The 57671-nt window shown below is 68.9% G+C and carries 55 protein-coding genes (2 of these 55 running past the window's edge); 27 read left to right on the top strand and 28 right to left on the bottom strand.

All coding sequences use genetic code 11. The features are described 5' to 3' along the window. Positions 1–770: the 5' portion of a 30S ribosomal protein S1 gene (gene rpsA / locus QSK25_RS16465; RefSeq protein ID WP_285639404.1), read on the bottom strand. It extends 721 nt beyond the left edge of the window; the window shows 770 of its 1491 coding nt (coding positions 1–770); its start codon is at positions 768–770; its stop codon lies off the left edge, out of view. A 179-nt stretch (positions 771–949) separates the two neighbouring features. Here rpsA and QSK25_RS16460 point away from each other — a divergent pair, with 179 nt between their 5' ends. The 5 genes from QSK25_RS16460 (at position 950) to QSK25_RS16440 (ending at position 5866) form a co-directional block, all read left to right on the top strand. Continuing rightward, positions 950–1783: a class I SAM-dependent methyltransferase gene (locus QSK25_RS16460; RefSeq protein ID WP_285639214.1), complete on the top strand. Its 834-nt coding sequence runs from the start codon at positions 950–952 to the stop codon at positions 1781–1783. Positions 1784–1794: 11 nt separating this feature from the next. Then, positions 1795–2715: a GNAT family N-acetyltransferase gene (locus QSK25_RS16455; protein WP_285639211.1), complete on the top strand. Its 921-nt coding sequence runs from the start codon at positions 1795–1797 to the stop codon at positions 2713–2715. 78 nt (positions 2716–2793) lie between these two features. After that, entirely contained in the window at positions 2794–3423 is a 630-nt protein-coding gene (locus tag QSK25_RS16450) for an ATP-binding cassette domain-containing protein (RefSeq protein ID WP_285639210.1), read from the top strand. Next, positions 3420–5294: a YhgE/Pip domain-containing protein gene (locus QSK25_RS16445; protein WP_285639209.1), complete on the top strand. Its 1875-nt coding sequence runs from the start codon at positions 3420–3422 to the stop codon at positions 5292–5294. Before QSK25_RS16450 ends, QSK25_RS16445 begins: the two co-directional genes overlap by 4 nt. Next, on the top strand, positions 5291–5866 hold the full coding sequence (locus QSK25_RS16440; RefSeq protein ID WP_285639208.1) for a TetR/AcrR family transcriptional regulator: 576 nt from the start codon (positions 5291–5293) through the stop codon (positions 5864–5866). Before QSK25_RS16445 ends, QSK25_RS16440 begins: the two co-directional genes overlap by 4 nt. Here QSK25_RS16440 and QSK25_RS16435 read toward each other — a convergent pair. Further along, entirely contained in the window at positions 5829–6419 is a 591-nt protein-coding gene (locus QSK25_RS16435; RefSeq protein WP_285639207.1) for a DUF4328 domain-containing protein, read from the bottom strand. The two genes, QSK25_RS16440 and QSK25_RS16435, sit on opposite strands and share 38 nt — an antisense overlap. Before the next feature lie 121 nt (positions 6420–6540). On the opposite strand from QSK25_RS16435, the gene QSK25_RS16430 reads away from it, so the two are divergent. Further along, positions 6541–7008, top strand: coding sequence for a hypothetical protein (locus QSK25_RS16430; protein ID WP_285639205.1), 468 nt, complete (start codon positions 6541–6543; stop codon positions 7006–7008). Positions 7009–7012: 4 nt separating this feature from the next. On the opposite strand, the gene QSK25_RS16425 is transcribed toward QSK25_RS16430, so the two are convergent. From QSK25_RS16425 to QSK25_RS16400, 6 genes are all read right to left on the bottom strand, one after another. Further along, a complete protein-coding gene (locus QSK25_RS16425) occupies positions 7013–7525 on the bottom strand; it encodes a Rossmann-fold NAD(P)-binding domain-containing protein (protein ID WP_285639203.1) in 513 nt (170 codons plus the stop codon). Further along, positions 7522–8094 (bottom strand): P-loop NTPase family protein, encoded by a 573-nt coding sequence (locus QSK25_RS16420; RefSeq protein ID WP_285639202.1) that lies wholly within the window; start codon positions 8092–8094, stop codon positions 7522–7524. The genes QSK25_RS16425 and QSK25_RS16420 overlap by 4 nt, the downstream gene beginning before the upstream one ends. An 84-nt stretch (positions 8095–8178) precedes the next feature. Further along, positions 8179–8382 (bottom strand): cold-shock protein, encoded by a 204-nt coding sequence (locus QSK25_RS16415; protein WP_285639201.1) that lies wholly within the window; start codon positions 8380–8382, stop codon positions 8179–8181. A 169-nt stretch (positions 8383–8551) separates the two neighbouring features. Then, positions 8552–9067 carry a hypothetical protein gene (locus QSK25_RS16410; protein WP_285639200.1) on the bottom strand — a complete coding sequence of 172 codons (516 nt, stop codon included), beginning with the start codon at positions 9065–9067 and terminating at the stop codon, positions 8552–8554. Between the two features lie 36 nt (positions 9068–9103). Next, entirely contained in the window at positions 9104–10150 is a 1047-nt protein-coding gene (locus tag QSK25_RS16405; RefSeq protein ID WP_285639199.1) for a Gfo/Idh/MocA family protein, read from the bottom strand. Between the two features lie 278 nt (positions 10151–10428). Then, on the bottom strand, positions 10429–10668 hold the full coding sequence (locus tag QSK25_RS16400) for a hypothetical protein (protein ID WP_285639198.1): 240 nt from the start codon (positions 10666–10668) through the stop codon (positions 10429–10431). A 294-nt stretch (positions 10669–10962) separates the two neighbouring features. Between QSK25_RS16400 and QSK25_RS16395 the strand changes: the two genes are divergently transcribed. The 3 genes from QSK25_RS16395 to QSK25_RS16385 all read left to right on the top strand — a co-directional run bounded on the left by QSK25_RS16395 (position 10963) and on the right by QSK25_RS16385 (position 12702). Continuing rightward, the gene (locus QSK25_RS16395; protein ID WP_285639194.1) at positions 10963–11868 is read left to right on the top strand and encodes a nucleoside hydrolase; all 906 of its coding nucleotides are present in this window, start codon (positions 10963–10965) and stop codon (positions 11866–11868) included. Positions 11869–11917: 49 nt separating this feature from the next. Beyond that, positions 11918–12127, top strand: coding sequence for a hypothetical protein (locus QSK25_RS16390; RefSeq protein ID WP_285639193.1), 210 nt, complete (start codon positions 11918–11920; stop codon positions 12125–12127). Positions 12128–12216: 89 nt separating this feature from the next. Next, a complete protein-coding gene (locus tag QSK25_RS16385; RefSeq protein WP_285639192.1) occupies positions 12217–12702 on the top strand; it encodes a hypothetical protein in 486 nt (161 codons plus the stop codon). A 58-nt stretch (positions 12703–12760) separates the two neighbouring features. Here the strand turns inward: QSK25_RS16385 and QSK25_RS16380 are convergent, their stop codons facing one another. Beyond that, positions 12761–14227, bottom strand: a complete 1467-nt coding sequence (locus tag QSK25_RS16380; RefSeq protein WP_285639191.1) for a DUF8189 domain-containing protein — start codon at positions 14225–14227, stop codon at positions 12761–12763. 131 nt (positions 14228–14358) lie between these two features. Further along, complete coding sequence (locus tag QSK25_RS16375) at positions 14359–14871, bottom strand: GNAT family N-acetyltransferase (protein ID WP_285639189.1); 513 nt, start codon at positions 14869–14871, stop codon at positions 14359–14361. Between the two features lie 77 nt (positions 14872–14948). Here QSK25_RS16375 and QSK25_RS16370 point away from each other — a divergent pair, with 77 nt between their 5' ends. Next, entirely contained in the window at positions 14949–15395 is a 447-nt protein-coding gene (locus QSK25_RS16370) for a winged helix-turn-helix transcriptional regulator (RefSeq protein ID WP_285639188.1), read from the top strand. A gap of 71 nt (positions 15396–15466) precedes the next feature. Here QSK25_RS16370 and QSK25_RS16365 read toward each other — a convergent pair whose 3' ends face one another. Next, positions 15467–16069 (bottom strand): TetR/AcrR family transcriptional regulator, encoded by a 603-nt coding sequence (locus QSK25_RS16365; RefSeq protein ID WP_285639187.1) that lies wholly within the window; start codon positions 16067–16069, stop codon positions 15467–15469. A 64-nt stretch (positions 16070–16133) separates the two neighbouring features. On the opposite strand from QSK25_RS16365, the gene QSK25_RS16360 reads away from it, so the two are divergent. Further along, entirely contained in the window at positions 16134–16580 is a 447-nt protein-coding gene (locus QSK25_RS16360) for a DUF1453 domain-containing protein (RefSeq protein WP_285639185.1), read from the top strand. Next, positions 16567–17778, top strand: a complete 1212-nt coding sequence (locus tag QSK25_RS16355; protein WP_285639183.1) for an aminotransferase class V-fold PLP-dependent enzyme — start codon at positions 16567–16569, stop codon at positions 17776–17778. Before QSK25_RS16360 ends, QSK25_RS16355 begins: the two co-directional genes overlap by 14 nt. On the opposite strand, the gene QSK25_RS16350 is transcribed toward QSK25_RS16355, so the two are convergent. From QSK25_RS16350 to polA, 3 genes are all read right to left on the bottom strand, one after another. Next, positions 17759–18823, bottom strand: a complete 1065-nt coding sequence (locus QSK25_RS16350; protein ID WP_285639181.1) for an Hsp70 family protein — start codon at positions 18821–18823, stop codon at positions 17759–17761. The two genes, QSK25_RS16355 and QSK25_RS16350, sit on opposite strands and share 20 nt — an antisense overlap. Before the next feature lie 15 nt (positions 18824–18838). Then, positions 18839–20068 carry a glycosyltransferase gene (locus QSK25_RS16345; protein ID WP_285639180.1) on the bottom strand — a complete coding sequence of 410 codons (1230 nt, stop codon included), beginning with the start codon at positions 20066–20068 and terminating at the stop codon, positions 18839–18841. Positions 20069–20222: 154 nt separating this feature from the next. Then, a complete protein-coding gene (polA, locus tag QSK25_RS16340; protein ID WP_285639179.1) occupies positions 20223–22895 on the bottom strand; it encodes a DNA polymerase I in 2673 nt (890 codons plus the stop codon). 106 nt (positions 22896–23001) lie between these two features. Between polA and QSK25_RS16335 the strand changes: the two genes are divergently transcribed. Next, complete coding sequence (locus QSK25_RS16335; protein WP_285639403.1) at positions 23002–23361, top strand: hotdog fold thioesterase; 360 nt, start codon at positions 23002–23004, stop codon at positions 23359–23361. 96 nt (positions 23362–23457) lie between these two features. Beyond that, entirely contained in the window at positions 23458–24630 is a 1173-nt protein-coding gene (locus QSK25_RS16330) for a lipase family protein (RefSeq protein WP_285639177.1), read from the top strand. A gap of 437 nt (positions 24631–25067) precedes the next feature. On the opposite strand, the gene QSK25_RS16325 is transcribed toward QSK25_RS16330, so the two are convergent. From QSK25_RS16325 to QSK25_RS16305, 5 genes are all read right to left on the bottom strand, one after another. Further along, on the bottom strand, positions 25068–25784 hold the full coding sequence (locus tag QSK25_RS16325; RefSeq protein WP_285639176.1) for an ABC transporter ATP-binding protein: 717 nt from the start codon (positions 25782–25784) through the stop codon (positions 25068–25070). Next, on the bottom strand, positions 25781–26599 hold the full coding sequence (locus QSK25_RS16320; protein WP_285639175.1) for an ABC transporter ATP-binding protein: 819 nt from the start codon (positions 26597–26599) through the stop codon (positions 25781–25783). The genes QSK25_RS16325 and QSK25_RS16320 overlap by 4 nt, the downstream gene beginning before the upstream one ends. Then, positions 26596–28320, bottom strand: a complete 1725-nt coding sequence (locus tag QSK25_RS16315; protein ID WP_285639174.1) for a branched-chain amino acid ABC transporter permease — start codon at positions 28318–28320, stop codon at positions 26596–26598. Before QSK25_RS16315 ends, QSK25_RS16320 begins: the two co-directional genes overlap by 4 nt. Next, positions 28317–29231, bottom strand: a complete 915-nt coding sequence (locus QSK25_RS16310) for a branched-chain amino acid ABC transporter permease (protein ID WP_285639170.1) — start codon at positions 29229–29231, stop codon at positions 28317–28319. Before QSK25_RS16310 ends, QSK25_RS16315 begins: the two co-directional genes overlap by 4 nt. A 77-nt stretch (positions 29232–29308) precedes the next feature. Next, positions 29309–30538, bottom strand: coding sequence for a branched-chain amino acid ABC transporter substrate-binding protein (locus tag QSK25_RS16305; RefSeq protein WP_285639168.1), 1230 nt, complete (start codon positions 30536–30538; stop codon positions 29309–29311). 450 nt (positions 30539–30988) lie between these two features. Between QSK25_RS16305 and QSK25_RS16300 the strand changes: the two genes are divergently transcribed. Further along, the gene (locus QSK25_RS16300; RefSeq protein WP_285639167.1) at positions 30989–32401 is read left to right on the top strand and encodes a hypothetical protein; all 1413 of its coding nucleotides are present in this window, start codon (positions 30989–30991) and stop codon (positions 32399–32401) included. On the opposite strand, the gene QSK25_RS16295 is transcribed toward QSK25_RS16300, so the two are convergent. The 4 genes from QSK25_RS16295 to QSK25_RS16280 form a co-directional block, all read right to left on the bottom strand. Beyond that, on the bottom strand, positions 32382–32993 hold the full coding sequence (locus QSK25_RS16295; protein ID WP_285639166.1) for an ANTAR domain-containing response regulator: 612 nt from the start codon (positions 32991–32993) through the stop codon (positions 32382–32384). The genes QSK25_RS16300 and QSK25_RS16295 overlap by 20 nt on opposite strands. Before the next feature lie 42 nt (positions 32994–33035). After that, complete coding sequence (locus tag QSK25_RS16290; RefSeq protein WP_285639165.1) at positions 33036–33857, bottom strand: hypothetical protein; 822 nt, start codon at positions 33855–33857, stop codon at positions 33036–33038. A gap of 200 nt (positions 33858–34057) precedes the next feature. Continuing rightward, positions 34058–34597 (bottom strand): hypothetical protein, encoded by a 540-nt coding sequence (locus tag QSK25_RS16285; protein WP_285639164.1) that lies wholly within the window; start codon positions 34595–34597, stop codon positions 34058–34060. A 56-nt stretch (positions 34598–34653) separates the two neighbouring features. Further along, entirely contained in the window at positions 34654–35010 is a 357-nt protein-coding gene (locus QSK25_RS16280; RefSeq protein ID WP_285639402.1) for a PLDc N-terminal domain-containing protein, read from the bottom strand. Positions 35011–35460: 450 nt separating this feature from the next. Here QSK25_RS16280 and QSK25_RS16275 point away from each other — a divergent pair, with 450 nt between their 5' ends. The 3 genes from QSK25_RS16275 to QSK25_RS16265 are packed head-to-tail and all read left to right on the top strand — an operon-like array spanning position 35461 to position 38959. Further along, the gene (locus QSK25_RS16275) at positions 35461–37047 is read left to right on the top strand and encodes a thiamine pyrophosphate-binding protein (protein WP_285639163.1); all 1587 of its coding nucleotides are present in this window, start codon (positions 35461–35463) and stop codon (positions 37045–37047) included. A gap of 29 nt (positions 37048–37076) precedes the next feature. Beyond that, positions 37077–38456 (top strand): glycosyltransferase family 39 protein, encoded by a 1380-nt coding sequence (locus QSK25_RS16270; RefSeq protein ID WP_285639162.1) that lies wholly within the window; start codon positions 37077–37079, stop codon positions 38454–38456. A 17-nt stretch (positions 38457–38473) separates the two neighbouring features. Then, the gene (locus QSK25_RS16265; protein WP_285639161.1) at positions 38474–38959 is read left to right on the top strand and encodes a DinB family protein; all 486 of its coding nucleotides are present in this window, start codon (positions 38474–38476) and stop codon (positions 38957–38959) included. A 67-nt stretch (positions 38960–39026) separates the two neighbouring features. Here QSK25_RS16265 and QSK25_RS16260 read toward each other — a convergent pair whose 3' ends face one another. The 4 genes from QSK25_RS16260 to QSK25_RS16245 form a co-directional block, all read right to left on the bottom strand. Next, entirely contained in the window at positions 39027–39254 is a 228-nt protein-coding gene (locus QSK25_RS16260; protein ID WP_285639159.1) for a hypothetical protein, read from the bottom strand. Continuing rightward, the gene (locus QSK25_RS16255) at positions 39254–45385 is read right to left on the bottom strand and encodes a PA14 domain-containing protein (protein WP_285639157.1); all 6132 of its coding nucleotides are present in this window, start codon (positions 45383–45385) and stop codon (positions 39254–39256) included. Before QSK25_RS16255 ends, QSK25_RS16260 begins: the two co-directional genes overlap by 1 nt. Positions 45386–45713: 328 nt before the next feature. Further along, positions 45714–45980: a hypothetical protein gene (locus QSK25_RS16250; protein ID WP_285639155.1), complete on the bottom strand. Its 267-nt coding sequence runs from the start codon at positions 45978–45980 to the stop codon at positions 45714–45716. Between the two features lie 291 nt (positions 45981–46271). Then, complete coding sequence (locus tag QSK25_RS16245; protein ID WP_285639153.1) at positions 46272–47189, bottom strand: LysR family transcriptional regulator; 918 nt, start codon at positions 47187–47189, stop codon at positions 46272–46274. An 82-nt stretch (positions 47190–47271) separates the two neighbouring features. Here QSK25_RS16245 and QSK25_RS16240 point away from each other — a divergent pair, with 82 nt between their 5' ends. From QSK25_RS16240 to QSK25_RS16215, 6 genes are all read left to right on the top strand, one after another. Next, the gene (locus QSK25_RS16240; protein ID WP_285639151.1) at positions 47272–48756 is read left to right on the top strand and encodes an aldehyde dehydrogenase family protein; all 1485 of its coding nucleotides are present in this window, start codon (positions 47272–47274) and stop codon (positions 48754–48756) included. Next, complete coding sequence (locus QSK25_RS16235; RefSeq protein ID WP_285639149.1) at positions 48737–49897, top strand: NAD(P)/FAD-dependent oxidoreductase; 1161 nt, start codon at positions 48737–48739, stop codon at positions 49895–49897. The genes QSK25_RS16240 and QSK25_RS16235 overlap by 20 nt, the downstream gene beginning before the upstream one ends. Positions 49898–49905: 8 nt before the next feature. After that, positions 49906–51024 carry a Glu/Leu/Phe/Val family dehydrogenase gene (locus QSK25_RS16230; protein ID WP_285639147.1) on the top strand — a complete coding sequence of 373 codons (1119 nt, stop codon included), beginning with the start codon at positions 49906–49908 and terminating at the stop codon, positions 51022–51024. 151 nt (positions 51025–51175) lie between these two features. Continuing rightward, positions 51176–52261 (top strand): CaiB/BaiF CoA transferase family protein, encoded by a 1086-nt coding sequence (locus QSK25_RS16225; protein ID WP_285639144.1) that lies wholly within the window; start codon positions 51176–51178, stop codon positions 52259–52261. After that, the gene (locus QSK25_RS16220) at positions 52261–53424 is read left to right on the top strand and encodes an acyl-CoA dehydrogenase family protein (RefSeq protein ID WP_285639401.1); all 1164 of its coding nucleotides are present in this window, start codon (positions 52261–52263) and stop codon (positions 53422–53424) included. The genes QSK25_RS16225 and QSK25_RS16220 overlap by 1 nt, the downstream gene beginning before the upstream one ends. A gap of 102 nt (positions 53425–53526) precedes the next feature. Then, the gene (locus QSK25_RS16215) at positions 53527–54069 is read left to right on the top strand and encodes a TetR/AcrR family transcriptional regulator (protein ID WP_502881851.1); all 543 of its coding nucleotides are present in this window, start codon (positions 53527–53529) and stop codon (positions 54067–54069) included. On the opposite strand, the gene QSK25_RS16210 is transcribed toward QSK25_RS16215, so the two are convergent. Beyond that, positions 54066–54761: a peptidylprolyl isomerase gene (locus tag QSK25_RS16210; RefSeq protein ID WP_285639142.1), complete on the bottom strand. Its 696-nt coding sequence runs from the start codon at positions 54759–54761 to the stop codon at positions 54066–54068. The two genes, QSK25_RS16215 and QSK25_RS16210, sit on opposite strands and share 4 nt — an antisense overlap. Positions 54762–55052: 291 nt before the next feature. On the opposite strand from QSK25_RS16210, the gene QSK25_RS16205 reads away from it, so the two are divergent. The 3 genes from QSK25_RS16205 to QSK25_RS16195 form a co-directional block, all read left to right on the top strand. Then, complete coding sequence (locus QSK25_RS16205; RefSeq protein WP_285639140.1) at positions 55053–55247, top strand: antitoxin; 195 nt, start codon at positions 55053–55055, stop codon at positions 55245–55247. A 133-nt stretch (positions 55248–55380) separates the two neighbouring features. Continuing rightward, on the top strand, positions 55381–57411 hold the full coding sequence (locus QSK25_RS16200; protein WP_285639138.1) for an NACHT domain-containing protein: 2031 nt from the start codon (positions 55381–55383) through the stop codon (positions 57409–57411). 51 nt (positions 57412–57462) lie between these two features. After that, a protein-coding gene (locus QSK25_RS16195) for an RlpA-like double-psi beta-barrel domain-containing protein (protein ID WP_285639135.1) crosses the window boundary here: on the top strand, positions 57463–57671 show its 5' end (the start). The gene runs 490 nt beyond the window's last position; the window shows 209 of its 699 coding nt (coding positions 1–209); its start codon is at positions 57463–57465; its stop codon lies beyond the right edge, outside the window.

The raw sequence follows: 57671 nt of genomic DNA, 5'->3' as shown, positions 1-57671 counted from the left end.
ACCTCGGACGGGTGGTCGATGTGCTTCCAGGACAGCTCCGAGACGTGGACGAGACCGTCGACGCCACCCAGGTCCACGAAGGCACCGAAGTTGACGATCGAGGACACGACGCCCTTGCGGACCTGGCCCTTCTGCAGCTGGTTGAGGAACTCGCTGCGGACCTCGGACTGGGTCTGCTCGAGCCACGCGCGGCGGGACAGGACCACGTTGTTGCGGTTCTTGTCCAGCTCGATGATCTTGGCCTCGAGCTCGCGGCCGACGTACGGCTGCAGGTCGCGGACGCGACGCATCTCGACGAGGGAGGCGGGGAGGAAGCCGCGCAGGCCGATGTCGAGGATGAGACCACCCTTGACGACCTCGATGACGGTGCCCTTGACGGGCTCGTCCTTCTCCTTGAGGGCCTCGATGGTGCCCCACGCGCGCTCGTACTGGGCGCGCTTCTTGGAGAGGATCAGGCGGCCTTCCTTGTCCTCCTTCTGGAGAACAAGTGCCTCGACCTCGTCACCGACGGAGACAACCTCGTTGGGGTCGACGTCGTGCTTGATCGACAGTTCGCGCGAGGGGATGACGCCCTCGGTCTTGTAGCCGATGTCGAGCAGGACCTCGTCCCGGTCGACCTTGACGATCGTGCCCTCAACGATGTCGCCGTCGTTGAAGTACTTGATCGTCTTGTCGATAGCTGCGAGGAAGTCCTCCTCCGTCCCGATGTCGTTGATCGCGACCTGCTTGGGCGCAGCGGCAACGGGGGCGGTGGTGGTGTCGGTGGACATTAGGTAGGTGGCTCCGGTACGGATTGGCATTGATGGCTTGGTAGTGGTGCGCGCGCAGCGTCGCAGCGACCTGGAATCCGGCGGTCTTGGATCATGGGCAGCACTAACCCACTACGCACGCGATATCGTACGCGGCCGCGAGACGCGCAAGCAAACCAGCCCCCATGTGAAGGAGCAGTGTGTCCAACCAGCACGCGAGCGCGGAACGAGCGCTCGGCACCGCCGGGATCGTGAAGCGCGGGGCGGACGCCGCGGAGTCGCGCGTGGCGAACCGGATCTGGTGGGACGCGGACGCCGACGACTACCACCAGACGCACGGTGACTTCCTCGGCGCGGCCGACTTCGTGTGGTGCCCGGAGGGCGTCAAAGAACAAGACGTCAGGTTCCTCGGCGAAGTCGCTGGTCGGCGCATCCTCGAGGTCGGCTGTGGCAGCGCCCCGTGCGCGCGGTGGCTCAAGGACAACAAGGCCGACGTCACGGCGTTCGACATCTCCGCCGGCATGCTCCGCCACGCGCGCACGTACAACGCGGAGACCGGCATCGACGTCCCGCTCGTGCAGGCCAGCGCCGACCAGCTGCCGTTCCGCACCGACTCCTTCGACGCCGCGTGCAGCGCGTTCGGCGCCGTGCCGTTCGTCGCGGACGTCCAGGAGGTCTTCAGCGAACTGGCCCGCGTGCTGCGGCCCGGCGCCCCCTGGGTGTTCTCGGTGAACCACCCGATGAGGTGGATCTTCCCGGACGACCCCGGCCCGATGGGGCTCACCGTCACGCAGTCGTACTTCGACCGCACGCCCTACGTGGAGGTGGACGACGACGGCCACGCCACGTACGTGGAGCACCACCGCACGCTCGGCGACTACGTCCGGGCGCTGACGACCACCGGTTTCGTCGTCGAGGACCTGGTCGAACCGGAGTGGCCGAAGGGGCACACCCGCAACTGGGGCCAGTGGAGCCCGCTGCGCGGCAAGCTCTTCCCCGGCACCGCGATCTTCCGCACACGCCTGACGTCGTAATCTCACGTGCCATGACCTCGGCACGCGGACTGGTGGCGGCCCAGTCAGCCCGGTTCTCCGCGCTGGACCCGTTGCTGCCGCCCGCCACCGAACTGCCGCCCGACGGCCACGTCATCACGGCGGCGCTGGCGGACGGCACGCGCGTGGCCGGGGTCATCAGCCACCAGAGCTTCGAACCGCACTCGACCACGCGGCTGTGGTCGGCCGCCGAGGTCTGGGAGATGCTGCCGCTGGTCGGCGCCGCGCAGGGGATGGACGCCCTGCTCACACGCTTCCGGCGGCACCTCGACACCCAGGAGGCCGGCGAGGACACGGCGTGCGTCGTGCACTGGCCGAGCCGCGACACCAAGGCCGCCCGGGCGTTCCTCGACCACGGCCTGGTGCCGCTGTCCGTGCTCGCCGTGCGCCTGCGCACGCCCGCACAGCACGTGTCGCGCACGCTCACCATCCGCCGCGCGACCCCGCACGACCTCGACACCGTGCTGGAGCTGTCCCTCGCCGAACTGGAGTACTCCTCCTACGTCGGTTCCACGATCGTGCGGCCGAACGCGGCGATCGTGAAGCGCCGCGCCCTCGCCGAACGCCTGAAGAACGCCAGCCCGATCTGGCTCGCCGAACGCGACGGCATCGCGGTGGCGCTGGCCGAGTGCGCGATCGTCTCCTCCGAACCTGGCACGGCCGCGGCCGCCCGCCTGCCGAGGGGCCGCTGGGGCTATGTGAACTGCGTCTCCGTGCTGCCGGGTGCCCGCGGCACCGGGGTCGGCCAGCAGCTCCTCGCCTACGCCCACCAGGAGCTTCACCGCATGGGCACGGTCGGCACGTACCTCTACTACAACCCGCCGAACCCGCTGAGCAGCGTCTTCTGGCCCCGTCAGGGCTACCGGCCGCTGTGGACCGTCTGGGAAGTACGCCCCGCCACCGCCCTTAGGTGACCTATGTCCGAGTTGCCAGTGGCAGAGGTCTGCGGGAGAATTTGTACTGACCGGTCAGTTTAAAAGGAAGGTAAAGCCGTGGAGATCCACGCAAGTCGCGCAGGCGTCAACGGGGGCCATGGTCCCCTGCTCCGGCCGACTTCGCTGACCGTGAAGCCCGGCGAGCTCACGCTGGTCGCGGGCGAACCGGGCGCCGGCCACACGGCGCTGGCCCTCCTCCTCTCCGGCCGCATGAAGCCCTCGACCGGCACGGTGTCACCGGACGCGAAGGCGCTGCGCAAGCACGTCGTCCTGGTCGACGCCCCCGAGGTGAACGAGCCGGAGGAGTCGCTGACGCTCGCGGCCGTCGTCGGCGAGGAGCTCGCGATGAACCGCATGCCGTCCGGCAAGAAGGCGGTGCACGACTGGCTGGTCGAGCACGCCGCCGACGAGCACGCGGACAAGCGCTTCGAGCACGTCCCGGCGCAGACCCGGTGCGCGGTGATGCTCGAACTCGCCGCCGCCCGCCCCGGCGTCACGGCGTTGATCCTCGACTGCCCGGACCGCTACCACCCGAACCCGCGCGAGTGGTTCGCACTGGCCCACGACCACGTGACCCCCGAACGGTCCGTCGTCGTCCTGTGCTCGAACTCCTCCGCTCACATCCTCGACCTCCCGCACGCGCGCCTTGGTGAGGACAACGACACCAAGATGGAGATCACCGCATGAGCGCCCTTCGCATGGCCTTCAACGAACTGCGCCGGATCACCTCCGGCAAGCTCCCCAAGCTCGCCGTCCTGGCCCTGGCGCTGGTGCCCCTGCTGTACGCGTCGCTCTACCTGTACGCCAACAAGGACCCGTACGCGAACCTCAACAACGTGCCCGCCGCGCTGGTCGTGAAGGACAAGGGCGCCAAGGACCTCAACGCCGGCAAGGACGTCGCCGACGAGTTGCTCAACGGCAAGAAGTTCAACTGGAAGGTCGTCGACGACGCCGACGAGGGCGTGCGCAAGGGCGAGTTCATCTTCGCCCTGACGCTGCCGGAGGACTTCTCCGAGGCGCTCACGTCCGCCGAGCAGAACAGGCCGCGCCAGGGCGTGCTGACCCTGACCACCAACGACGCCAACAACTACCTCGGCTCCACGATCGCGAACCAGGTCGTGAACGAGGTCCGCCGGGCCGTCACCGCGAAGGTCTCCACCGAGGCCGCGGACAAGCTGCTGCTCGGCTTCTCCACGATCCGCCAGGAGACCACCAAGGCCGCCGACGGCGCGAAGAAGCTCGCGGACGGCAACGCGACGCTGCGCGACAAGATCACCGAGCTCGACACCGGCGTGCAGAAGCTCGCCCCCGGCGCGACCCAGCTGAGCAACGGCCTGCACGAGCTGCGGACGCAGACCGCGCAGCTGCCCGACGCCACGAAGAAGCTCGCCGACGGCGCCCGCCAGGTCGCTACCGGCAACGAGACCGCCGCCACCGAGGCCGAGACGTACGCGAAGAAGGCCCAGGACCTCGTCGGCGGACTCGACCAGTTTGGCGGCGACCTCGCCACCCGGCTGCGCGCCCTCGGCTTCACCGAGGAGCAGGTGCAGAACGTCATGACCACGCTCGGGCAGGTGCGCAAGCCCGTGGACGACGCCAACGCCAAGGTCCAGGGCGCGGCCGGCGACCTGCGCAAGCTCGCGACCGGCGCGGACCAGGTCGCGGACGGCGCCGAGCAGCTGTCGGCGAAGATGCCGGGCCTGGCCGCCGGTGTCGTCAAGCTGGACGACGGCGCCACGGCGGTGAACACCGGGCTGCAGCAGGTCGCGACCGCGACGCCGCAGCTCAAGGACGGTGCCGCGCAACTCGCGACCGGTGCCGCCGACCTCAGCACCGGCCTGTCCGGTGGCGTCGACAAGATCCCGAACCAGGACGACCCGACGCGCGCCGCGATCGCGCAGGCCATCGGTGACCCGGTGGCGGTGCGCGGCCTGTCCCAGACGAAGGCCGCCACGTACGGCGCGGGCCTCGCCCCGTTCTTCCTGGGCCTCGCGACGTGGATCGGCGCGTTCGTGCTCTTCCTGCTGCTGCGCCCGCTCTCACGCCGTGCGCTCGCCGCGGGTCAGTCCGCGCTGCGGGTCGCGTTGGGCGGTTGGTTGCCCGGTGCGCTCCTCGGCATCGTGCAGGTGCTCGTGATGTTCACGGTCGTGCGGTTCGTGGTCGACATCGAGCCGTCGAACCCCCTCGGCACGTTCGGCTTCCTCGCGCTGATGTCCCTCACGTTCGTGGCGATCCTGCACGCGCTGAACGCCGCGTTCGGCGCGGTCGGCAAGTTCCTGGGCCTGATCCTGCTGATCCTGCAGCTGGTCAGCGCGGGTGGCACGTTCCCGTGGCAGACGATCCCGGTGCCGCTGTACCCGCTGCACTACGGCCTGCCGATGGGGTACGCGGTCGACGGTCTGCGCCACCTCATGTACGGCGGTGACCTGGGCAGCGTCGGAAAGGACGCGCTGATCCTTCTCGCCTGGCTGGTCGGAGCCCTAGCCTTGACGTCCGTGGCGGCCTACAAGCAGCGCGTGTGGACAGCGTCCAAGCTGAAGCCGGAGCTCGTGCTGTGAGCGCGCGGACGACGGCGACGAAGCAGAAGCTCTTCGACGCGGCGCTGAAGCTGGTCGGCGAACGGGGCGCGGCCTCGGTGACGGTCGACGAGATCGCCGCGGAGGCGGGCGTCGCCAAGGGCACGATCTACTACAACTTCGCCTCGAAGGACGCCCTGGTCGAAGCGCTGCTGCACCACGGCGTGGAGATCCTCGCGGGCCGGCTGCGGTCCGCGGAGGGCTCCGAGGACTCGCTGGAGGCGCTGGTCGACGAGATGCTCGGCTTCTGGGCCGAGTACCCGGCGTTCGGCCAGCTCCTCGTCTCGGAGCTGTGGCGCACGCCGGGTCAATGGCACGGCACCCTCTCGTTGCTGCGCGACGACATCGTCTCGATCGTGCGCGGTCAGATGAAGCGCCTGTCCGACGCGGGCCGCCTGCCGGAAGGCGTGGAGGTCGGCACCGCGTCGGCGGCGTTGTTCGGCACCCTGCTCGTGATCGCCCTGGACTGGCAGGTGTTCCAGCCGGAACGCTCGCGGGCCGAGGTGCGCGACTCGGTCATGCTGCTGGTGCGGGGTATGCGCTCGGCACGCTGACCTGCATCTCGTTGACGACCCGGATCATCCGGGCGACGAGGACCGCGGCCGCGATCGACAGCGACGTCGAGATCGTGATCAGCAGGGCCACGTCCTGCGGCGCGCTCCGCCACGACACCGTGGCGAGCACGTTCGAGCCGATCCAGCAGAGCCACCAGGCCCGGACGAGGCCGCTCAGCGGCCGTTGCCGCAGCCCCACCATCGGCTGCGTGCGGTCGGACCCGCGCCAGACGTCCTGCATGACCGCGTACGGGATGAACAGGTTCGCGACCGGGATGATCCAGCCCACGAACACCCACATGTTCGTCCAGCGGGCCTGGTGCTTCGACGTGATGGTGTCGGCGTTGAACCGCGCCTGGTTCATCCAGACGACGAACGCGATGCCCGCCACGACGTGCACGAGCAACGAGACCCAGTAGGTGACCTCGTCGACCTGCGCGGAGACCAGCGCCCACGCCATCACGGCCTCGATGGTCTCGACGCCCACCGCGAACGCGATCGCGGCCGTCGCCACCACACCCACGGCGTGCGCGGGCCTGACAACAGAGCTCATGGAAGTTCCCCCAGAAAAACGCACGTCCCCCGACGTCGGCGCGGAGCGTACCCGGCCACCGCCCGATCGAGCGACGGGTTTGACCGAGCGAGCGCAAATGCCCGCAGGTACGAACGAAGACATGCCGAAACTGCTGAGCATCGCCACCGTCCTGCTCGCGACCGCCGCCCTCACGGCCTCCCCCGCACTGGCCGATCCGGAGCCCCCGGCCGCCACGCCCGCGAAGGCCACCGCCGACTTCCGGGAGGCGGTCTTCACCCCGGTCGACGGCGTCCTCGACTTCGAGGAGACAACCGACGGCATCAAGGTCGCCGGCACGTTCCAGAAGGGCTTCGCCTCCGAGCTGCCGTCGGACTACCAGCTGGTGGTGCTCGACGGCGCCGAGGTGGTGCTGGACCTCAGCAAGGACTTCCAGAAGGTCGCCGAGATCGAGGCGCCGGAGGTGGCGGAGTTCGAGTTCGTCACGAAGACCAAGCAGAAGGTCGCCGACATCCGCAACGAGGACGTGGTCGTGCGGCAGCTCGTGAACGTGGCGGCGGGCATCAAGGTCCAGGCCGAGATCGGCCGGGCGAAGATCGAGAAGCCCTAGCGCCTCAGCGGGCGTCCTCGTGGTGCAGCGAGGGCGCCCGTCCCTCCAACGCCCGGTCGACGGCCTCCAGCACCGCGCGGTTCGTGCGTTGCGTCGCGTCGTGGGCGAAGTGGGCGAGCAGGACCTGCTGCGTCGGGTGCGGCAGCACCGGATCCGGCACGGGCCCTGAAGTGTGCACCTCCACCACCGGCGCACCTTCGGCGAGAAGGTGCCGCACGGCGTTGAGGACACCGACGCGGTAGCTGTCGTGCACCCACGCCACCAGCAGGTTCACCCGGTGGCCTTCGAGCTCGTAGCCGACCTCGGTCGCGAGCTTGGACGGCTCCGCCCAGTCGGCCCGCACCCAGGTCGGCCGGTGTCCCCGCGAGAGCGACGCCCGCGCGGCACGTCCGGGACCGTCGTCGGCCATCAGCGGCTGCGTCCGGCACGGCAGCACCACCCGCCAGCCCCGGGCCACCAGCTGCGAGACGCAGCCGGCCAGCATGCCTGTCCCGCCGAGCACCAGAGCCGTTCTCACCGCGCACGCTCCTGTCCGACCGTGGCGAGCGGCCCAGAGAGCCACCGCTCCACCTGCCCCTGCCCGCGCAACCGCACGACCACGACCTCGTCGACCAGGGCGAGCACCCTCGCCCGGCTGCGCCAGTAGCTCTTCCAACCCCACCGCAGGATGTGCCCGGAGTCCGTGAACACCGACCGCAGCGGCGATTCCTGGTTACCGTTCCACAACTCCACCCTGCCCGCGCGACGTCTGATCGTGCGAGCCACCAGCCGGCCCATCACGACGGGGAACCGGTGGTCGAGCCACACGACGGTGTCCGCGCGCGTCAGGAGAGCCGGCCGGGCGGCCTTGTACTGGTACTCCGTCACCCAGTGGTCCTCGGCCGTGAACGCCAGGACCTCGGGCAGGAACTCCGGCCGGGGCGTCCACTGTGGACCCCAGTACAGCGAGTCGAGCTCGACGCACCTCAGGTCCAGGGCCGAGGCGATGCGCCCGCACAGCGTCGACTTGCCGGACCCGGCGTTGCCCGCGACGAGGACGCGCCGGGGCACGTGCGGCAGCGGATCAACTGGTCCGAGCAACGGCATCGGGCCAGGCTAGTGGGAAACCCAATGATCACAACAGAAACGCGGGGCCTCCCGAAGGAGACCCCGCGTTTCGAAAAACCAACGTCAGAGAGCGTTGACGTTCGTCGCCTGCGGGCCCTTCTGGCCCTGCGTGATGTCGAACGTGACGCGCTGGTTCTCCTCGAGGCTGCGGTAGCCGCTGCCGTTGAGGGCCGAGTAGTGGACGAAGACGTCAGCGCCGCCGTCCTCGGGGGCGATGAAGCCGAAGCCCTTTTCGGCGTTGAACCACTTGACGGTGCCGTTAGCCATGTACTGCTTCTCCTTGCGTACTGAAGAACGAGCCGCACTGTGCGGCCGCTCCGTGGTTGGTCATGAGCCTGCCCCAACCGCGAAGGAGGAGAAGCGCTCGCAACTGAAGTTCGGCGAGCGTGGAATACACGAACACAAAACCGCAACCAACACCGAAGTATACCCCAGTTCAGCGACGCTTGTTCTGGGGTACCGCGAACCGCTGCTGCATGAGCGAGATCCGGAGGACGAGGTAGCACGCCAGCCCGGCCGCGCCGAGCGCGCAGAGGGTCGACAGCGTCGAAAACACCACGTAGGCGGGGGTGTCGAGGAGCAACGACTCGAAGACGTCGGCGAGCACCATCGCGAGGAAGGTGTACTGCCAGGGCCTGATCAGCGGGCTCGCCACGCGCTGGTCGAACGGCACGTCGCGCTGCGCCGGATCGCTCGCCTTCCACACCTGCGGCACGCTCCGCACGCCGTGCAGTGCGATCGCCTCGGCGTTGTGGGTGACCCCGCGGAACCAGACGAAGAACGCGACGCCCGCCGGGATCACCATCATGATCGCGAGGAAGCTCCACGACGAGGAGCCGCCCTGCCAGTCGTTGACCGTGCCCCACACCGACTCGGCGGCGACCAGCGCGATCAGGCCCATGGAGACGTACCCGGTGATCCGGACGTCCTTCAAGTCGATGTAGGTGCTCAACGCAAGTCTCCCCGACGCGGCGTTCTGCGCGGCACCCTACCGCCCGAAACCGCAGCCCAGCTCCGCGAAGGTGGCGATCTTCTCGGCGGCCCGCACGACGACCTCGTCGATGCCGTCGAGCACCACCCGGTCGCCGACGCGGCGGGCGGGCAGCAGCGGCACGTCCGCCTTGCCGCACTGCTCGGCGACCGTCGTGAACGCCCTGGCGGCGGCCAGGGGCGCGACCAGCGGTTCGCCGTTCTGCCGGTGCCGGACCAGGTTCTCCAGGAGATCGACGGACGGCGGTGTGGCCATGCGGTGGTCGTTGACCGTCAGCCTGTCGTCGTCGTACCACCACACGGCCTGTCCGAGCGTTCCGTGCACCAGCACGACCGGTGGCAACGATGTCGTGGCGCAGAGCGTCGTGGCGACCACGACCGGAGGCGCGTCATCGGCCGTGATGCGCACACAGGCCGTGTCGTCCGCGGTGATCGTGTCGCGGCATCGGTAGAGCTCCAGCTCGACAGCGATGTCGGCTCGCTCCTCGACGTCGGCGAGCAGCAGCGCGTTCTGCAGGGCGTGCGCGAACGGGTTCACGAGCGTCCCGTCGTCGCCCTGCCGCCCGGCCCACTCGGACCGTTCGTAGTAAGCGTCCGTGCGCACCCAACGGCCTGCGGCACCGATACCGGTGATGTCACCCAACGCGCCGGAACCGATCAACGAGCAGAGACGCCGGTACGAGCCCGTGCCCTGCGTCTGGAACCCGACCTGGCACACCAGACCGCGTTCGCGCGCGACCGACGAGATCTCCTCGAAGTCGTGCACCGACAACACGGCCGGCTTCTCGACCAGCACGTCGCAGCCGAGTTCGAACGCCTCGAGCACCAGATCGCGGTGCGTCGCGGGCGGCGAGGAGACCACGACGACCTCCGGGTGCAGTTCGGCCGCGAGCGACGGCAGGTCCGGGTAGGACGGCACCGGCACGTCCACGTCCGCCACGTCGACCACGCCCACGAACGTCGCCAGCCCGTCGTGCCCGAGCCGGACGAGGTTCTCCACGTGCCGCGCCCCGTGTCCCCGAGCGCCCACCAGCGCTACCCGCATCGCTCTCACCCTTCTCGGGCGTGCTGCGCCGCGGGCGCGAGCGGTCCGCCGATCGCCAGCGCCAGCGGAGGCAGGGCCCACACCAGCACACCGGCGACCACCAACGCGGCCATCAGCATCAGCCGAGGTGCCGCGAATTTCAATGCACCGCGCCAACGAAGACACGTTTGCGACAGCATCCGGGCACCGCGGCGGCCGAAGCGGCCAACGCAGCCACCCGAACGGGCAATGGCGCCGGCAGCACCGCGACCGCTAAGAGGGCGCCGGGCACCGCCTGCTCAGCTGAGATCCGGGACGTCGACGACGCGGACCGGTTCCCCGGTCTCGAAGCTGCGGTTGGCGGCGAACCCGGTCAGCAGCGAGAGCGTGCCGTCGTGATGCGTTGCCCTGCGTCCCAACGGGTCCCCTTGCCTGGGCGGACCGTAGCGCGCGTCACCCATGCGTTGGTCGGCGCCACCGTGCCCGTCCCGGTCGTACTCGAGCGGGACGTCCTCGCATTCCTCGAACAGCCGGTGCACCGAGAGCTTCGCCCCCTGCTCGGGTTGGCGTGCACGCCGTGCACCGACATGTCGTCCTCAATGGACACATCGGGTTCGAACGGGTTCTGGTCGCAGCGATAGCCGTCTTCGTGCCGTTTGCCGTTCTCGTCGCTGCAGAAGAGCAACCGGCCGTGCGCGCAGACCATCTCGGGAACGCTGCCGACCACCAGTTGAGCAGGTCGAAGTGGGCCGCTCGGCCCACGATCCCGCCCCGACCTCGTCAAGGGTTCGGGGTAAACGTTTTCGGTCGTTTCATGAACGAGGATGAGCCCCATGCCGACTCCTGTGGTGCTCGACTGCGACCCCGGCCACGACGACGCGATCGCGATCCTGCTCGCGGCCGGCTCACCCGAGATCGACCTGCGGGCGATCACCACCGTGGCCGCGAACCAGACCCTGGACAAGGTCACCTCCAACGCCCAGCGGCTCTGCACGGCCGCCGGGATCTCGGTGCCGATCGCCCGGGGCAGCGCACAACCGTTGGTGCGTCCCCTCCACGTGGCCGAGGACATCCACGGCGAGTCCGGAATGGACGGTCCGGCGTTCGGCGAGGTGACCGTCGGCGTGGTCCCCGAGCACGCGATCGACCTGATGCACGCGCACATGCCGGCGACGCTCGTGGCGACCGGGGCGTTGACGAACGTGGCCCTGTACCTGCTCCGCCACGGGCCCTCGGCCGTGCGCGAGATCGTGCTCATGGGCGGCTCGACCGAACGAGGCAACACCACCCCGTACGCCGAGTTCAACATCTACGTCGACCCGGAGGCCGCCGCGATCGTGTTCGCGAGCGGCGTGCCGATCACGATGATCGGGCTGAACGTGACGCACCAGGCACTGGTGACACCGGAGATCGTGACGCAGTTGAACGCCCTCGGCCCGCTCGGCCGGATCTGCGGCGACCTGATGACGTTCTTCGCCACCACCTACCGCGACGTGTTCGGGTTCGCCGCGCCGCCGCTGCACGACCCGGTGGCGGTGGCGCGGGTGATCGACCCGGCGCTGGTCACGTGCGTCGAGGCGTTCGTGGGGATCGAGACGACCGGCACGTTCACGCGCGGTGCGACGGTGGTCGACCTGCACGGCAGGCTGGGCCGCGCACCGAACGCCCGCGTGGCCGTCGGTCTCGACGTGGACGGGTTCTTCGACCTCGTGCTCGACGCCGTGAGGCGCCTCACGTGACCACGCGGGCCGGTCCACCGATGAACGGCCTGGCGTCATCGCGCTGGTCGTGCTCGCGGTACTGCTGCTCGGCGCGGCCACCACGGTCAGCGTGCTCTACGTCGAGAAGGCCTCGGCGATGTCCGAGCAGGCGGAGAACCACGAGCGCGAGACCGCCGACCTGACGAAGAAGCAGCAGGTGTTCACGCACGAACGCTGGAAGAACGACGCCGAGAAGACGGTGGTGGCCCTGCGCGAAATGCGCACCGCCTGCTGGTGATCGACACCGTGAGGCGGCTCACGTAACGACGGATCGCCCCCAGCGATGGAAGGTCCGAACGAGTGAATTTTCTCTGGGGGAGATTTGTCATGACCAACCCTGCGCTGAACCCTGCCTCCGACCACGCACCCGTCCAGCCGGACACCGCCGTGCTGCCCGGCTACGAGGTCGTCACGCCGGACCTCACGCCGCCTCAGCCCGAGTTCGTCCCGGCCCCGGTGCCGCCCGCTCCGAAGCAGAGCAGGACGGGTGTCGTCGTGCTCGCGATCGTCGCCGTGCTGCTGCTGGGCGCGGCCGGGGCGTTCGGCGCGCTGTACTTCGTCGAGAAGGGTGACAAGGCGGCGCTGACCGAGCAGCTCGAGAACAAGGACGGCGAGCTCACGACCCTCAAGCAGAAGGTCACGGACGCCGAGGCCGTCTCCGCGAAGGCCGTCGAGGACAAGGTCAAGGCCGAGAACTCGGCCAAGACCATGGAGGCGTGCCGCGAGGCCTCCCGCGCGGTGCGGGACGCGGGCATGGCCCAGGACCAGGAAGCGGTCATGAAGTCCCTGTTCGAGATGATGGCCAAGTGCTGACCTGAACAACGCAGAAGGGCCGCGACCTGAGCAGGTCGCGGCCCTTCTGCGGTTCGGATCAGCTGACGGACTTGTCGCCCAGCACGGCCCACTGGCTCCAGCCGGCCTTCTCCTTGTAGAAGCGGCGGATCAGCTTGCCCTCGTCGGTGCGGGCGAACACCTCGACCGTCTTGGTCTGCGCGTGGTACATCGCCGTCGGCGGCGCGGTGACCTTGGTGGTGCCGAGCTTCGCCCACGGCGTCCAGCCCTTGTCGATCGCCCGCGAGTGCTCGACGTGACCGCCCTCGCCGAGCTGCACGACGTCGATGGAGCCGGTGGTCGAGTTGAAGACCGCGGCCGGCGCGCCGGTGCCCTTGCCGCCGAGCGTCGTCCACCGGCCCGCCGAGTACTGCTCGACGCTGCCGGACTCGGTGCGGACGAAGACCTGGTCGACGGCGACGCTCGGGTCGCTGACGATCTTCTTGTCGCCCTGGTCGGCCCACGCGGTGCCGTCCCACTTGACGAGCTTGCCGTCGGCGGAGCGGGCGTAGACGTCCTTGTCGGCGACGGCCGGGTCACCCTCGATCCTGCGGTCGCCGACCGGCGCCCACTTGTCGGTGAAGCGCAGCAGCAGGCCGTCCTCACCGCGGGCGAGGACCTCGACGGCCTTGGTCTTGTCGTTCCAGCTGAGCACGGGCTGGCCCGCGACGGCGGTGTCGCCCACGGCGACCCACTGGCCGTCGGTGCGGCGGTAGACCTTGCCGTCCGTGCCGCGCGCGAACACCTCGACGATCTTCGTCTCGGGGTTCATCAGCGCGACCGGGTCACCGGCGAAGAGCTCGGGGCCGAGCTGCTGCCAGCCCGCCCAGCGGCTCGTCTTGTGGAAGTTCGTCATGACGGTGCCGTCGGTGCCGCGCGCGAAGATCTCCAGCTGCTGCTGGCCGGTGTTGGAGATCTGCGGGCCGGAGGCGGCGACGACCTTGTCCGTCACGGGCGTCTCGCTGCCGGTGCCGGAGCTGCCCGCCTCGAGGATGTTGTTGTAGCGCAGCGGCACGTACTTGCGGGCCGTGCTCGCGCTCCACACGCGCTGGACGGGCCTGCTGCCGTCCGGACCGGCCTGCTCGCGCACGATGGGGCGCGTCTTGGCCGCGTCGGCCCAGCCGATGAACAGCGCGACGTGGTTCTCGCGGTCGTTGAGCGCGTCGCCGGGACGGAGGTCCTCCCAGTCGATGCGGTGCGCGACCTGCTCGAGGATGTGCGTGGTGTAGGAGATGCGCAGACCCCAGGCCATCGAGACGAAGCCGGAGCAGTCGGTGCGGTAGGCGCCGTACTTGTTGCCGAAGCAGTCGCTCTGGCTGTACGGCACACGGGCGCTGATCCACGTGCGCGAGCGCGCGAGGACCTCGCTGCGCGTGATCTTGGAGTTGGCCTCGTACGTCCCGCAGATGACGCCGCCCTCGGCCGCGACCGCGACGTCAGGCATGGCCAGCGTCGAGCCGAACGTGATGGCCGCCGCTGCCACCGCCAACATCCCCCACCGTTTCATGCGGGTCACCGTAGCAAGGCGATGTGAAGTTTTGGTCCGGTCGAACGTCTTGTCTTGCATCCGCTCACCGCCGGTTGACGATGATCACACACACTCCGGCGCCGCACGGGTACGCACAGCTCAGGGCCGTACTACAGGTCCCGCAGGCTGGCCACGAGGTCGGCGTCGGTGGTCTCGGCGGTCACCCATGCCAGCGGGTAGCTGAGTTCGATGGTGTCGGCCTCCCGCCTGAGCGTCACACCGGGCAGCACCTTGCGGACCAGCGCGAGCATCGCGTGGTTGTCGGGCAGGACGTCGCCGTGCAGTTCGGCGACGCCCATCCTGGCCGCGACCGTCGTCAGCTCCTCCAGCAACCGGCGGCCCACGCCCCGGCGCTGCCACAGGTCGACCACGGCGACCGCGATCTCCGCGCCGCACTCACCGGTCCTGATCACCCTGGCGATGCCGATCGGATCGCCGCCGACGCGAGCGCACACGGCCGCGTGCCGTTCCCCGTCGACGTCCACCAGCACCCGCCGCGCGGAGGCGGTGAGCCGGGGCGTCGGCGAGTGGAACCGCAGGTAGCGGCTTCGCGCGGACAGTCCTGCGAACACCGCGTCCACGGCTTCCGGCGCGGTGTCGCGGTCGAGCTCGGTGACGCGCATGAGGATCAGCCCTCCTGAGTTCGGAATCCGAACTGTAGCTGGGTTCGAAAATCGAACGCAAGGGATATCCTGGGTGCATGTCGTACTCGGACTTCGCGACCCTGCCGTGCACGCTGAGCCGCCCGGCGGCGTTGCTGGGCGAGCGCTGGACACTGCTGCTGCTCCGCCAGATCTTCCTGGGGACCCGCCGCTTCGAGGACTTCCAGGCGACGATGGACATCTCGCGCAGCGTCCTGACCGACCGCCTGAACGTGCTGCTGCAGGAGGACGTGCTCAAACGCGTGCCCTATCACGAGGACGGCCGCACACGGCACGAATACCGCCTCACGGAGAAGGGCCGCGACCTCTACCCCGTGCTGATGGCGTTGCGCACGTGGGGTGCGAAGTGGATGGCGCCCGACGAGGAGGAGTTCTTCCAGTTGCACCACCGCGACTGCGGTGGCGACGTGCGCGCGAAGGTCGAGTGCACCGAGTGCGCCGCCGAACTGACCGCGCGCGACGTGCAGGTGACGACCAGGCAGTGATCATGTACTGACCACTGTCGAAGCCCGGGTGAACTTCACGCGTGCTTCATTGCCGGTGCGGGCCGTGGAAGCTACCGCAGCGAGTCGAGGTGGCCGCGCAGCACCGACAGCGTGAGCTCCGGCGTCATCCGGTCCGGGTGCAGCACACCGTCCACGGTCAGGCCGTTGAGCAGCGACGCGAGCCGTTCGGACTCCAGGTCGAGGTCGTGCGCGGGCGCTATGGTCCCCGCCTCGGACATCACCGCCAGCACGCGGCGGCACAGCCTGCGCAGGCCGTCGTAGAGCCGTTCCGCGTGCGGCAGCAGCGACGGCCGGGTGCGCGCGGCGGTCGCGAAAGCCAGCCACAGCACCGCTTCGTCCCGCCGGCGGTCGTCGAGCGGGAGCACCTCGGACAGCACGCGCTCACCGGGACGGCGCGGATCGGTGGGGTCCCTCATCGACTTGACGTGCTCGAAGACGCGCTGGTCGATCGACTCGATGAGGAACTCGACAGCGAAGACGACCACGGCGTCGTGGCTGTCGAAGTAGTGGCGGATCGACCCGATCGACAGGCCGGCCTCCATCGCGACGTTGCGCAGCGAGGCCTGTTCGACGCCGTCGCGCACGACCACGCGGAACACCGCCTCGGCGACGGCACGGCGGCGGGCGACGGGATCGACGACTCTCGGTGACACCTCCCTTTTGTAGCATGACCCTGCTAGTTTAAGTAGCAGGGTCATGCTACTAAGGGGGTCGCAGATGACATATCTGCTGATAGCGGCAGGTGTGGTGTACGTGCTCGTGCGGCGGTTCAGGGGAGAACCGCTCAACGCGCGGGACCTGCTGGCGCCGCCCGCGTTCCTGTTGTTCTTCGGCATCCGCGCGGTCGAGGAGTTCCACCTCCTCTACCTGGTGCCGCTGGTGGCGGGGTTCGCGTTCGGGGCGTTCCGGGGGATGACGATCAGGCTGTTCGAACGCGGCGGGCACCTGTGGCAGCGGTACACGCCGTGGACGTTGGTCGTGTGGGTGACGTCGATCGGCGTGAGCCTCGGGCTGGGGCTGCTGACCGGCGGCCACGCGCCGACGCAGCTGTCGATCGGCGTGGGCATGCTCGGCGAGTTGTGCGTCGTGGGGGCGAAGGCGTTGAACACGGGCCTGCCGTTCGCGCCGGAACGGGTGTCCAATGGAAGGCATGGAGCGTCGTGACTTCCTGGTGGGGGCCGGACTTCTCGCCGTCGCACCGACCGCGTCATCCGCGGCGCAGGGACTGGACTGGGGCGCCGTCCGCCGTGAGTTCCGGCTCGATCCCGCGCTGACCAACATGGGGCTGTTCTACCTGGCGTCGAACCCCCGCGAGGTGCGGGACGCCGTCGCGGAGTTCCAGCGCCGGCTCGACGCCAACTCGCACGACCTGATGCCCGAGGAGGCGCAGAAGGTCGCCGAGGCGCTCGGGCAGTACGTCGGGGGCGCGGCGGACGACATCGCGTTCGTGCCGAACACGACCATGGGGCTCTCGATCGTCTACGGCGGCCTGAAACTGCGTGCCGACCAGGAGTTGCTGCTCAACGACCAGGACCACGCGTGGCACCAGCAGGCGGCCCGGCTCGCGGCCGGACGGGTGGGCGCGAAGGTCAGGGTCGGCACGCTCTACGAGAACCCGGCGAAGGCCACCGAGGACGAGATCGCGACGCGGCTGCGGAACTCCATCACGCCGCGGACGCGTGCCGTCGGCATCACGTGGGTGCAGTCGAGCACCGGCCTGCGGATGCCCGTGCGAGCGTGTGCGGCCGTTGTGGCGGAAGCGAACCGTGGCCGCAAGGAGGAGGATCGCTGTCTCCTCGTCGTAGACGGCGTGCACGGACTGGCGGCGGTCGACGACGACGCGGCACGGCTCGGGGCGGACGTGTTCGTGGCGGGGACGCACAAGTGGCTGTTCGGGCCGCGCGGCACCGGCATGGTGTGGGTGAACCCCGAGGTGGGCGACGAGATCACGCCGATGCTGCCGAGCCTGAGCGACCGCAGCACCACGGCGTTGCTCGGGCCCGGCGGTTTCCACGCGTTCGAGCAGTACTTCGCGGTCGCGGCGGCGGTGCGGTTCCACCAGCGCCTCGGCCGGACGCGGGTGGCCGCCCGGATCGCAGAGCTGTCCGGGCGGTTCGCCGCGGGTCTCGCGGAGATCTCCGGTGTCGTCGTGCACACGCCGCGGGCGTTGTCCGCGGGCCTGGTGTGCTTCGACGTGCCTGGGTCGACCGGCCCCGAGGTCGTGCGGCGGTTGGCGGACAAGAAGATCCAGATCACGACGGCGTCGTACCGGATCCCGTACGCGCGGGCCGGCACGTCGATCCTGAACACGCCCGAGGAGGTCGACCGGGCCGTGCGGGAGATCAGCGCCCTGGCCCGATGACGCTCGGCAGCTCGGCGAGTCCCGGCGGTTCGAGCTGCACGCTGGTGTTCTCCATCTCCACCTGCGGCTCGTTCATCGCGTCGTGGGCGAACCATCCTCCTCCAAGGACGAGCACGAGCAGCCCGGCCGCGACGAACGAGGTGGTCGGGAGGCGCCGCTCGGGTTCCTCCTCCTTGCGCGGCAGGGGAACCTCGGCGGTGGGCTGCTCGCCGGGTTCGGGTTCCAGTTGCACGGCCTCGAGGTAGGCGCCGGTCGCGGCCGCGCCGTCCGGAGCCCGCAGGACCGGGACGCGCAGCCGTTCCGCGATCTCCCGTGCCACCAGGGGAATCCGGGCCGAGCCGCCGACCAGCAGCACCACGTCGGGCCGGTCCAGACCCGCGCTCGCGACGACGCGTTCCAGGGCGTCGACCGTCAGCTCGACCGACGGCCGGATGACCGACTCGAACTCGAGGCGGCTCAGCCTGACCTCGCGCATCTCCCCGTTGGTTGCCAGATAAGGGATTCTGACCTCCGGGTAGCTGCCGAGCAGTTCCTTCGCCTCGACGCAGCTGCGCACCAACTCACGGCTGTGCGTGCCGATCTTCGCGATGACGTGCTCCGCGACGAGGCCGTCGAGGTCGAACCCGCCGACCTCGACGCGTTCGGGCTGCCCGGCGAGCAACAGCACGCCCTGCTTGCGCAACACCGTGATGTCACAACCGGTGGCACCGAAGTCGAACACCACCACCGTGCTGTGCTCCGGCATCCGGGCGTCGGCGTCGAACGCGATGGCGGCGGCGTGCGGCGCGGGCACGAACAGCACGTCCGCGCGCCCCGCTTGGACGAGGTCCTGGCGCAACTGCTCGAGGTGTTCGTGCGGCCAGCACAGCGGATGGGTCATGGCCACGCGGCTCGGTGGCTCCCCGTGCCGGTGCGCGAGGTCGTCGAGGAGGCGCGCGACCTCCCTGGCCGCCGCCTGCTGACGACGGCTGCCGGTCGTGACGCCACCGCCGGTGGCGACGGTGGTGCCTGCGGATCCGAGATCGAGCCCGACCTGGTACGACATGGCGGTCACCCCTCACTACGGACACCCACCACACGTACGTCTCACCTGGTCCGGTTCACCTGCTCCTCGGCGACGATCTTCATGTCGTTGGCTCACCACGACATCAGGCGCTGCGCCGCGACTTTCGCACCGTCGGTACGCACCCGGGCGGAGAGTTTCGTGGCTTGGTCGGAGAGTTCCAGCACCTCGGCGAGGACCTCCGTGGTGACCGTGGTCGGCGCACGGCCGATGTTCAGCCGTTCGACCTGGGCGCCCCAGTAGTACTGGTCGTACATGTGGGGCAACACGATCTGCGGCACGCCCGCTGCCGCGGCGGTCGTGGTGGTGCCCCGCGCCGCCGTGGTGCACGACGGCGGCCGTGCGGCGGAACAACGCCTGCTGGTTGACCTCGCCGATGGTGAGGCAGTCCGGTGCGTCGAACTCCAGGTTCGCCCAGCCCCGTTGCAGGACAACGCGTTTGCCGAGCGCGCGGGCCGCCGTGACGGCATGCCGCACCGCGTCCTGGGAGGCGCGCATGCTGCCGAGGCCGAAGTAGATCGGCGGTGCACCGCCGTCCAGGAACGCTTCGAGCGCGGGGGTGAGCGGGCGCTGGTCGTCGAGGAGCCAGGCACCGGTCTGCGTCAGCTCCGCCGGTCCCGGCCACGGGCCGAGCACCGGGTCCGCGGCGAGCCACGGGGCGTCGCCGAGGATGTGGTCGCGGACGTCGTCGATCGGGCCGAGGCCGAGTTCCGCTCGTTCCTCGTTCAGGGTGTCGCGGGAGCTCACGAAGTACTGGCGGTGGTGCTCCCACTGCGCGAGGTTCTCCTCCGGGGTCCCGTTCACCGGAACGCGACCCAGCATCGCGGGTGGCGCGTGGTGCGGTGAGGGCAGCGTGTTCGCGCAGTAACTCGCGTACACGTACCGCGCGCCGATGCTCTCCGCGACGGACCTGGTGGCGTGCTGCAACGCGCCGCCCGCGACCAGCACGTCCGCTCGGTGCGCGGTGTTCGTGACGACCCGGAACTGCTCCCGGACCGACTCCTGCGCGAGCCGGCGCAGTTCGTCCGGCGTGGTCTTGACGGCGCTGACGTCGCGGAGGCGCGGGCCCACCGGGGTGAAGGCGAGACCGTGGCCGGTGACCAGTTCCTCAAAGTCGGGTGGCGCGATGACGTGGACGTCGTTACCGCGTGCTTTCAGCTGGACGGCCAGTGCGGTGACCGGCTGCGCCTCGCCCCGCGACCCGATCGTGGACAGCAGAAATCGCATCGTGAATCCCCTCAATCCCCTGGTCAGGGCACGAATTGTGGGGCCGGTGCGGGGTCTTGCGGCAAGTCCCCCCACGCGCTATGAGTTCCAACGGGGAGAAAGACACAGCCCGCCCGAGCACCTGGCTCAGGCGGGCTGATTCGCGTTCTGCCCCTTAGTGGGCCGCGTCGTCCCAGGAACGGCCGACGCCGACCGAGACCTCCAGCGGCACCAGCAACTGGTAGGCGTTGCCCATCTGGTCGCGCACGAGGGCTTCCACGGCCTCGCGCTCGCCCTCGGCGACCTCCAGCACCAGTTCGTCGTGCACCTGCAGGAGCATGCGCGAGCGCAGACCCGACTCCTCCAGCGCCCGGTACACGCCCAGCATGGCCACCTTGATGATGTCGGCGGCGCTGCCCTGGATCGGCGCGTTGAGGGCCATCCGCTCGGCCATCTCGCGGCGCTGGCGGTTGTCCGACGTCAGGTCCGGCAGGTAGCGGCGGCGGCCCAGCACCGTCTCGGTGTAGCCGTCCTTGCCGGCCTTCTTGACGATCTCGTTGAGGTAGTCGCGCACCCCGCCGAAGCGGTTGAAGTACGCCTCCATCTGCTCGCGCGCCTCCTCCGTCGGGATGCGGAGCTGCTGCGACAGCCCGAACACCGACAGGCCGTACGCGAGGCCGTACGACATCGCCTTGATGCGGCGGCGCATCTCGCCCGTCACCTCGGAGGTGGGGATCGCGAACGCCTGCGACGCCACGTAGGTGTGCAGGTCCTCGCCCGAGTTGAAGGCCGCGATCAGGCCCTCGTCGCCGGACAGCGTCGCCATGATCCGCATCTCGATCTGGCTGTAGTCCGCGGTCATCAGCTCCGCGTAGCCGTCGCCGACGACGAACGCCTGGCGGATGCGGCGGCCCTCGTCCGTGCGGATCGGGATGTTCTGCAGGTTCGGGTCCGTCGAGGACAGCCGGCCCGTCGCGGCGATCGTCTGGTGGAACGTCGTGTGGATGCGGCCGTCGTCGGCCACCGACTTCAGCAGCCCGTCCACAGTGGACTTGAGACGGGTGACGTCCCGGTGCGACAGCAGGTGCTGCAGGAACGGGTGCTCGGTCTGCTCGAACAGGTTCTGCAGCGCGTCCGCGTCCGTGGTGTAGCCGGTCTTGGTCTTCTTCGTCTTCGGCATGTCGAGCTCTTCGAAGAGGACCACCTGCAGCTGCTTCGGGCTGCCGAGGTTGATCTCCTTGCCGATCACCGAGTACGCGTCCTGCGCCGCCTGCTTCACGCCGGCCGCGAAGTGCGCCTCCAGCTCCGACAGGTGGTCGACGTCGATCGCGATGCCGACGGCCTCGACCTCGTCCAGCACGTTCATCAGCGGCAGCTCGATCTTCGCGAGCAGCTCGGTGCCGCCGATCGTGACGAGCTCCTCGTCGAGGCGGTCCGCGAGTTCGGCGACGGCCCGCGCGCGCAGGATCGTGCTGGTCGCGACCTTCTGCGCCTCTTCGGACTCGTCGGTGAGCAGCGACAGCTGACCGTCGCCGGACTCCTCGGCCCGCAACTCGCGCTTGAGGTAGCGCAGCGCCAGGTCGTCGAGCGCGAACGACCGCTGGCCGGGCCGCACCAGGTAGGCGGCGAGCGCCGTGTCCGAGGTCAGGCCGCGCAGCTTCCAGCCGCGGGCGCGCACGCGGCGCAGCGGCAGCTTCAGGTCGTGGCCCGCCTTGGCGATCTTCTCGTCCGCGAGCCACTTCGCGAGCGCCTGCTCGTCGGCCTCGCCCAGCTGCGTCACGTCGACGTAGCCGCCCTCGCCGTCGGCCGTGCAGAACGCGACGCCCTCGAGGTCCGTCGTGATGCGCAGCGCGACACCGACGCGCGTCTTGCTCGCGTGCTCGTCCAGCCACTTCTCGAGCTCGCCCGCCGGAACCACTCCGCCGGAGACCTCGAAGCCCTCCTCGGCCTCGGGTTCCGCGGTCGTGAGCGTCTGGAAGAGACGGTCGCGCAGGACGCGGAACTCCAGCTCGTCGAACAGCCGGTGCACCGCGTCGCGGTCCCACTGCCGCACCTCGAGGCCGCCGATCTGGTACGGCAGCTCGACGTCCTTGATCAGCTCCGTCAGCTGGCGGTTCATGATGATGTTCGCCAGGTTGCCGCGCAGGGCCTCGCCGACCTTGCCGGGCACCTCGTCGATGCGGTCGACCAGCTCGTTGAGCCCGCCGAACTGGTTGAGCAGCTTGATGATCGTCTTCGGCCCGACGCCGGGCGTGTTGGGCAGGTTGTCCGACGAGTCGCCGCGCACCGCCGCGTAGTCCGCGTACTGGTCGGGCCGCACGCCGTGCTTCTCCTCGACGTACGCGGGCGTGAACCGCCCCATCTCGGAGACGCCCTTGACCGGGTACAGCACGGTCACCTTGTCGCTGACCAGCTGGAACGCGTCCCGGTCGCCGGTGACGATCTCGACCTCGATGCCCTGCGCCACGGCCTGCGTGGTCAGGGTCGCGATGATGTCGTCCGCCTCGTAGTTCTCCTTCTCCATGGTCGGGATGGCCAGCGTGGCCAGCACGTCCTTGATCAGGGAGACCTGGCTGCGGAACTCGTCCGGCGTCTTGGTGCGCCCCGCCTTGTACTCGGGGTACTGCTCGGACCGGAAGGTCTTGCGCGACACGTCGAACGCCACCGCGACGTGCGTGGGCTGCTCGTCGCGCAGGATGTTGATCAACATGGACGTGAACCCGTACACGGCGTTCGTGACCTGCCCCGTCTTCGTCACGAAGTTCTCGGCGGGCAGTGCGTAGAACGCTCGGTAGGCCATCGAGTGACCGTCGATGAGCAGGAGCCGCTTCACGTCTGAGTGAGTCACGAGCCCGAGTCTAGGGTGGGGGTCTGACAGTTTCGCTTGAGCCCTTGGAGCCCGTGTGACCGCCGACCTGCCAATCGAGTTCGCCGACGAGCAGTTGCACGTCCGCATGGGCATCGAAATCACCCGATGGGATGTCCAGGAGATGGTCGGCACGATGCCGGTCAAGGGCAACCGCCAGCCGTTCGGCCTGCTCCACGGCGGAGCCAACGCCGTCCTGGCCGAGCAACTGGGCTCCATCGCCTCCGCGATGCACGCCGCGGAGCACGGGCTCATCGCGCTCGGGCTCGAACTGTCGTGCACCCACCACCGGGCAGCGCGGGAAGGGATCGTCACGGGTGTGGCCCGCCCGATCCACCTGGGTCGCAGCACCGCGACGTACGAGATCGTGATCACCGACGAGGAGGGCAAGCGCACCTGCACCGCCCGCCTCACGTGCATCCTGCGCCCCAAGCCGCCGGCCGCCTGACCCCCGGCCCGGTCCTCCCGGCACTGGGGTTCACCCCACCCCGACTGTGCGGTTGACCCCAGTGTGCGACCAAGATCAGCCCGAGATCGTGGGGACATGACCTTCACGACTCGACTGACAGCAGCAGTCCTGTGCGGCGCGGTGGTCGCGGCCTCGGTCCCGGCCACCGCGTCCGCCCACCCGGCTCGCGGCAGCCTCCTCGACGTCGTCCCGGTGTCCACGCTGGACACCTCCCAGTTGGTCACATACCTGGGGGACCACGCCTTGGACGCCTCGCGCGTCCGCTTCGCCGTCGACGCGAAGCGCATCACCTACCGGACCATCGACGCGTTCGGCAGACCCACGACCGCGAGCGCCCTGGTGGTGCTGCCGCGCAACGGTGATCGCACACCCCGCCAGGCCACGTGGCTGCACGGCACCACCGGCTACCGGGGTTCCGTCGCGTCCGTCGCCGACGGCAACGACAGAGCCGCGAGCTACCTGTTCGCCTCGGCCGGCTACCTGACGACGGCACCGGACTACCTCGGCCTGGGCACCGGCCCGGGCTTCCACCCCTACGTGGACGTGAAGTCCACCGTCACGGCCTCCGTGGACGCCCTCAGAGCGGCCCGCGAGCACGCCACCTCCCTGGGCCTGCGGCCCGACCGCCGCGTCATGATCACCGGTCACTCGCAGGGCGGCCACGCGGCCATGGCACTGGGCGAGGCCGTCCAGAACGGTGCCGACCGGCACCTCGAGGTGGGGGCGCTGGCCCCGATCGGCGGCCCGTTCAAGCCCAGCCTGCTGGTCGACAAGGCGCTGAACGGCGAGATCGCCAACGGCGTCGCGTACATGGCGTACTGGACGGTGGCCTGGAACCGCCTCTTCCGCCTCTACGACACCCCGGCGGAGGTCTTCCGCGACCCGTCGGTCGAGGCCCTCTTCGACGGCGAGCACCGCAACGAGGACATCTTCCCGAACCTCCCGCCGACGATGCCGGAACTCCTGACCGACGACTACACCGCCCGCCTGCGCCACCCGACCGGCGTCCTCAAGGCCAAGCTCCGCGAAGCCGACAGCACCTGTGACTGGCGCCCACGCGTCCCCGTCACGATCTACTCCTCGGCAGGCGACCGCGACACGCTCCTCGAAACCTCCGCCTACTGCGACCGCCGCCTCAAGCAGCACCACGCCCACAGCACACTCGTAGACCTGGGCGCAGACGTGAACCACGGCCGCGCCGCCAAGCTGGCCCTCCCCCAGATCCTGGCCGCCTTCGACCGCACCTGATCCCCCGGCCGAGCAACCGGAAGCGGCGCGGACGAACCCTCGGCCCCGCGACACGGGCCACAGCCAAGCCACCCAACGGGCCTACCGCTCATCCCGACGAGCTTCGACCACACGAAGACAAAGCGAGCCGGAGGAAACCCTCCGTCCGCTGCCACGACGCAACTCAGCCCTCCGGCAACACCACGGCGCGCTCATCCACGTGGGCGGAGACGTGAGCCACGGCCGTCAAGCCCGCCCGGCCCCACCTCTCCAGTCGACCTCAACCGCACCTTCCCCAACCAGACGAACGAAAGCGAGGCGGACGGAACCCTCCGCCGCCCCAGAAACAAACGCCACACTCATCCGCCTGAGCACAGCCGTGCCGGCCGCACATCCCAGCCGGACATACGAAAGCGGGGCGGAGGACAACCCCTCCGCCCCGCCCCGAAACACAAACCTCAGTGAGCCTCACCCAGGTACGCGTCGCGCACCCGCTGGTCGGCCAGGAGCGAGTGCCCCGGACCGTCCAAAGTGGTCTTGCCGAGGTCGATCACGTACCCGTGGTCCGACAGCGCCAGGGCCGCCAGCGCGTTCTGCTCCACCAGGAGGATGGTGGTGCCGAGCGACTGGAGTTCCTTGATGGTGTCGAAGATCCGCTGCGTCATGATCGGCGAGAGACCCATCGAGGGCTCGTCGAGCATCAGCAGACGGGGCTTCGACATCATGGCGCGGCCGATGGCCAGCATCTGCTGCTCACCACCGGAGAACAGACCGGCCTTGTTGTGCTTGCGCTCCCCCAGGACGGGGAACAGCTCGTACACGCGGTCCATGTCGGCCTGCACGCCGTCGTCCTTGCGGACGTAGGCACCGAGCTGCAGGTTCTCCTCCACGGTCATCCGCGGGAAGAGCCGGCGGCCCTCGGGGCAGTGCGCGATGCCCTCACCGAGGATCGCGTGTGCCGGGTCGTTGTGGATCGGCTTGCCCTGGAACAGGATCTCGCCGGACGCCGGCCGCAGCAGACCCGAGATGGTGCGCAGGGTCGTGGTCTTGCCCGCACCGTTCGAGCCGATCAGCGACACGATCTGGCCGGCCTCGACCGTGAACGAGATGTCGCGGACGGCCTCGATCGCGCCGTAGGCGACCGAGAGGTTGCGGACTTCGAGCAGCGCGGTCATGCCTGCTCCTCCTCAGCAGCTGCGGCGGCCTCGACGTCGTGCTGGACTTCCTCCGGCGGCTTGCCGAGGTAGGCCTCGACCACCCGCGGGTCCGCCCGCACGACTTCGGGGCTGCCCTCGACGAGCAGTTCGCCCTGCACGAGCACGGAGACCGAGTCGCACAGACCGAAGATGAACTTGATGTCGTGCTCGATGACGACGACGGAGACACCCGTCTCGCGGATGCGGAAGATCAGCTGCTGCGTCGCTTCCGTCTCCTGCGGGTTCATGCCCGCGGTGGGCTCGTCCAGCAGCAGCACCGCCGGGTCCGTCGCCAACGCGCGCGCGATCTCCAGACGGCGCTGGTCGCCGTACGGGAGGTTGCGCGAGAGCTCGTCGTCCAGGTTGTTCAGGCCGACGAACGAGAGCAGCTCCCGCGAACGCTCTCGTGCCGCCCGCTCGCCCTTCTGGTACGACGGGCCGTGGAACAGCGAGGCCAGGGGGCCCTGCTTCATCCGCACGTGCCGGCCGACCATGACGTTCTCCAGCACGGTCATGCTGGGGAACAGGCGGATGTTCTGGAACGTGCGGGCGACGCCCGCGTCCGTCACCTTCGCCGGGTCGCCGGGCAGGACGTTGCCCTTGAGCAGCACCTGACCGGTGGTCGGCGTGTACAGACCCGTGAGGCAGTTGAAGAACGTCGTCTTCCCCGCACCGTTGGGGCCGATCAGGCCGACGATCTTGCCTTCGTCGAGCGTCAGGGTGACGCCCTTCAACGCCTTGAGGCCACCGAAGACCATCGAGACGTCGCGCGCCTCCAGAACTGGCGTGCTCACGCCTTCGCCTCCTTCGGCCCGACGTGCACCTCGTCAACCGGCGCACCACCAACATCCTCGTTCGCGAGCTCCGCCCGGCGGTGCCGGTCGGGGATGAGGCCCTGCGGACGGAACCGCATGATCAGGATCAGCGCGAGGCCGAAGATCATGAGGCGGTACTCCTCGAAGTCGCGCAGCTTCTCGGGCAGCACGAACAGCAGTGCCGCACCGAGCACGGCGCCCGGGATCGAGCCCATGCCGCCGAGGATGACCGCGGCGAGCAGCGTGACCGACTCGAGGAACTTGAACGACTCGTACGAGACGGTGCCGTTCTTGTGCGCGAACACCGCGCCCGCGAGACCCGCGAGCATGGCGCCGATGAGGAACGCGAGGATCTTCATCTTGCCGGTGCGGATGCCCATCGCGCGGGCGGCGTCCTCGTCCTCGCGGATCGCGATCCAGGCACGGCCGATGCGGCTGAACTTGAGGTTCGCGAACACCGCCATCGTCGCCGCGACCAGCAGCACGATGAGGATGTAGTAGAGGACACCGGCGGGGAGCTTCACGGCGCCGATCGAGATCGACCTGTTGAACTCCGCGCCGAACAGCGACAGCGCCGGGATGCCGGGGATGGCGTTGGAGCCGTTGGTGATGCCACCGATGTTGTTCTGCGCGGAGCGGGTGAAGATCTCACCGAACGCCAGCGTCACGATCGCGAGGTAGTCACCGCGGACCCGCAGCGTCGGCGAACCGACGACCGCGCCGAAGATGCCGGCCACGATGGCCGCGATCACCGCGGCGACCGGGAACGGCAGCGTGATGCCGAAGTGCGCCGTCGCGGCACCGGAGAAGTTCGCCGCCACGAGGGCGCCGATGCCCATGAACGCCACGTACCCGAGGTCGAGCAGACCCGCGAGGCCGACGACGATGTTCAGGCCGATCGCGGTGGCGGCGTAGATGCCGATGTTCGCCGCGACCGTCATCCAGTACTCGTTGCCCGCCTCGGTGAACGGCAGCAGCAGCGCGCACGCCGCCAGCACGATCACGCTGAACACGCGGTGCTGCTCGGACAGAGCCGAGAGCCAGCGGACGAACCCGACGCCGCTCAGTGCCGCGAGCAGACCTGCCGCGAACCCGAGGAACGACAGGAAGATCGCGCCCGCGTACGGGTTCGCGGTGCCGACACCACCGGTGGTCAGCATCGCGGCCACGGCGTAGAGCACCGCGCCGAACGACACCAGCAGCACCAGGTACGCGACCGGGGTCGAGACCTTGACGTTCCAGTCCTGCACCGGCTCGACACCGATGCCGTACCCCGCGAGGATCACGAGGACACCGGCGACGATGCCGACGACACCACCGAACGCGGTGGCACCGTCGAGGGCCGTGATGGCACCGAGGCCACCACCCTTGACCGTGATGTACGCGGCGTTGACGAACGACACCAGCGCGACGCCCCAGCCGAGCGCCCGGACGACCCGGCCGCGCGACGGAATGGGCGCGAAGGCGGCGATGAGGACGAGCACGCCGAGCACCAGCAGGTGCCAGCGGAACCCGGTGACGAGGAACGGCGCGTCGAAGAACTGCAGAGTCGACTTGTCGGGCCAGTTGCCGTCGTTGAGGCTGAAGGTGACCCAGGGCAGCAGTGCCGCGACGATGGCGAGGACGCCACCGGCGATCGCGAACGGCTTGCCCAGCGGCGCGAGGGCGGAGCGCTTCGCAGAACTGTCAACCGTGCTCATGCGCGCACCCTTTCCGGCTCGCCGAACAGACCCTGCGGGCGGAAGACGAGCACGAGGATCAGCACGACGAAGATCCACACGTAGTCGTACTGGGTGCCACCCGGCATGTACTGGCCGGACAAGGTCTTGATCAGACCGATGATGAAGGCACCGATGACCGCGCCGCGGATGCTGCCGACGCCACCCAGGACGGCCGCCGTGAAGGCGAAGATGCCGTTCTGGAAGCCCATGTCGATGTTGATGTTGTTCAGGTAGCCGCCGAACATGACACCAGCGACACCCGCGAGCACGGCGCCGATGATGAAGGTCAGCACGATGACGCGGTCGGGGTTGACGCCCATCAGCTTCGCGGTGTCGGGGTCCTGCGCGGTGGCGCGCATCGCCCGGCCCATCCGCGACTTGTTGATGTAGGTCTGCAGGATGACCGACAGACCGACCGACAGCGCGACGAGCAGCACGCCGGTCCACGCGATGTTGACCGAGCCGAGGGTCAGGTTCCCTTCCGGGAAGACCTTCGGGTACGGCAGGTTCGACGTGGCGTTGGGGTACCAGACGCGCACGGCTTCCTGCAGGAACACGGACACGCCGAGCGCGGTGATCAGCGGTGCCAGACGGGGCGCGCCGCGCAGCGGGCGATAGGCGAACCGTTCCATGATCACGGCGACGACGACCGCCACCACGATGCCGCCGACGAACATGAGCGGCAGGGCCACGGCAGGCGACTTCTTGAGGTCGTCAGGAAGAAGCGTGAACGTGGCGAGGCCTCCGTACGAGGCCACCATGAAAACCTCGCCGTGGGCGAAGTTGATCAGCTGGATGATGCCGTACACCATCGTGTACCCGAGGGCGATCAGGGCGATCAAAGCACCCTGAATGACCCCGTTGGCCAGCTGTTGGAGCAGGACTGACACGACTACCTCCGTAGACGGCGGGGGCGAGCAAACAACGCCCGCCCCCGCCGTGGCTCAATCAGTTACTGGGTAGTCGATCAGCCGGTGAACTCGCCGGTCTGAACGTCCTTCCACTTGCCACCGGTGACCTGGTAGACGGTCAGGACCTTGTTGGTGCTGTCGCCGTACTGGTCGAACTTGATGGCACCCGTGGCGCCGGAACCGCTGTAGGAACCGACGTTGGTCAGCATCGAGTCACGCTTCGAGTCGTCCCACGCCGAGCCGCCCTCGAGGGTCTTGGCCAGACCACCGATGATCGCGTTCGCGGCGTCGTAGGAGAACGCACCGTACGCGGCGTAGTCCTCCTTGCCGAACTTCGCCTTGTACGCCTCGACGAAGGCCTTGGCCGTGGCCAGGGACTCGGTCGGCGCGCCGACGGAGGTGGCGAGGTCGCCCTCCTTGCCGCCGAGCTCGATGAACTTGCCGTCGTAGATGCCGTCGCCGCCCATCAGCGGAACGTCGAGACCGTTGTCCTTCATCTGCTTGGACAGCGGACCGGCGACCGGGTACTCACCGCCGTAGTAGACGGCCTCCGGGCCGAGGGCCTTGATCTTGGAGATGACGCCGGAGAAGTCGGTGTCCTTCTCGCCGACCTTCTCGGAGCCGACGATCGTGCCACCCTTCTTGGTGACCTGCTTCGACAGCTCGGCCGCCAGGCCCTCACCGTAGGTCTTGCCGTCGGTGATGATGGCGATCTTCTTCTTGCCGGCCTTCTCGACGAGGTAGTTGGCCGCGTACGGGCCCTGCAGGTCGTCGGTGGTGCAGACGCGGAAGTAGTTGTCGAACTGGCGCTTCGGGGCCGTCAGGAAGTCGTTGCCCCTGGTCAGCGACGGGTTCGTGTTCGCAGGCGACACCTGGGGGATCTTCTTGTCCCGCAGGATCGGCTGCACCGTCTGGGCCACGGACGAGTTCAGCGTGCCGACGACACCCACGACGTTCGGGTCGGTCGACAGCTTGGTCGCGGCCTGGGCGCCCTTGGCGGGGTTGGCCTCGTCGTCCTGGGCCGACACGGTGAGCTTGAAGCCCGGGACCGTGCACTTCTTGTTGGCCTCGTCCACGGCGAGCTCGGCGGACTGCTTGATGCCGATGCCGAGAGCGGACAGGTTCCCGGACAACGGGGCGACAACACCGACGGTCAGAGTGCCCTTCGACGTGTCGCAGCTGCCCCCGCTGGTGCCGCCGCCCTCGGTCTTGTTCGAGCCACAGGCTGCAAGAACAAGCAGCGAGGCACCGACGATCGCTGCGGACTTCACAGAGTGCTTACGCACGTGATGTCCCTCCTATATCCCTGCTCCCGGCAACGCGAGATCTCCGCGCACCGCTCCATCACCCTCTCCTGAGGGATGGCCGGAACCTAGGCGATGACTGTGACCGCAGTCATCAAAGCCAATGGGCTCGTGACCATAACGCAACGCGGCGTTATGTTTGGTTTAAGGAATGTCACAGACGGTAACTCTCGTTCACTCTTTGGACGGCTGTCATAACGTGGTCGTATGACTCCGCGTCGTCGAGTGATCACCGCAGTCGGCGCCGCCGCGGTTCTCGTGGCCGCAGTGCTGGTACTCCGCACCCACGATGATGCCGTGAAGAAGCCCAGTTCAGAGGCCGTTCGCTTAACTAAGTACACAGCGGATTACGTCTCTGTTCCAGATCAACCGGCGCGGCCGAACGCTCCGTCCTCCGGATGGAGCAGCGAGGGACGGGTCCAATGGGTTCCCGTGGAGGGCGCGGCGGGCTACGAGGTGGCCGGGAGGCTCGTCGCGGCACCCGAGATCGCGGGCTCCGGACGGCCCGAGGTGCGGGCCGTGGACGCGTTCGGGCAGCGGTCCGAGCCGGTCAGGGCGGAGGAACGGCCGAGCGACGACGGCTGGCGCCGGGCGATCGGCGGCTGGATCGACGACTTCGACGACACGTTCTTCGCCCGCCGCTACCACCTCAGCGCGCGTGAGGGGTGCGTGAACCCGAGTTCGGGGTCCAACGGCCGGTTGGTGCTCGACATGCCGTGCGGCAACGACACCGCCGTGCTGCGCGCACGGACGTTGCTGCGGCTCGACGAGTCACCGGAACTGGGTCGGGTCGTCGTCGTCACGGACGCCGCGGGGCCACGCGGGAAGCTCGTGCTCGACCTCGTGCCCGGAACGCCCGACCGCCTCGGACCCATACCTACTGCTGATGCGGTGCGCGTGGTGGTGGACGACTCCGTGGCCCCCGGAACGCGCGGCGCGGGCGTTCTGCATCGATTCGAAGCGGTGCTGACAGATAACGACGTGAAGGTGTTTCAGGACGGTGCCGAGATCGCCGCCGTCCCCGGCGTGCCGCGGTGGCGTGAGGCGAGCGTGCTGATCGGCGTGACGCCTCCACCCGGCTATCCGGGACGCGTCGAGATCGACACCGTCGGCATCACCGGATCGCGCGGCCCCGAGGACGAGGTGATCGACACGTCGGTCGTGGCGGGAACGTTGCGCGTGCTCCAGCCGGAGGAGGCGGCGCCAGGCATCGGCGTGGCGCGCACACCGTTGCGTGGGGTCCCATCGGCGCGTTTGAGGACCACGGTGCGATTAGGCGATGGCGGTGATCCGAGCGCCGCGGTGGCGCAGCTCGGATCGGCGCGGGTGCCGCTCCGACCGGTGGTGAGCGGCTGGTCCGCGACGGCGCGTGCCGAGGTGACGCTGGCGGGAGACCTGCCGGCAGAGCTGCTGACGAGGGACGGACCGGACGCGCTGACGCCGTTCGTGCTGCGGATGCCGGGAGCCGCGCAGGCCGAGGTGGTCGAGAGCTACTTCGAGGTGCCCGGCCGGTCGGAGGCGAAGCTCGGACTCGCCCCGGCGGAGCCATCGCCGGTTTTGCCCGTGATGACCGCTGAGTTCACCGCTAAGGGCCCGAACGACGTGACACTGGTGATCACCCTCGACGCCGCCCACGCACGCTCAGTGGCACCGATAGCGGGCTACGAGGTGTACGTCGACAACTCTCTCGCGGTGTCCATGCCGGTTCCCGGTGGCATAGGTGGCCGTCACGAGCTGACGCTCGCGCTGGAAGGTGCCCACAACGTCGAAGTCCGCCTGCGCCCCGAGGATCCGGGACGGCAGACGGACTCCGTGTGGCTCGAACTCAGCCGAAGTTCTCGATGACGGCCTCGGCTACGGCCTTCATCGTGGTGCGGCGGTCCATGGCGGTGCGCTGCACCCACCGGAACGCCTCCGGCTCGCTCAGACCCTGCTTGGTCATGAGGATGCCCTTGGCGCGTTCCACGGTCTTGCGGGTCTCCAGGCGTTCGGTGAGCCCGGCGACCTCCTGCTCCAGCGCGGCCAGTTCGCTGAACCGGCTCATCGCCAGCTCGATCGCGGGCACGAGGTCCCGCTTGGCGAACGGCTTGACCAGGTACGCCATCGCGCCCGCGTCACGGGCGCGCTCGACCAGGTCGCGCTGGCTGAACGCGGTGAGGATCACGACTGGCGCGATCCGGTTGCCCGCGATGTGCTGCGCCGCCTCGATTCCGTCGACCTTCGGCATCTTCACGTCGAGGATCACCAGGTCGGGGTTGAGTTCGGTCGCGAGCTTGATGGCCTCTTCACCATCTGCGGCCTCGCCCGCCACGTCGTAGCCCTCCTCGCGCAGCATCTCCACGAGGTCGAGGCGGATGAGAGCCTCGTCCTCGGCGACGAGCACGCGAGGGGCCTTGCGCGTGGCTTCGGACTGGGCCTCGGCAGCCTGCTGGGTCACCGGGGTCCTCCTGACGATCGTTCCTGCGGGCGAAAGCGCAGTCTACCGGCGGTCAGGCCGCTGATCAGGGTCACCGGCCGTGACGGCAGACACGAACTCCTCGGGCCACGGGTAGGTCCGCATGCCCTCCTCGACGTCCTGGGCGGGCGCGTCCTGGCGGCGCAACGTGGTCTGACCTGTGATCCCGAACTCGGGGTGGGCGAGCTCGCGCTCGATGTCGTCCCGCGCCGGACCGCCCGCCCACTCGACGAACCAGGCGCCGCCCATCGGGAGTGCTCGCAACCAGCTGGCGTCATGCCACAGGTGTACCCGGCGCAGGAGACCGCTCCCAGTGGCCGATTCCGCGACCTCTTCGTCAGTACCGCCGCCGTCGACGTACTCGACGCCGCGGTGCTCGTGCATCCAGCGCACGTACCGCATGCCGAGATCCCACGCGGCCTCGTCGACGCCGACCAGCACGACGGCGGCGTCCCCGGTGGTCAGCTCGGCCGACCGCCGGTGCTGCCGGCGCTGCAGACCCGCGACGCCCATGCCGAAGCCGCCCTCGGTGCGCGGCAGCAGCTCGAACAGCAACGGGCCGAGCGCCCGGTCGTGCAGGTGCAGCTTCAGCGGCTCCCCCGGTTCCACCGTCCGGAACGCGTGGGCGGGCCGGACGATGCTCGCGGGGGGCATCAGCTGGAGCATGCTCGCGGCGGTGCAGGCCGCGAGCAGCACCTTGGCCTCGAGCTGGGCCTGCGCCGGCGTGCCGGCTGCGGGCAGGGGTGGGTCCCCGTCGCGGACGGCCGGGACCGCCTGGGACAGGTTCTCGCCGGTGTAGGTGCGCCGAAGGTCGGCCAGCTGGTCCGTGATGGACAGACGTGCCACGACAGCAGTCCTCGTTTCCGCCGCCCGGCTCGGCACGACAAGGACGCATGTGTCACGCGTCTACGTGGTCGGTTCGCTTCGGTGAGCAGGAGTTGCTGAACACTGCGGCGGAACGTGCCGCTCACTGCCGGGGAGCGGCTCCAGCCTCACGTCTGCTCGGACGCCACTGACCACGGTACCGGACCGGCGCACCCAGTTTTCTAGTCCGCGCCCACGATCAGCTTGTACTTCACGTCGACCTGGGTGCCGTTCGCCGAACCGCGGATCACGAGCTCGTGCTCACCGGAGGCGGGCGGGTTGATCCACGCGTACAGGCCGCAGCCGACGGAGTTGATCCGGCCGGCCTGGGCGCCGAACGGGTTGCCCGCGCGCGCCTCGTAGGTGAACGGCGTCGCGGACACTCGCGTGAGCGCCTGCGTCGAGCCGTCCACCAGCACCTCGCCCTGCGCGCCCTTCATGAACGACTCGCAGGAGGCGACATCGCTCGCGAGGTTCACCACCGGCGCGAGCAGGGGCTTGGAGGCCGGCACGCGGCACTGCCGCTCGACCGGGCCCTCGCCGAGCGACCCGGCGAGCAGCCAGACCTGGACGGGCTGGTCGCGCATGCAGTACCGCCCGGAGGTGTCGGACACCGGGTTGCTCCCGGAGGGCTGGGAGGCCCACGTCCACCAGAGCGCCTGGAAGTCGGCGGGCGCCAGTTTGTCCGAAGTGGACGGCAGAGTGGGGGGTTGTGCCGCCATTTGCGCGTTTCCGCCACAACCGGCGAGCAGAACAACCAAGAACAGCAGGACTATCCTCACTGGTTCTCGCGTCCCTTGCGTCGTTGTTCCTCCGCGCGCTCACGGCAGCGCCGCAGGAACTCCTCATCGTCGTCAGGATTGCCGGCCGCGAACCGCCCCGGCCGGTCGTACTCGGGATAAGCGGGCGTACCGCGTTCGAAGGCCCCGAATCGCGCCCTTCCGGTCCCCACCACCGGACGACCCGCGATCAGCCACGCGATCGAACCCACCAAAGGGAACAGCAGGACCAGGAGAAGCCACATCATCTTCGGCAGATGACGAACCGAGCCTTCATCGCTCGTGATGACGTCCACCACCGCGAAGATCGTCAGACCTATCATCACCACTCCGAACAGCCCACCGAAGTACAGCATCTCCACCCCCAGGTCGTGCGGTCGCCGCACATCGTGGCACAAGGGGCCACTCCGTGAACACAGCTCACACGTCAATCATCGGACCACAAATTCACAAACCCGTGAATCCCGCCGAAACAAAAGCCGTGAGGGTCCGGAAATACCGCGCGTGCGCGCGAACGCCGCACCTGGGCTTGCCTGCGCACGCTCGGCCGTCAGGTCCATCCCCGGTGTCGGCCGACCCGCGCAACCAATTCAACCCGCAGGACGAAAACCTGAACGTTCGTCCAGAATTCGGGAACGCTCCCACAGCGGCGACAATTGTGTTTCCGGCGATTCGAACGGCGTTTCGCGCACCGGAACGTTCACACCGTCCCACGTGGACCGGAGGCGTGAGCGGACGTGGCGCTGAGCACCAGACCTGCTGTCAATCCGTTGCCCGACCGGTAAGCGCGCCTTAGCGTCGGACGCATGCCCAAGGGTGCCGAGAGCTTGCTGGAAGTGCTGGCCGCGCACGACGTCGAGGTGGTGTTCGGCCTCCCGGGCGTCCACAACCTCGCCGTCTGGGAAGCGCTGGGACGGCATCCGGGCATCCGCATGATCGGCGTGCGCCACGAGCAGACGGCCGTCTACGCCGCCGACGGCTACGCCCGCGCCACCGGCAGGCTCGGCGTCGCGGTCGTGACCACCGGTCCCGGCGCCGCGAACACCCTGGGCGCCACCGGCGAGGCGTGGGCGTCGGGCAGCCCCGTGCTGGTGATCGCCACCGACATCCCGTCCACGCTCCGGCAGCCCGGCGTGTACCGCGGCGTCCTGCACGAGACGCGCGACCAGCGGGCGATGTTCGCGCCGGTGACCAAGGCGTCGTTCGACGTCCCCACCGCCGCGGAACTCCCCTCGTACGCCGACGAGGCCGTCCAGCACGCACTCACCAGTCCCCACGGCCCGGTGTACCTGGGGGTGCCGACGGACTTCCTGTCCGCCGAGGTGCCGAGCCACACCGTCACGAGGCCCGCCCCCGCGCACGCGGCCGTGGACCTCACCGAGGCCACCGCTCTCCTCGCCGGGTCCGCCCGGCCGCTCATCTGGGCGGGCGGTGGCGCGGCCCGTTCCGGTGCGGGACCGGCCATCGGGGCGTTGGCCGACAAGCTGGGCGCACCGATCATCACGACGTACGGCGCGCGCGGCCTGACGGACAGCCCTCTCGTAGTGCGCGGTCCCGTGCACGCACCACCCGTCGGAAAGCTCTGGGACGACGCCGATCTGGTGATCGGGATCGGCACCGACTTCGACGGCATGATGACGCAGAACTGGTTGCAGCCGAAGCCTCCCGCGCTGTTGGCCGTCAACATCGACGAGGCGGAGGCGAGCAAGAACTACCCGGCCGACGTCACGCTCGAAGGCGACGCCGCCACCGTCACCACCGCCCTGGCGGCCGCGCTGACCGCACGACCAGGTCACGCCGACGTCGACGCCCTCAACGCCGAGGTCCGCGCACTGGTGGAGGGAGACTCCCCCGAGGCCGTGAAGTTGTTGCGGGCGTTGGAGAACACCGACGCCACGATCGTCGCCGACATGTGCATCCCCGGCTACTGGATCGGCGGCTTCCACCACGTCACCAAACCGCGCGGGCTCGCCTACCCGGTCGGCTGGGGCACCCTCGGCTTCGGCTTCCCCGCGGCCATCGGCGCGGCGGTGCACGGCCGCACGATCGCGGTGGTCGGCGACGGCGGTTTCCTGTTCGCCTGCGGGGATCTGGCCACGCTGAGGCAGGAGGACCTCCCGCTCACCATCGTGCTCGTCGACGACGGCGGCTACGGCATGCTCCGCTACGACCAGCAGGTCGCGAACCACACCATCAGCGGCGTCGACCTCACCCGGCCCGACTTCGCGAGGCTCGCCGAGAGCTTCGGCATCCCCGCCGTCACGCTCGACGGCTTCGACGGCCTCGCGCACGCCCTGGCCGTCGCCCAGGGCCCCACCATGATCGTCGTCAACGCGAGCCTGCGGCCGCCGATCAACACCTCCCCGCGCTGGTACCGCAAAACGTCCACTTGATCAGGCAACCCCTGGGTACCGTCCCGCACATGGGACGTGGGCTCAGGATCGTGCTCATCGTGCAGGCGGTCGTGCTGACCGCGTTGTCGGGTCGCTACGGCTTCCACCGCGACGAGCTCTACTTCATCGCGGCGGGCAAACGGCTCGACTGGGGCTACGTGGACCAGCCCCCGATCACGCCTCTCCTCGCCCGCCTCGCCACCGGACTGTTCGGCGAGACACCGGTCGGTCTCCGCGTGGTCGCCACCCTGCTGGAACTGGGCACCACGGTCGTGGTCGCCCTGATCGCGAAGGAACTGGGCGGTGGCACGACGTTCGCCGCCGCGGCCGCCGCCACGTCGAGCTTCGTGCTGGCCGTGGGCCACATGCTCGCCACCGCCACCCCGGACTTCCTGATCTGGGTCCTGCTCGCCTACTTCGCGATCCGGCTGCTGAAGTCCGGTGACGGCCGGTGGTGGCTCGCCGTCGGCGCCACCGCCGGACTGGGCCTCGCGAACAAGTGGCTGCTGCTGTTGCTGCTCGCATCGCTGGGAATCGCGCTGCTCGCCGTGGGCCCGCGCTCCGTCCTGCGCACGTGGTGGTTCGCGGCGGGAGTCGCGGTGTGCGCCGCGCTGGCCGCACCGGTCGTGATCTGGCAGGCGCTGCACGACTTCCCGTTGCTCACCGTCGCCAGGGGCATCAGTGAGGACGACGGCACCGAGAACCGGATCCTGTTCCTCCCGATGCAGGTCCTGATGTTGTCCCCGCTGCTCGTCCCGGTGTGGGTCAACGGCTTCCGCACCCTCTGGCGCGACACCACGTTCCGATCGATCGCGCTCGCCTACCCGATCCTCTGCGCGCTGTGCCTGATCACCGGCGGCAAGCCCTACTACGCGCTCCCGCTGCTGCTCGTGCTGACGGCCGCCGGAGCCCGCCAGGCCCAGGAGTGGTTGCTGCGCACCAAAACGACCGGCCGCGTCCTGGTGGCGCTGACCCTCGTGCCGGGTCTGCTGATCTCCCTGCCGATCCTGCCGCCGAGCGCGCTGGGACCGGTGCTGGCCGTCAACCCGGAGCAGGGCGAGCAGATCGGCTGGCCGGAACTGGCCGCCACGGTCGAACAGGCGTGGCAGGACCACGACCACCCGGTGCTCATCACCCGCAACTACGGCCAGGCGAGCGCCGTGGAGGCCTACGCCGGCATCCCGGCCCACTCCGGCCACATGTCGTTCTACGACTGGGGACCTCCGCGGGTGACCACGGACGAGGTCCTGCTGGTCGGCTTCGCGCAGCCGCCGTTCACCGGCTGCACCGTGGTCGCCCGGCACCACAACACCGTGGAGAACGAAGAAGACGGCGTGGAGATCAAGCTGTGCACTGCACCAACAGAACCGTGGGACACCTTCTGGCCAAGACTCCGCCACTACTACTGAACTGACAAACTCACCAGGTGACCCGAACCTGGCCTGAGAAGCTCGCCACCGACGAAGCCGCGCTCGCGTGGGAGTTCCTGGACTTCCTGCGCAAGACCGCCGTCCTCAAGGTGGACGGCCTCACCCGCGAGCAGGCCGCGGCGGCCCCGATCGCCACGTCCCCGGGGCTGACGGCACTCGGCCTGCTCAAGCACCTCACCGCCGTCGAGCGGTACTGGCTGTGCATCGCCGGCGCGGGCCTCGACCTGCCGTCGTTGTGGCAGGGCGACCCGGACCCGTCGTGGCACCTCGAAGACGACGACACCCCGGCGTCGCTCATCCAGGCCTACCGCGAGGAATGGGCGAACGCCGAGGCGTTGAAGAAGCACGCCCCCGACGCCGTGGCGGCGGACGGCAAGCGCACCGTGCGGTGGATCCTGGCCCACGTGGCGCAGGAAACCGCGCGCCACGTGGGCCATCTGGACCTGATCCGCGAACTGGCGGACGGCCAGACCGGAGAGTAGGAGCGGCGCCAGATGCGTGTGTGGGGGCGCGGACAAAGTCCGCACCCCCACACACGAGTGATCTGCCTCAGACTGAAGCCGGGCCGGTCTCCTGGGCCTTGCGCCGGTCGGAACGCCACCAGAGATAGCGGGCGATCACGTCCACCACTCCCGTGACGACGAACCCCAGCACGAGTGCTCCGTGCGGCCAGTCGATCACCAGCCAGATGACCACCAAGGCGATCACCGGTCCCAGAGGGAAGTACCAGCAATTTCGCCCGAGCGGCTCGTGCACCAGCCAACGGCCCAGAGACACTACTTGTTCACCTTCCAAGCGTCGTGCGTGATGTTACCGACGCAGCCGAGCGCGAGCCCGCCGATCGCCGCGGAGATGATCTGGCGGCGGTTGGCTCCGCCTCCCCACGCGATGGCAGCGGGCCCTGCTCCCCAGGAGACGCAACGGAACGCCGCTCTGCCGCGGTTCTCGCCGACGTACCGCTTGACCTCCACCTTGCGCGTCTTCAACCCGTTCTTGAACGCGTTCCACCCGGACTTGACGCGGCTCACGGCGCTGACGGTCCTGGCTCGGACCCAGCTGCCCGCCTGCACGACCGCGCGGCCGGTCGCCTTCATGCCGCCCCAGATGCGCGGCGCCCACTTGACGCCCCACTTGATCCCCTGGCGGAGTGCGAACCTGCCGAGGATCGGCAGACCGACTCGAAGACCCGCCACCGCGAGGAAGAGACACGGCGGGCACTTTCCGTCGAGGTCGTTGGCGTTGACCGGGTCACCGCTGACGTAGTCGTAGTCGTTGGCCGACCCACCCTCGACCGGGTCCACGGACAGGAACCGACCGAGAAGCGGACTGTACGGACGGGCGCCCATCTGCACGAGCGACAGAGCACCGGCGTGCTCGTACGGACGCTGGTGTTGCCCGAGCCAGCCGAAGTCCATCTGGCCCGGCTGGTTGTCCGGCACGGCGTCCGCGTCGACCCTGCCGTCGCTCGCGATCGGCTCGCCGAACGGCGTGTAGTGCCGCAGCGCCCCGACCTGGTTGCCCGCCGCGTCCGTGCTGAGCACGATGTCGCCGCGCACGGACGGGTGGTCGTACGAGCGGCTGTCACCTCTGACAGTGACCAGGACGCCACCAGGCAGCGAGATCGACCGCACCAGCACCTTCTTGTCCTCGCCGAGCACGAAGTCCGAGGAGTCACCGTCACTGGTGTGGCCGTACAGCACGACCTGCTGGTCGTCCCCCTGCTCGGCGCCGCGGCGCACGATCCGGTCCGTGGCGTCGCGCTGGTACGCGACGGCAGCGGGGTCCGCACCGACCGAGCGAGCACCGACGTTGCGACCGGCCGTGTCCCACGACAGGTGCGTGGTGGAACCGTTGACCGTGTACTCCGTGGTGTTGCCGCTGTCGTCGTACTTGATGCCGGACACCGCGTTCGCACCCGTCGTGGCCAGGAGTCGGTCGGCCGCGTCGTAGCAGTAGTTCGTCGTCTGCGAGCCGCTGGCCGTCCGGTCGATCAGCTTGACCCTGTTGGTGTTCAGGCCTGCGTTGCCGACCGATCCGGCGGGACAACCCTCTGCCGCGGAGCCGAACTCATACGTGTAGACGTGCCCGCTGACCGCCGCGTTGGTCAGTCTTCCCGCAGCGTCATACACGTAGTTGTGACCGCCTGCGCCCGCATCGAAGCCGTTGAGCGTCTCGTCCACGATCGTGCCGGCGCGAGTGCGCGTGACGGTCGTGGGGATCTCGGTCCCCGGCTTGGTCTTCCACGTGAGCGAGGTGATCTGACCCGGGCCGTCCTTGCCGATCGCCGCCAGCGAGGTGCCGTTGGCGTAGGTCACGGACTTCAGCTCACCTGCGGCGTCATAGACCGGCGTGGCGAGCACGGTGCCGTCGAGCGAGGTGGTCAGCAGCCTGCCCGCGTCGTCGTATGTGCTGGTCGTGGTCTGCGCAGGGTTCAACGGCAGGTTGACCTTCTGCGACGTGGAGCGGCCCGCGCGGTCGTACTTGGTCTCGGTGCGCACGCCGTGCACGTCGGTGTACTCGACAGGGCGACCGAGCAGGTCGGTCCTGGTCGTGACGGTGCCGTTGTGGTCGGTCACGGCGGACACGAGCGGGTCGCTGTTCACCGCGTGGTTCGTGGTGACGACGCGCTCGCCCTCAGCGGCGTTCGCGGGGTTCTTGACCTGCACCACCCGGTCACGCTCGTCGTACGCGGTGCACGTCCACTTGCCCGCGGTGCCCTGCGCCACCACGCGGCCCGACGCGTCGAAGATCTGCTCGTCCTCACGAGCGGATCCGGTCGCCGGCGCGGGTGACCTGGTGAGCTTCGCGAGCCCGCCCTGGTTGATCGCCTCGACCGCAGGGGTGCACGGGTTGTCCCGCGTCTCCTGGTCGCCGTAGTAGGCGAACGTGGTCTGAGCCCCCGTGGGCGAGGTCTCGGCGATCTTGCGCAGGTAGCCGGTGCCGACGGCTTCGTAGGTGGTCTTGACCGCCTGTCCCTTCTGGGTCGTCGTGGTGACCAGGCCGTAGGCGGCGTCGAGCCCGTTCTCGCCGAACTTGCTGGACGAGACCTGCGGCTGGAGGCCCAGGGACTCGCCCTTGGTCGTCGACGTCGTGTGCCCGTACTTCGGCTTCATGCTCGTCGCGGGCACCACCTGTTGGACACCGCCGGGGGTGGTCCAGTGCAGTTCGAGCTGTGCGAACGAGGTCTGGTCGTAGTACTCGACTCGGATCTTCTTGGCGGCGCCCGCCGACGGGCTGTTGACCGTCGCCTCACGCCACTTCGCGGGGCTGTCGATCCAGTCGTCGACGACGTTCACGTCGTCGATCCACACCCTGACACCGTCGTCGGCCACGACGCGCAGCTTGTAGTTGCCCGACTCGGGAAACACGATGTCGCCGGTCGCCCGCAGCGAGTAGCCGTCCGCGGGGATGCCCGTGACCGGTTCGGCTTCGCCCCAGTTGCGGGCGAACGTTCCGTCCGCGGCCAGACCGGTCTGGAACACCTTCGGCGCCCCGATCATGTCCTTGTTGTCGTAGTAGGACACCGCGAGACCGTTGATGCCCTCGTCGAAGGCTGTCTTGGAGTGCGGGACGGTGGCCGCGCAGTCAGGCTTGAGCTCCTGCCCCTGGAAGCACGAAGCCGGACCCGGACCGAAGTTGTCGGTCGGGCGGTCCTGCGCGTCGTACAACGTGGTCGACACCCTGCCGGCGGCGTCCGTGGAGGTCAGCAGCTGGTCCTTGACGCTCCACGTCTGTGACGTCGTCCTGCCGGTGGCGTCCGTGCTGGACAGCAGCCGGAAGGCGTCGTCGTAGACCACCTTGCGGGAGAAGCCGATGATCGGATTGAGCCCGGCGATGTCCACATAGGACGTCTTCGCCGCCGTGTCGTAGCGGTACGTGTGGAAGCCGCGTTCCTCACCCTGCGTGGTTTGCGGCTGGTAGACCGTACGCGCCACCGGCTTCGCCGCCGTGTGGTCGTAGTAGTGAACGATGTAGTTCGCGGCATCGGAATCCCGGTTCGCGTGGTCCCGCGAAACCCAGTCGGCCGCAAGGCTGTCGCGCATGCCGTCGAGGACGCCGTTGGTCGTGAAGCTGAACTGGGTCATCTCACGACCCGGGTCCTCCACCGCGACGAGGTTGCCCCGGTAGTAGAACAACTTCGTCTGGCTGCCGTCCCAGTACTCGATGCGGCAGAGCATCTGCGACGGTGGCAGCTTCTCCGCGTCCGGCGGAGGGTTGGCGCCCGCGTAGCAGTTGTCGCCCGGCCGGTTGTAGTGCAGCTTGTGCGAGCGGCCCGAGACCGGGTCCTTGATCTCCTTGAGGCGTGACGGCGAGCCGTCGTACACGTACCGCAGCCCGGCCGGCTTGCGGGTGTCGACCGCGCTGGACTGGGACTCCAGCTTGCCCGCGGAGTTGAACGCGTACACGTCGGTGCCGTAGGTCAGCGTGATGCGCCCTGCCGAGTCCAGGGCCAGGGTGCCCACCTCACCTTCCGGCGGGCTGTAGCCGCCGGTCGACTTCTTCGTCCAGGTGTGCTTGGCACCCGATCCGTCGGTCAGCACGACGTTCTGGTCGGTGACCTTCGCCTCCGTGAACGTGGAGCCCGTGCCGTCGATGTCGGCGGACAACAGCCAGCCCTTGGGCAGGGCGGGAAGGTCCGACGAGTGCAGCCAGTCCGCGGGGACGATCTGCGGCGGCACGGTGGTGTTGTCGGTCGTGCGGGTGAACAGGCGCAGGTACGCGGCGCCACTGACCTCAGCGAGCTCGACCTTGATCGGCACCCGCTGACCCGCGGTCAGCTTCACACTGGTCGCGACGCCCCAGTTGACGTCACTGCAGCACCCCTGGTCGTAGACAGAGTTCCCGTTGACCCACACCCTCAGCCGGTCGTCGTGCACACCGGCGAACTGGTAGTCACCGGTCGCCGGGGCCTGGAAGTACCCCTCCCAGCGCGCCACGAACCAGTCCTTCTGCAGCGCGGGCGCGAACGGTGAGGTGTCGCCCCAGTCCACGTTGACCTGAGGCTCGGTGCGCACCAGTACCGGTTCCTGTTGCGGACTGATCTCACCGTTGTGCGACAGGTCCGGGAAGTACGAGGCCCGCAGGCCCTTCTGCTCCTGCTGCTGGGAGTTGTAGGTCATCGTCAGGCCTGCCTCGCCACCGACGGTGTTGAACGTCGGCGACTTGACGGACGTGGTGACGTTGCCGTTGGCCAGGTTGACCGAGATCGGGCCCAGGGCGTCGTCCGGGGCGGGTCCCTTGTTGCCGATCCGCTGGTCGACCTTCAGGTGGAACACCGGGCTCGGGATGCGCGAGGTGGCACCGCTGACGGCCTTGGCCTGCCAGGTGTAGGCGACGCCGTCCTGCAGGACGCCCGGCGGGACCGTCCAGTTGGGCTGGTCGAGACAGCCGGAGTCGACGACGACGCCGGTCTTGGCGTCCGGGCCGGTGGCGACGGTGAAGCAGTACTTCACCGGCTCGCCGTCCGGGTCGGCGACGGGGGTGACCGCGAGGTTCGGCGTCGTGTTCGTGATGACGCTGTGGTCCGCGGGGTGGACGAGCAACGGGGCGGGCGGCGCCGAACCCGTGTCGACCGTCAACGTGACCGTGGTGTCCTTGTAGGTCCACGCGCCCGGCTGCTCCGTGCCCACGATCATGAACGTGGCCATGTGCCGGATGTCCGCGATGTGCTGGAGGAAGCTCACCAGGCTGTCGCCGGTGAGCGTGCCCACCTGGCCGACGAGACCGGTGGCCAGCAGGCCCCCGAGACCGTTGAAGTCCATCGCCGAGGCGTGGTACAGCTGCGCCTGGTAGGTCTTGTCCGGGCTGAGCGGACCGGTCTTCTTCGTCACGTCGACCTTGGCGCCGACGATGCGCTGGCCGTACAGCGGCTGGTAGTCGAAGCGGATGGCGCTGCGCCAGTACTTGTCACCGCGGTCCAGCGAGTTGCCGAACTGCACGCCGCACATCTGGCACCAGAAGCCGTCGGACTTGTACGACTCGGCGTAGGTGACGCCGAAGCTGAACGTCGGGTCGACGCTGACCGGGTAGACCCGCTTCGGGTCCTTCAGCCACGCCTCGTCGACGGCGACCGTGAGCACCCAATCCTGGCCCGCCTTCTCGACGGTGTAGGTGCCACCGGTCTGCGCGGGCGGCGTCTCCTCGGCCTTGCCGGAGGAGTCCCACGTGACGATCGGCGGCATGACGATCTTCGGGGTGCCCTTGGCGTCCCGCAGCTCGACCGTGCCCTGCTCCGTCACGGCCGGGACCAGGTCGCCGGTCTTGAGGGTGAACCGCCACCTGTTGGTAGACGGCACCTTCTTCAGCAGGATGGTCTCCTTGACCGCCCCCGCCGTGACCTCGTACTGCAGGTCCGTGTCGGGGGCGACGTCGGTGTACTCCACCGTGGAGTCCGAGACCTTGGCCCGCTTGTCCTTGGCCGGCTTCTCCGGCGCCAGCGAGACTTTGTCGCCGTCGTACTCGACGGTGATCAGCGCCGGGTCGTCCGCCTTGCCCGCGAGCGTGGGGCTGAGCGGGTGTTGCTTCGCCTTCACCCGGCGCGTCGGGGTGTCGGCCACCAGCGTCGGGTCGACCGGCTGCCACGACCCGTTGGCGTCCTTGACGTTCAGCGGTTCCGTGGACTGCTTGAGCGTCTTGGTGCCGTCCGGGTTGGTGTACTCGTTGACGAACATCGACCGGGAGGTCACCTGCGACTTCACCGGGTCGAAGCTCGAGCCCTCCCGCTTGGCCAGCGGACCGAAGTCCGCCTTCGGGTCCGCCGCCGCGACGGGCGGGGCGGGCACTTCACGTCCCTTGAGCACCGGCAGATGGGTCGGATCGACCGCCGTGGGCTTCGCGGGAGGCGCGGCGAACGCGGGTGCGGACGCCAGACTGATCGTCAGAGATGTTGCGAGCGCAGCGGCAAGCACCCGTGCGAATCTTCGCGCACGAGTGTGCCGCGTCGCAGAGCGACGCGTCATGTTCGGTATGTCCCCCAGGTCAGAAAGGAGCCGGCGCGGGTTTCCGCGACCCGAACCGGTCCCCTGATAGTTGATCGCCGCTGAGCATGCCCAAATCGGACATAAGAAATCAATGGGCCGTTCGGCGCAAGTAACTGTGCGTGCAACTGCGCTCACACGCTGGCGCAGGCCCTCACTTTTCGCCTGGCCAGAGCGGTGTCAGTGGGACGAAGACCCGTCGAGCGCGTTACCGGCGGCGGCGAGCGGCGTGAGCGTTGCACGCGACCGCAGCAGGCGGTCACGGAGGGACGGGTGCGCCAGTGCGGCGGCGGCCGATCCGCACGCCGGCCCTGGCGAGGCGGATCGCCGCTGCCGCCTGGGTTCTGACCCACCACCTGTGGTCGTGGAGGCGGTCGATGATCGGCGGCAGGGCAGCCGTGTTCGCCGTGTCCCCCAACGCCAGCACCGCGATCTGGCGGTGGGTCGCGACCCAGCTCGTCGCGTCCGACGTGATGCGCCGAACCGGATTTGCCTTGTGCAGCTTGGTGATTCCGCAGAGCCACACCCACGGGCTGCGGTAGACCTCTTCGCCCAGCCGACGGCGGATCGGCCGTCTGCCTCGGTGTAGAAGTGCCGCAGCGCGTAGGCCGGGTCGCGGTGCGGGTCGCGTTCCGCGAGCACTCGGCAGAGCAGCGAGCGCGCCGGGCCTGCCTCGTCGAGGGCGGCGAGGACCAGTTCCTCGACACCCGGTTCGGTCGTGTCGATCAAATGGCGGACGTGCGCGCTCAGATCCGGCGCGTCCCAGTTCCGGATCCCAGCCAGCGCACCGTCGCTGCCGAGTTCCTCCACTTCGCCATCATGGCTGACTCACGTGGCCGCCCACGGTGTTCTGGCAGACCTCACGCAGAGCGTCCACCGCGTCACGCAGCAACGGGTTGGTGTTCGCCGTGCGGTGCACCACGTACACGTGCCTGCGCAAAGGCTTGTGCCGCAACGGCATCGCGTGCGTGCCCGGCAAGCCCTTGTGACCGAGCGCAGGCACCAGCGCGACGCCGACACCAGCCCCCACCAGCGACTGCACGACCTCGTAGTCGTTGCTGCGGAAGACGATTCTCGGCGCGAACCCCACTGCGGCGCACAACCTCGTGAGGCAGGTGGCGCCGGACGTTCCGTCGCGTGATGCGATCCACCTCTCGTCCTTGAGATCTTCCAGTTTGACGTTGTTCTTCGCCGCCCGGTGCTCGGCCGGCACCAGGACGAGCAGTGCCTCGTCGAGCAGCGGCACCACGGTCAGCTCCTCCTGCCACGTCCTCGGCACGAGGTCGTACGCGTACACCAGCGCCAGGTCGAGCTCGCCGGTCAGCACCAGCGGCAGCACGTCGTCCGGCTCCGCCTCGTCGAGACGGATCTCGGCGTCCGGCAGGTCCGCCTGCAGGCGCGCCAGGGCTCGCGGCACGATCCGCGCGCTCGCCGTGGGGAACGTGCCGATGCGCAGGCGGCCGCGCAGGCCCTGCACCATCGCCTTCACCTCGTGCTCGAACCCGTCGAACGCGGCGAGCAGCTCGCCGCCGCGATCGGCGATCAGCAGGGCGGCGCTCGCGGGCCTGATCGAGTGCGCCTCGCGTTCGAACAGCGTCACACCGACCGCCCGCTCGAACGCCGAGATCTGCTGCGACACGGCAGACGACGTGTACCCGAGCCGCCGGGCGGCCTCGGCGAACGACCCCGCCTTCACGACCTCGACGAGCGTGCGGAGGTGAACCGGATTCAGCACCAGCCGAGCTTATGCTCAACGTCGCGAGGTTTCACTCTGCGACCTCTGGCGCATCCGCCGCCCACCTACCAGGGTGGATCGCATGCCGTACATCTCCACGAACCCGTCGAACACCTCCGACGTGGTCGCCGAGATCGAGCTCGCGACCAGCCGCGCCTTCGTCGACGCGGCCCACCGGGCCAAAGCCGCCCAACGCGCGTGGGCACGCGTGCCCGCGCCCGTGCGAGGCCAGGTCATCGGCAACATCGGACGCCTGGTCGAGGCCAACTTCGAACCCCTGGCCCAGCTCGTGACCCGCGAGATCGGCAAGCCGATCGGCGAAGCCCGCGGCGAGGTCCAGGAGATCGTCGACACCTGTGACTTCTTCGTCGGCGAGGGCAGGCGCCTCTACGGGCAGACGGTCCCCTCCGAGATGCCCGACAAGCAGCTCTTCACGTTCCGCAACCCGGTCGGCGTCGCGGCGATCATCACCGCCGGCAACTTCCCGGTCGCCGTCCCGTCCTGGTACATCGTCCCCGCCCTGCTGTGCGGCAACTCGGTCGTGTGGAAGCCCGCCGAGTACTCCGCTGCCTCGGCCCAGGCCTTCTACGACGTGTTCCAGGCCGCGGGCATCCCCGCCGGCGTGTTCGAGATCGTCTTCGCCGAGGGCTCGGAGACGTTCACCGGTCTGGAGCAGTCGTTGCAGCAGGGCGTCGTCGACAAGGTCGGCTTCACCGGCTCCAGCGAGGTCGGCGTGCGCATCGGCGAACTGTGCGGCCGCCACCTCCAGACGCCGTGCCTGGAGCTGGGCGGCAAGAACCCGATGGTCGTCACCGAGGACGCGGACCTCGACCTCGCGGTCCAGGGCGCGCTGTTCGCCGGCTTCGGCTCCGCGGGCCAGCGTTGCACCTCGCTCGGCACGGCGATCGTGCACGAGTCGCGGTACGACGAGTTCCTGACCCGGTTCACCGAGGCCGTCGCCGGAGCCACCGTGGGCGACCCGACCGGGGACGTCCTCTACGGACCGTTGCTGGACGAGAAGTTCGCGCTGGCGTACGAGAAGTACCTCGGCTGGATCGGCGAGCACCACACGGTGCACGGCCCGACCGGCCGGATCACCGCCACCAGCCCGCGCGGCGACTTCACTGGCGAGAACGGCTTCTTCTACCACCCCGCAATCGTTTCCGGTGTGCGCGACGACGACGAGCTCTTCCTCCAGGAGACGTTCGGGCCGATCGTCGGCGTCATGAAGTACTCGGACCTCGACGAGGCGATCGAGCTCGGCAACAAACCGGGCTACGGCCTCTCGTGCTCGATCTACACCACGGACCCGGACAAGGCCTTCCGGTTCCGCGCCGGCATCTCCGCCGGAATGGTGAGCGTCAACAACTCGACGTCCGGGGCCGAGGCGCACCTGCCGTTCGGCGGCAACGGCAAGAGCGGCAACGGCTCCCGGCAGTCGGGCGTGTGGGTGCTCGACCAGTTCACCCGCTGGCAGTCCATGAACTGGGACTACTCCGGGAAGCTGCAGAAAGCGCAGATGGACACTCTCGCGATCGAGGCGAACCTTGACTTCCGCCTCGCCTGAGCTGCCCGCTCAAGCAGAGGTCGTCGTCATCGGCGGCGGGGTGATCGGCACATCCATCGCCTTTCACCTCGCCGAGGCAGGAGTCCGGGACGTGGTGGTCGTCGAGAAGGATGATCTGGGGTCCGGCTCCACCTGCAAAGCGGCGGGTGGAGTGCGCGCCCAGTTCTCCGACGAACTGAACATCAGGCTCGGAGCTCGCTCAATCGAACTGTTCCAACGCTTTCCGCAGCGTCCGGGGCAGGTGATCGACCTGCACCAGGTCGGCTATCTGTTCCTCCTCTCCTCTCGGGACCACGTCACGGCGTTCGAGCGCAACGTCGACCTCCAGAACTCCCTCGGCGTGCGCAGTCGAATGCTGACTGTCGAGGAAGCATGGCGGATGTCGCCGCTGATCGAGACGGACGGCCTGCTCGCGGCGGCGTTCTCTCCGGACGACGGGCACTGCACGCCTGAGTCCGTCGTCCTCGGTTACGCCACCGCTGCCCGCCGGTTCGGTGCCCGCTTCAGCACTCGAACCACCGTGAAATCGATACTAGGGACGGGGTCCGACAGTTTTCGCGTGGAGACGACGGGCGGGGCCGTTTCGGCGCGGAAAGTCGTCTGCGCGGCCGGCGCCTGGTCCCGCGAGATCGGCGCGATGGTGGGCGTCGACCTGCCGGTTTCCCCGCTGCGACGGCAGATCATGTTCACCGAACCCATGCCGGAGCTACACGATCGGGTGACGCCCTTCACCATCGACTTCGGCAGCACCTTCTACTTCCACCGCGAGGGTCCGGGGCTGCTGTTCGGCATGTCCGACCCCGACGAGACGCCGGGCTTCAAGCTGGACGTGTCCGACGCGTGGCTGCCGCGGCTCACCGAGGCGATCGGCAGGCGCGCGCCGAGGCTGCTGGACGTGGGCGTGCGCGACGGGTGGGCCGGGCTGTACGAGGTGACACCCGACCACAACGCGCTCATCGGCTCGGCCGGAAACTTCTTCTACGCCACCGGTTTCAGCGGGCACGGCTTCCTGCAGGGGCCCGCGGTCGGCGAGGTCGTGCGCGACCTCGTGCTCGGTCGCGACCCCTTCGTCGACGTGTCCGCGCTGGACGCCTCCAGGTTCGCCGCCGACCGGGCGCGACCCGAACTCAACTGCGTGTGAGGGGTGTGATGGACGTTCTCCAGCTCATGGACGAGTGGGGGCCCGAGAAGGTCGTCTGTGTGTCCGACCGGCGCACCGGGATGAAGGGTGTGCTCGTCATCGACAACACCGCGCGCGGCATGGGCAAGGGCGGCACGCGGATGAGCCCGGCCGTGACGGTCGAGGAGATCGCCCGCCTCGCGCGCGTGATGACGTGGAAGTGGGCCGGGGTCGACCTGTTCTTCGGCGGCGCGAAGGCGGGGATCGTGTTCGACCCTTCCTCTCCTGACAAGGAAGCGGCGCTGCGGGCGTTCGCGCGCAAGCTGTCCAACGAGGTGCCGCGCGAGTACGTGCTGGGCCTCGACGTCGGCCTCACCGAGCGGGACGCCGCGATCGTCCAGGACGAACTGTCGGACCGCGGCGCTATGATGGGCGCACCGGCTCAACTCGGCGGTCTTCCGTACGACGAGCTGGGCGTCACCGGGTACGGCGTGGCCGAGGTGGCGGACGAGTTGGTGGAGCTGCGCGGCAAACGCGTTGCGGTGCAAGGCTTCGGCGCGGTGGGCGCCGCGGCGGCGAAGCGGTTCGCCGAACTGGGCGCTGTGGTCGTCGCCGTGTCGTCGGTGCGCGGCGCGCTGGTGGATCCCCACGGTTTGGACGTCGCACGGCTGCTGAAGCTGCGAGGCGAGTTCGGTGATCTCGCGGTCGAGGAGTACGGCCCGGTCCAACAGCTCGGCGCCGAACTGCGGGTGCCCTGCGACGTGCTGGTGCCCGCGGCGCTGCAGGACGTGATCGACGCGGACCTGGCGAGCGAGCTCGACACCACCCTGGTGATCGAGGGCGCGAACCTGCCGACTTCCGTTGCGGCGCAGGAGGTTCTCGCGCGGCGCGGGATCACGGTCGTACCGGACTTCATCGCGAACGCCGGCGGCGTCGTGGCGGCGGCGTACGGCATGGACGCGCGGTATTCACCGTTCCCGGTGAACCCCGTCACGGTGCTGGAGGCCGTGTCGGAGAAGTTGAGGGCGAACGCGGTGAACGTCCTCGCCGAGGCCAGAAGTCGTGGCACCACAACACATGTGGCGGCTCGCGCGCTCGCACAGGAGCGCGTGCTCGCCGCGATGAAGCTGCGCGGGCGGGTCGCATGAGCGGCGGCGCGTGCGAACCGGCACGCGACAGTGCGCCGGCGATGGCGCGTGCAACGGCGAAGCAACGAGGAGCGGGGTACGAGGTCCGCGACATCGGGCAGGAACGTGCGCATGTGTTGTGCGCGAGGACGAAGCAACGAAGGCGGACGGCATGAGTTCCCTCGAGGGTGTGGTGATCGCGGACTTCAGCCGGGTGCTCGCGGCGCCGTACGCGACGATGATGCTGGGTGACCTGGGCGCTGAGGTGGTCAAGGTCGAGCAGCCCGGCAGGGGCGACGAGACCCGCACATGGGGTCCGCCGCACTACGAGGACGAGGCGACGTACTTCCTGTCCGTCAACAGGAACAAGACGTCGGTGCAGATCGACCTGTCCACCGAGAGGGGCAGGGAGCAGGCGCGTGAGCTGATCGCACGGGCGGACGTCGTGGTCGAGAACTTCAAGCCCGGCACCATGAAGAAGTTCGGGCTGGACTTCGAGTCGCTCGGGCGCGACGACCTCGTCTACTGCTCCATCTCGGGGTTCGGCTCCGGCAAGGGCGCGGACCTTCCGGGCTACGACCTGCTCGCGCAGGCCGTGGGCGGGTTGATGAGCGTGACGGGGCCCGGTCCGTACGAGCCGGTGAAGACCGGTGTGGCGCTGGTCGACGTGCTGACCGGTCTGCACGCGTGCGTCGGCATCCTGGCGGCGCTGCGGCATCGCGAGGCGACGGGGCAGGGCCAGCTCGTCGAGCTCGACCTGCTGACGGTGCTGCTGTCGAGCATGGTGAACCAGAGCGCGGGGTTCACGCTGGCCGGGTCGGTGCCGAAGCCGATGGGCAACCGGCACCCGTCGATCGCGCCGTACGAGGTGTTCCCGACGGTCGACCAGCCGATCGTGCTGGCGGTGGGCAACGACCGGCAGTTCCGCCGGCTGTGCTCGGTGCTCGACGTGCCGGAGCTCGCGACCGACGAGCGGTTCGTCACGAACTCCGATCGGGTCGAGCACGTGGACGAGTTGTTCGAGGTGCTGTCGGCGCGGTTGCGGACGCGACCCGCCCAGCACTGGTTCGAGACGCTGACGCCCCTCGGGGTGCCGTGCGGTCCTGTCAACGATGTCGCGCACGCGTTCGCGCTGGCGGAGTCGCTGGACCTCGAGCCGACCGCGACGATCGGCGACATGACGCTCGTCGCGAACCCCATCCGCCTGTCGCGCACGCCGGTCACGTACCGGCTGCGCCCGCCGAAGCTGGAGCCGTGATCGTGCAGGACCCGTTGCAGTTGCTGGACATCCCGTCGTTGCTGGGCGACGAGGAGCGCGACATCCAGGCCACCGTCGCGGCGTACCTGGCGGCGCACGTGCGGCCGCACGTCGCGGAGTGGTTCGAGGCGGGCATGTTGCCGCGCGAACTGGCGCGGGAGCTGGGCAAGCTCGGTGTGCTTGGCATGCACCTCGAGGGCTACGGGTGTGCCGGGACGTCGGCGCTCGCGTACGGACTCGCCTGCCTGGAGCTGGAGGCCGTGGACAGCGGCATCCGCAGCTTCGTGTCCGTGCAGGGGTCGCTGTCGATGTTCTCGATCTGGCAGTACGGCTCGGAGGAGCAGAAGCAGGAGTGGCTGCCGCGGCTGGCCACCGGTGAGGCGATCGGCTGCTTCGGGCTGACCGAGCCCGACTTCGGGTCGAACCCGTCCGGCATGCGCACGAAGGCGGTGCGCGACGGTGCGGACTGGGTGCTCAACGGCACCAAGACGTGGATCACCAACGGCGGCCTGGCGGACGTGGCGACGGTGTGGGCGCGGACGGAGGAGGGAATTCGCGGATTCCTCGTTCCGCGCGGCACGCCTGGATTCTCGACGCGTGACATCAAGCAGAAGCTGTCGATGCGAGCATCCGTCACCTCCGAGTTGGCGCTGGAGGACGTGCGGCTGCCGGAAAGCGCGCGGCTGCCGCTCGCGACTTCCTTGCGCGCACCGCTCACATGTCTGAACGAGGCGCGGTTCGGGATCGTGTTCGGCGCGGTCGGCGCCGCGCGGGATTCGTTGCAGGCTGCCCTCGACTACTCCGGCACGCGCGTCCAGTTCGACAAGCCGATCGCCTCGTTCCAGCTGACGCAGCGCAAGCTCGCGAGCATGACGGTGCAGGTCAGCAACTCGATGCTGCTGGCGTTGCACCTGGCGCGGCTCAAGGAGGCGGGCACGCTCAAGCCCGAGCAGATCAGCGTCGGCAAGTACAACAACGTCGAGTCGGCCATCGCGATCGCCAGGGAAAGCCGGACCATCCTCGGCGCGAACGGCATCTCTTTGGAGTACTCGCCGCTACGTCATGCCAACAACCTGGAATCCGTCCTGACGTACGAAGGGACTTCCGACATCCATTTGCTATCCATCGGCCACGCGTTGACCGGAATCCCCTCGTTCCGCTGATCTTTCGTCTTATCCTGCACCTCGCACTGGGCTCGGGGGTGGGAGGAAGTTCTGCCGGAGGAGACAAACAGCCGCAGTGACGCGCGCCGCAACCGCAAGCGATTGCTGGATGCCGCGACGCACGTCCTGCGGGCTGAACCAGCAACGGCGACGATGCAGTCGATCGCGCGCAAGGCGGCGCTTTCCCAGGCGACGGCGTATCGGCACTTCCCGTCCGTGGAAGCGCTCGTGGTGGCCTATCACGAAGACGTCATGGCGTCGTTGGTCGACCACGGCGAACGGTCTCGCAAGACCGGCAAGGAACTGTTCGAGCACCAGGTCACGCGGTGGGTGAAGCTGCAGAACGCACACGGCCCGGTGATGGTGCGGTATTCGTCGCAGCGCGGGTTCCTCCACCGCCTGCACGGTGGCGAGTCGATGGCGGCGTTGTCGTGCAACGCGTGGGACCAGGCTTTGCGGGGCGTGCTGATCGACCTGGCGCTGCCCGACACGTTGCTGAACGTCGCGCGCTTCCTGCACAACGCGCTGTTCGACCCGCGGGAGATCCTCGACCTGACGAAAACCGCCGGACTACCTGACGAACAGGTGGTCCGGCGGCTCTCCGACGCGTTCTACGGGGCTTTACAAGGCTGGGCCGCGCACTAGAGGCCCAGCGGGAGCACCCACTTCAGCTCGGACTTCACGTTCGGGCGGCCGTCGAGGGGGTTCTCGCCCGCGATGCCGCCGGCCGCGATCTTGTCCAGGGTCTTCAGCCCCTCGGGCAGGATCTGGCCGAACACCGTGTAGTTGGGACGCAGGACCGAGTCCGACTGCACGAGAAAGAACTGCGAGCCGTTGGTGTCCGGGCCCGCGTTGGCCATCGCGAGCGTGCCGCGCGGGTAGATCCGGCGCTCCCCGGTCGGGTCGTTCGGCGCGGGCTGCAGGTCGGTCGGCAGTTCGTCCTTGTACTTGTAGCCGGGGCCACCTTCGCCGGTGTTCGACGGGTCGCCGCACTGCAGCACCTTGAGCGTCGGGTACGCCGTGAGCCGGTGGCACTCGGTCTGGTTGTAGAAGCCGCGGTGCGCGAGGTGGATGAAGCTGTGCGTGGTGCACGCGGCCTTGGCGCGGTCGAGGACCAGCGGGACGTCACCCTGGTTGGTCCTCACCTTGACGAGGACCTTGCCCTTGGTGAACCACGGGTCGTGCGGGATGGACACCGGCCGCGCGGCGGGCTCGCCGGGGGTCGCGGTGTAGCCGCAGTCGGGCCGGGCCGTCTGCACGTCGGCGGACGCGGTGCCCGTCGTGATGAAACCAACGGCCAGCGCCGCCACTGCCAGTCCAGCTGCGATTCGCCTCATGCGCGTTTCCTAGTGGAGTTCGCTGCGGGCGGGCAAGGTTTAACGGATCACTGAGGTGCTCCGACGTCGAGTGCACGTGCTCGTCGTGGTCGAACGCCGTGCAGCGCGCTGCACCGTCCGATGTGGAAGGTGACCTGGTGGGAGCTTTGGTCAACGGCGCCAAGGAGAAGTGCCCGCCGTCGCGATCGGACCAGTACGCGGATAAGCCCGGCCGCAGCACTTCACTCGATCCAGTGACGTGTACCGGATCCGAGACCGGGTACCCGAACTGCATAGGGAGGTAATGCAGTCATGGGATTCGACGAGTTGAAGGACAAGGCCAAGGACCTGATCGGCCAGCACGGCGACAAGGTCGACCAGGGCGTCGAGCGCGCCGGGCAGTTCGCCGACGAGAAGACCGGCGGCAAGCACAGCGAGCACATCGACCAGGGCGAGGACAAGCTCAAGGAAGGCCTCCGCAACTTCGGCGGCCAGCAAGAGCAGTAATGGGACCCACTCAGAGTGGTCCTTCTGAGGCGGCTCAGGCGCTTGGTTCGCGTGTGAGTTAAGCCTGATCGGATTCACTTCCGCGATCCCGGCGACACGGTTACCGTCGTTCGCCGGGATCGCGGAGGTGAAGGTGGATCCGAGCGGGGTGACGAGAGCGGCGCGGTTGGCCGCGTTGGCCGCCTTGTGCCTGGTCACCATCGTTCTGCTGCTTCCGGCCGCCATCAGCGTGAGCACCGGCGGGCCGGTTCCGGGGTTCATCGGCGAGTTCGGCCGGTGGTTGTGGCCCGCGGTCGCCGCGATGGTGCTCGTCGCCGTCGGTCTCGCGATCTGGGAGCGGGTGCGCGGCCACGAGACGAGCAGCCGCACCGCCGCGCTCGCTCGCGTCGAGACACGAGTGAAGGCGCTGATCGCCGCGTCGCTGGCAGCCCAGACGCAGATCAAGCTGGGCGTGTCGCAGCAACCGAAGCTCGCGGTTCGGGTGGACGGCGAGGCGGTCTCGTCGCCCGACCTGGAGGCCGTCTACGAGCGCCTCGGCCACAGCATGGTCCTGATCGGACCGGTCGGCAGCGGACGCTCGACGTTGTTGCGTGAACTCTGCCTGGTGCTGGTCGAGCGGGCCCGCAACGATCCGGACGCGCCGATTCCCGTCGTCGTGGACTTGGCGACGTGGCGCGCGTACGGCACGCGCAAGCCCACGGAGTTCACCGCGTGGCTGCTGCGGGAGATGAACCGCCGCTACGGCATCAGCCGCTCCGCCGGCACGATCTGGCTGCGCCGCGAACGCATCGTCGTGCTCATCGACGGCCTCGACGAGGTGCCGCGGGTCGACCGCGCGCACTGCGAGGCCGAACTGGCGCCGTTCGCCTCCGTCGTCACCTCGACCGGCCCGATCGAGAACCTGCCGTCGGTGCACGTCGAACCGTTGTCGCGCGGGCAGGTCCTGGAGTACATCGCCTCGGTCAGCCCCCGGCTCGACAGCCTGGAGGCGGCGCTCACCCCGGAGATCTGGGAGAAGCTCGACTCGCCGCTCGCGTTGAACCTGCTGGCGTTGACGCACCTCGACAAGCAGGTCGACACGATCGGCACCGACTTCGTGGGCTCCTTCGTCGTGGAGAGGCTGTCCGGCCAACGCGGCGCGGGCCCGACCATTCGCGCGTTGAAGTTCCTCGCCCGGCTGGGACGACCGGATCTCGGTGCGCCCGTGCACATGCCACACCGCCGTGCGTGGCTTCCGCTGCTGCCGACGCGCCCGTTGTGGTTGTTGTTCGTGCGCGCAGTGCCTGCCGCCTTCGCCGGTGGTGTGTGTGCCGTGGCGTTCATGACGGGTCTGCGTCTCGGCTTGTGGTCGGCGTTGGTGTTCGTGGTCGCCGCTTCGTCGTTGCTCGTGATGGTGAACAAACTGCCGCACGTCTTTCATCCGCCTGGACGCGCGCACGGCATTGTGACCGCCGCGCTGGGATTCATCGCCGGCGTGATCGCCGGATTGATGGTCGGTCTCGTCGGGTTGTGGCTCGGCGGAATCGGCACACCGTGGCCGTACCTCGTGGCGTATGTGTTCGTGGTGGTGGCGTCATTCTTCTTGGCGTTGGGTTTCATACCGGGCGACGCTCCTGTGCCGTGGGCATTGCTGATCGCCGCCGCACCGGGCGTCTCGATGATCTGGACCGGTCCGTACGTGGTGCTGGCCGGGATGGGAGTCGGCTTTTCCGCCGGCGTGGCAGGCGGAATTTTCGCCGCGGCTGTGGGACGTGTGTGGCGCACGGTGCGTCCGGGACAACAGCAACGCATGCGGCTGGGGAGACCGTGGTGGGTGCAGCCGGCGGTCCCGGTCTTCGGCGCGGTCGGTCTGCTGGGTGGGATCGGCACGCTCGGATCGTGGGGAACCGCACTGGGGGTGGCACTCGGTCTGCTTGTCACCCCAACGGCCGCACGCGACTACGTGTGGCCGTTCGACGCGCTCTCCGAAGTCGCGGCCGAAGGCGTCACGCGTCCCCTGTCGCTGGGCGAGTTGTCGTTCCGCCGCAAGGCTTTGCTCCACCTCGCACAGGACAGGCTGCTGCTCACCCGAGTGGACGGTGAGTACCGCTTCGCCCACGTGGCACTGCGTGACCACCTGGCCTCCTGCGACCCGACGGCGCTGGTGAGGGCAACTCGCCGTTGAACCACCCCCTTCTGCGGGCCGTACGGCCTGACAGAGAGGTCGGGTGTTGCAATGCGCTGGTCGAAGGGCTGGGTCGCGGGCGCGGGGGTCTTCTCCGTCGTCGCGGCCATCGGGGGTGCGGCCTTCGCTCTCGCCGGTTCCGGCGCTCCGGCGTCGCAGTCGGGGGTGGCGGGCAAAGAGGTGTGCTCCGGCAAGCAGGTGAGAACGACAAACGCCAAGGGGCCGGCCGGTGTGTTGTCGGACCAGTTCCCCCTCGGCAC

Origin of the sequence: Lentzea sp. NBRC 102530, from assembly GCF_030269365.1 — a bacterium.
Classification (GTDB): Bacteria; Actinomycetota; Actinomycetes; order Mycobacteriales; family Pseudonocardiaceae; genus Lentzea.
This window is presented reverse-complemented; position numbering and strand designations above follow the sequence as displayed.

Coding starts and splice junctions, on each gene's coding strand:
- QSK25_RS16455 (WP_285639211.1), top strand. CDS start 1,795: ATGACCTCGGCACGCGGACTGGTGGCGGCCCAGTCAGCCCGGTTCTCC.
- QSK25_RS16445 (WP_285639209.1), top strand. CDS start 3,420: ATGAGCGCCCTTCGCATGGCCTTCAACGAACTGCGCCGGATCACCTCC.
- QSK25_RS16435 (WP_285639207.1), bottom strand. CDS start 6,419: ATGAGCTCTGTTGTCAGGCCCGCGCACGCCGTGGGTGTGGTGGCGACG.
- QSK25_RS16430 (WP_285639205.1), top strand. CDS start 6,541: ATGCCGAAACTGCTGAGCATCGCCACCGTCCTGCTCGCGACCGCCGCC.
- QSK25_RS16420 (WP_285639202.1), bottom strand. CDS start 8,094: ATGCCGTTGCTCGGACCAGTTGATCCGCTGCCGCACGTGCCCCGGCGC.
- QSK25_RS16415 (WP_285639201.1), bottom strand. CDS start 8,382: ATGGCTAACGGCACCGTCAAGTGGTTCAACGCCGAAAAGGGCTTCGGC.
- QSK25_RS16405 (WP_285639199.1), bottom strand. CDS start 10,150: ATGCGGGTAGCGCTGGTGGGCGCTCGGGGACACGGGGCGCGGCACGTG.
- QSK25_RS16395 (WP_285639194.1), top strand. CDS start 10,963: ATGCCGACTCCTGTGGTGCTCGACTGCGACCCCGGCCACGACGACGCG.
- QSK25_RS16385 (WP_285639192.1), top strand. CDS start 12,217: ATGACCAACCCTGCGCTGAACCCTGCCTCCGACCACGCACCCGTCCAG.
- QSK25_RS16380 (WP_285639191.1), bottom strand. CDS start 14,227: ATGAAACGGTGGGGGATGTTGGCGGTGGCAGCGGCGGCCATCACGTTC.
- QSK25_RS16375 (WP_285639189.1), bottom strand. CDS start 14,871: ATGCGCGTCACCGAGCTCGACCGCGACACCGCGCCGGAAGCCGTGGAC.
- QSK25_RS16370 (WP_285639188.1), top strand. CDS start 14,949: ATGTCGTACTCGGACTTCGCGACCCTGCCGTGCACGCTGAGCCGCCCG.
- QSK25_RS16360 (WP_285639185.1), top strand. CDS start 16,134: ATGACATATCTGCTGATAGCGGCAGGTGTGGTGTACGTGCTCGTGCGG.
- QSK25_RS16355 (WP_285639183.1), top strand. CDS start 16,567: ATGGAGCGTCGTGACTTCCTGGTGGGGGCCGGACTTCTCGCCGTCGCA.
- QSK25_RS16350 (WP_285639181.1), bottom strand. CDS start 18,823: ATGTCGTACCAGGTCGGGCTCGATCTCGGATCCGCAGGCACCACCGTC.
- QSK25_RS16345 (WP_285639180.1), bottom strand. CDS start 20,068: ATGCGATTTCTGCTGTCCACGATCGGGTCGCGGGGCGAGGCGCAGCCG.
- QSK25_RS16335 (WP_285639403.1), top strand. CDS start 23,002: ATGGGCATCGAAATCACCCGATGGGATGTCCAGGAGATGGTCGGCACG.
- QSK25_RS16330 (WP_285639177.1), top strand. CDS start 23,458: ATGACCTTCACGACTCGACTGACAGCAGCAGTCCTGTGCGGCGCGGTG.
- QSK25_RS16325 (WP_285639176.1), bottom strand. CDS start 25,784: ATGACCGCGCTGCTCGAAGTCCGCAACCTCTCGGTCGCCTACGGCGCG.
- QSK25_RS16315 (WP_285639174.1), bottom strand. CDS start 28,320: ATGAGCACGGTTGACAGTTCTGCGAAGCGCTCCGCCCTCGCGCCGCTG.
- QSK25_RS16285 (WP_285639164.1), bottom strand. CDS start 34,597: ATGGCGGCACAACCCCCCACTCTGCCGTCCACTTCGGACAAACTGGCG.
- QSK25_RS16280 (WP_285639402.1), bottom strand. CDS start 35,010: ATGCTGTACTTCGGTGGGCTGTTCGGAGTGGTGATGATAGGTCTGACG.
- QSK25_RS16275 (WP_285639163.1), top strand. CDS start 35,461: ATGCCCAAGGGTGCCGAGAGCTTGCTGGAAGTGCTGGCCGCGCACGAC.
- QSK25_RS16270 (WP_285639162.1), top strand. CDS start 37,077: ATGGGACGTGGGCTCAGGATCGTGCTCATCGTGCAGGCGGTCGTGCTG.
- QSK25_RS16240 (WP_285639151.1), top strand. CDS start 47,272: ATGCCGTACATCTCCACGAACCCGTCGAACACCTCCGACGTGGTCGCC.
- QSK25_RS16230 (WP_285639147.1), top strand. CDS start 49,906: ATGGACGTTCTCCAGCTCATGGACGAGTGGGGGCCCGAGAAGGTCGTC.
- QSK25_RS16225 (WP_285639144.1), top strand. CDS start 51,176: ATGAGTTCCCTCGAGGGTGTGGTGATCGCGGACTTCAGCCGGGTGCTC.
- QSK25_RS16210 (WP_285639142.1), bottom strand. CDS start 54,761: ATGAGGCGAATCGCAGCTGGACTGGCAGTGGCGGCGCTGGCCGTTGGT.
- QSK25_RS16205 (WP_285639140.1), top strand. CDS start 55,053: ATGGGATTCGACGAGTTGAAGGACAAGGCCAAGGACCTGATCGGCCAG.